Origin of the sequence: Pseudoalteromonas sp. SG43-7 (assembly GCF_014164295.1) — a bacterium.
Taxonomy (GTDB): domain Bacteria; phylum Pseudomonadota; class Gammaproteobacteria; order Enterobacterales; family Alteromonadaceae; genus Pseudoalteromonas; species Pseudoalteromonas rhizosphaerae.
Genome location: NZ_JACJEY010000037.1, coordinates 1 through 46,157, shown reverse-complemented (window position 1 = coordinate 46,157; position 46,157 = coordinate 1). Strand labels below are relative to the sequence as shown.

The following is a 46,157-nucleotide window of genomic DNA, read 5'->3' as shown; positions in this document are numbered from 1 at the left end:
CCTAGCACCTAGCACCTAGCACCTAGCACCTAGCACCTAGTTACCCCAAGGATTACTGGCATTTGAGCGTTGTTTGCGCGTCCGTGCACGATCTTTGGCTTCTTTTTTCGCTTGAATACGTTTTGCGTCACTAAAACTTAACTCACATGGTTCACCCGGTTTATGATCTTCAGGAATAACGCGGTCACGTGGTGGTAGTTCATATTGAACATCATCGGGTTTAGGAAGATTTTTTAATCTATAAAGATAAAAGTTTTCAACTTTATCTTGTGCCCACTGGGTTTTACGCAAAAATTTAACTGCAGATTTGATGTCAGGGTTGTTTTTAAAACAATTTAGCAGTAGATAAGCATGTAAAAGCTCCCACCCATATTGATCAACTAACTCTGATACAACTTGCTCAAGTTTAACGCCTTGTAGCGGGTTATTGCCGAATAAATCTTCATTACTCATGTTTTACACTCTTTTTCTAAAATCTAATCCCAGAATTATAATTTTTATCACGATAATTTGATACAAGAATATCAAGTCAGTTTGCTTGTGTAATTTACATTTGTTTAGTTTATCGGTAATATTAGTGCGCTTTAATAAGTATTGGCATGACGCCACAACATTGGATGATAGATTTAAGGAATAATATACATGGGTCTTTTTAATAAAATTAAAACACAAGCTACCACTATTGGTTCAAATATCAGCGAATCAACGTCTAAACTAAGCTCTGATATGAGCACCTCAATGAAAGAGAACTCAAAGTTATCGGCGATCCGCTCTGAGATCACTTCAATAGAAGGGCAGCTAAATATTGGTTATCAAGATATTGGTAAAAAATACGTAGAAAATTTACTAGAAAACCAAGGACAAAATATCGAAAGTGCTTTGCAAGAAGCATTAAACCGTGTTGAACCGTTACTTGAGAAAAAAATTGAGCTTGAAGATGAAGCTATTGAAATTGAGAAAAAGCTAAAAGATCAAATCATCATTCAAGAAAAAGCAATTTTTCAAAAAGAATACGATCAAGAAAAAGAGAAGCTTGAAAAAGCCGTTAAACTTGATGTGATCTCTGTAGCAGAAAAAGAACAGAAATTAGCTAAAGCACGATTAAAACTTGATAATTTCGACACTATTCGTAAAGTTAAAAAACAGTATGAAATGAGTTTAATTTCAAAAGACGAATTAAACGAAAAGCTTGCTGCTTTAGGCATGTAATGACGAAAAAATTAAAGCTTCTTTTACAAGAAGCTTTAATATACCAATTGAGTTAAATATTTAACCATTCTAGCGGGCTAAATGAAGCGCTAAATACGTCAGTAATTTTTCAAGTAGAACAACGGCATGTCAAAATTCCTGTCTTGTTATCACTGTATTTCTCCGTCGCTATAAATACTTAGTAACTTAACACGATTGGTATAACTTATTTTTACTGTTGGCAATTTACTACTACACGGCCTCGGATATTTCCGGCCATCAGCTCATCAGCCGCGTTAATAACCTGCTCTAAATTAATTTCAGTCGATATTTTATCTAAGTAGCTCTGCTCAACAAGCTCACCTAGACGTTGCCATGCTTGGATGCGGTCGACCTTTGGACGCATTACACTGTCTATGCCGATTAATGAAATACCACGCAAAATAAACGGCGCAACGGATGCAGGAAAATCCATGCCTTGTGCTAAACCGCAAGCAGTAACTACACCGCCATACTTTAAAGAAGCACAAATATTAGCAAGGGTATGACTGCCAACCGAATCAATGGCTGCAGCAAAACGTTCTTTTGCTAATGGCTTACCTGGATTTGATAGCTCATTTCGATCGATCACTTCAGAGGCGCCAAGTTGTTTTAAATGTTTGCTTTGATCTACACGACCTGTTGCTGCAACTACGGTAAAACCTAGTAGATTAAGTAAATAGACGGCAAAACTACCTACACCACCGTTTGCACCCGTAACTAAAATATCACCAGATTCGGGAGTGATGCCTTGCTTTTCAAGCGCAATAATACTGAGCATCGCGGTGTAACCGGCAGTACCAATTTGCATGGCCTGTTTAGGTGTTAACGACGTTGGGAGTGGGAGCAACCAATTGCCATTAACAGCGGCTTGTTGAGCCAGACCCCCCCAGTATTTTTCGCCAACACCAAAGCCATTTAGTAATACCAACTGATCAATAGCGAACTCGCTAGAATCACTGGCTGTTACTTTACCCACTAAATCAATACCCGGCACCATAGGAAATGAGCGCACCACGGGGCCTTTTCCTGTAATAGCTAGACCATCTTTATAATTTAGGGTGCTGTAAAGCACATCTAGTTTGACAGGGAGATTGGGTAATTCGCTATTATTTAGTGTTTGTACTGACGCGGTATACTTATCGTCAGTATTATTTATAACAATGGCTTTAAATTGATTGTTCATCTGGACTCCATTTAGACCGATCGTCTTTTAATTGTTATGAATAAAGAGCAATTACTTAAGCCGTTACCTAAGCAATGCACGTAAAAACATTTCAGTATATAAAATAAGTGGCTGAGTATTTTTAGTTAGCTTGGCACGCATTACAGCACCTTCCCAGCCAATCCAAAAAAATTCACTCATTTGTGTGGTATTCACGTTGGCTGCAATAACACGCTCCTGCTGAGCTTGTGCCAAGCAAACTTGCACATGTTGTTGCCAAATCTCGTAGCTGGTTAATAGTTTATTTTTAAAGTCATCGCTGAGGTGGTTTAGTTCCTGATTTAAATTACCGACTAGACAACCGCGACTAAAATCGTACTTTTGCATACCCCGTGCTGCACTTTGGGTGAAATTGATTAGTCGCTCTAAAGGAGGGATATCGCTTGCCCCTAGATAGCGAATAAGTTTAGCAACAAAGTAATCGTTATAAGCGTCTATAACAGCTAAGCCGTAGGCATCTTTATTATTAAAGTAGTGGTAAAAAGAACCTTTTGGAACACCTACTTTTTTTAAAATAGTATCAAGTCCTGTGGCACTGAAGCCAAACTCGGTTAGTGTTTCTACCCCCGTAGCAATAAGTAACGCTTTGGTGTCGGCATTACTGCGGGCAACTTTTGGTGGGCGACCACGTCGTGGTGGATTTTGACTGTTTTTTAGCATAAACACATATTAGACCGATCGTATTAATATACCCAAACCACCTCAAGATGCGAGTTTCAGTTGGAATTAAAAGCGATTTAGGCAAGGCATTGATTGCAAGTAATAGTGGTTCTATTGTTAAAATCAATAACGCAGTATAAATCGCTTTTAAACCAACCCGTTGGGCGTTTCACAGGCACTTACTCTCAGCGTTGTTACTTCTTAAAAGGGGCTGCCATTGTTGCAAAGTAACGCCTTGATACTAAGCCCCTGTGAAACGCTGAATTCTGTATATTGAGGTGGTTTGGGTATAGTTGCAAGGATTAATTATTAAACAATTTAAAAATGTACGTGAAATGTGGGCTAATTAAGTGTGAATAAGCCGCAGTAAAGTGGTCTGAAATAAGTTCAAAAATTAAACTTCTTTACTATTAATGAGTTGAAATAAATTTGTCATAATTACATTTTTTATAGGAACTTCACCCATAAACCGCAGTCACAATTAGAGCAGGAAACTGCGTGTTAGTGATTAGATAGTCGTAATTTTTTGTACATATATGGGTCGCACAGAAGATGGTACGACCACTTTACTTTTTTATATGTTAATTCATTTTTGCATCAGCAGCTTAGTTAAAGTCAATTTATTTAATTGCTTTTGTGATTTGAATTTAACAGTTTTATTAACTATTCATTAAATGTAGATGTCACGAACACTACAAATATATAAATATAAAAGGTGAGGATTTACCTATGAAGAGACAGAAAAGAGATCGGTTAGAAAGAGCTCATTCTCAAGGCTTTAAAGCAGGCCTCGCGGGCCGTTCAAAAGACCTATGCCCTTATCAACAAATAGACCCAAAATCAGAGTGGTTAGGCGGTTGGCGCGAAGCGATAGAAAATCGCAATATGTATAAAACCTAATTTTTAAGTATTGAATTAAAGCAAAAACGCCGCTGTTTATGAAACAGCGGCGTTTTTGTAGCTGGGTTTTAATTACAAAATTAAAACGCGCTAGTATCTTGGAATAAACCAACTTTTAAATCTTTTGCTTCGTAGATAACGCGGCCATCTACTTCAACAGTACCATCAGCCATCCCCATGAATAATTTACGTTTAATAACGCGCTTCATGGTCAAACGGTAGGTCACTTTTTTTGCTGTTGGTAAAATTTGCCCAGTAAATTTAACTTCACCTACACCTAGCGCACGGCCAAGACCAGGACCACCAGACCAACCAAGGAAAAAGCCAACCAGTTGCCACATTGCATCTAAACCAAGACAACCTGGCATGACTGGATCACCTTTAAAGTGACAAGCAAAAAACCAAAGATCAGGGTTAATATCAAGCTCAGCAACGATTTCACCCTTACCATGCTCTCCACCGTCATCAGTGATTGAGACGATACGGTCCATCATTAACATGTTGTCACTTGGTAGACGACAATTGCCTTCTCCAAACATTTCACCTTGACCACATAGGATCAAATCTTCTTTTGTATAACTATTTTTAGGTTCCATAACACTTTTCATCGCTTAGAAATTGCCACGTACTTTAGCGTACACTTGTACGCTAAACAACTCGGAGCAGTTAAAAAAATAATTTATTTGCACGAAATACCACCGCTTAGGTGAAGAACATGCTAATTACACGATTAAATCGCGCAATTACTAGCAAAAATCATTATAATTACCGTGATTTTTTAACCAGTATAAAGGAAGTTTATGATCCTTTTTGTTAACGCACTTACCGTAATTGATTTTTCTTACTTGTGTAATAAACGAGGCGCAGTTGGCGAGAGCTGGATTGTTGATTTAACCTTGCATGGCAAGTTAAATGAAGAGTCTATGGTGCTTGATTTTGGCTTAGTTAAAAAGCAAATCAAAGGCATTATCGACCAATGTATTGATCACAAGCTGGCCATTGGCAACCAAATTAACGGCCAAGTTGAAAACCATGGTGACTACACAACACTTGATTGTACTTTTGGTGATGATCACCACTTAGCAATGAGCGCGCCAAACCAAGCGTTTTGTTTAATTGATGCTGATGTTATTAATGAGCAGTCAGTTATTGAATTTTTAATTGCTACAATCATGCCGCAGTTACCAAGCAATATCGATAAAATCGAAATTGAGTTAAAGCCAGAGCATAGTAAGAGCTTTTATTATCACTATAGTCATGGCCTTAAAAAGCACGACGGTAATTGCCAGCGTATTATTCATGGTCACCGTTCGCAAATTGGTATTGCCCTTGATGGAATGGCAATGCCACGATTACAAAAGCAATGGGCTGATAAATGGCAAGATATTTATTTAGCTACAGCAGAAGATCAAATTCAAGCGCCGCAGCTACAGCACATCAGCGCCAAAGAAAATGACCTCTGTTTTGCCTATACCGCCGCACAAGGCTATTTTGAAATGGCAATAAGTAAAGAACGGTGTGATATTTTACCCATTGATACTACGGTTGAATGTATTGCAGGTTACCTTGCTGAGCAAGTTAAAGCGCAGCATCCTGACAATGACGTAAAAGTCACAGCATACGAAGGTGTGGCCAAAGGGTCCATTTGTTATGCGTAAATTATTAGCCGTTTCGTTATTTGCTACTGTGAGCTTTTTTGCTGATGCAGTGGAGCTAAAAGGTCACTTAACCCAAGGCGGGTTAGTGACTGGTCAAATTGATGGGGTTAAGTCAGTTATTTTTAATGGCCAAGCATTAAAAACCACCGCACAAGGTGAGTTTGTATTTGGCTTTGGCCGTGATGCTGAATTAACCCATCAATTAGCCTGGGTTGATGCAGACGGTGTCAAACATCAGCAAGCGATTGAGATCACTAAACGTGATTATAAAATTGATAAAATTACTGGAGTGGCAAGTAAATATGTGTCACCGCCAAAAGCGGTAAGTGACCGTATCAGCCGCGAAGCTGTGGCAGTAAGAAATGCCCGAAAAGTTGACTCTGAGCTTAGGTACTTTTTAGATCCAGTTTACAAACCTGCACAAGGGCGTATTTCGGGTGTGTATGGTAGCCAACGCTATTTTAATGGTGAGCCTCGTCGGCCACATTTTGGTTTAGATATAGCCAACAAGACAGGCAGTCCTGTTTATGCGCCTGTCAGTGGTACCGTTGTTTTTGCTGATAACGACCTTTATTACTCTGGTGGAACTTTAATTTTAGATCATGGCCACAGTGTCACTTCTACCTACATACACTTAAGTAAGCTTGATGTAAAAGTAGGGGATACCATTAAACGCGGTGATAAAATAGCTGAAATTGGTGCGACTGGTCGTGTAACTGGCCCTCATCTGGATTGGCGTTTTAATTGGAAAGGCGAACGCCTTGATCCTGCACTTATGATGTTAGATAAATTAGCAAACCAAAAGTAGAGAACATGACAACTCAAGTAAACCGTGAAGAAATAATTGCTCAGCGTATTAAAGACTCAACGACTTCGGTCACAAAAACAGTATTTCCTGGGCGCACTAATCACCACAATACCTTGTTTGGTGGTGATGCATTGGCATGGATGGACGAAGTTGCATTTATTGCTGCAACGCGCTTTTGCCGTAAACCATTGGTAACCATTTCATCAGATAGAGTTGATTTTAAAGAAGCTATTCCAGCTGGAACCTTCGCTGAATTGATCTCAAAAGTTGTGCATGTAGGCAATACAAGTTTAAGAGTAGACGTTGAAATATTCTTAGAAACAATGCACAGGGATGATAAACACTCGGCAATTACTGGGAGTTTTACATTCGTTGCGGTCGATGACAATCACAGACCTACGCCGGTTGTATGCGATAAGATGATTTATGGTTTTTAAACCGAGTTGTTAAGTTAAGAAAGCACTTTTATGGTGCTTTCTTTGCTTTATAAAAAGAACACATCATACTATATTGCACTATTTTATATCTTTAGCATCTGCGTTAAAACAATAATTGAGTAACCAAGTAGGGGGCTTAATCTATTCTCTGCTTGGTTACTCACATTCAAGGTATTAAAGCACCATAGCGGCTATCCAGCCAAATATTAGTAATGGAATATTAAAGTGGATAAAAGTAGGCACAACTGAATCCCATATATGATCATGCTGACCGTCAGCGTTTAAGCCGGAAGTTGGTCCTAAGGTTGAATCGGAAGCAGGGGAGCCAGCATCGCCTAAAGCACCTGCGGTTCCCACTAAAGCTGCGGTTGCCATCATTGAAAAGTTAAGCTCTAAGCACAGTGGCACAAACAAGGTTGCTATTATTGGCACTGTGGAAAATGAGCTGCCAATCCCCATGGTGATCATTAAACCAACTAATAAAATTAGTGCAGCTGCCAAAGGTTTGTTGCCATCAATAATCAATGCGGCGCTTTGTACTAAGCTAGTCACATCGCCTGTCGCTTTCATTACAGAGGCAAACCCTTGAGCTGAGATCATTATAAATCCAATCATTGCCATCATTGCTACGCCTTTACTAAATACGTCGCTATTTTGCTCCCACTTAACTACGCCAAACAAACTAAAAATCATCACCCCAACTAAGCCACCTAAAATCATTGAACCACTGACATTTTGTGCTGCTAAAGAGGCTAATACCGCTGTAATACCGACTAACAATACTTTTTTAGGTTGTTCTACAACCACATTAGTTGCGTGCTCTTGATGTTCATCATGCTGATAATCCCGACGTTTTCTATAACTGATAAACACAGCTACAATTAACCCAACTAACATGCCACAGGCAGGAATGATCATCGCCATAGGTACTTGGGTATTAATGATATCTAAGCCATTTTCCACTAAGTTTTTATGTAAAATCGAGTATAAATAAATTCCACCAAAGCCATAGGGTAAAACCATATATGAGGTTGCTAGACCAAACGTTAAAATACAGGCAATAGCACGTCGATCTAACCTTAGTTTATTAAATATAACCAGTAGCGGGGGTATCAAAATTGGTATAAAAGCTATATGAACTGGGACTAGGTTCTGCGATGAAATTGCACACACTAAAATTATCAGTAAAATAAAATAGCTTAAATTCGTTTCGCTATTACTACTATTGTTATTTACTTTAGCGAGTAGTTTTGCAGCTAAAATGCGCGTTAAGCCTGATTTTGAAATCGCAACAGCGAATGCGCCTAGCATTGCATAGCTTAGAGCGATCTCAGCTCCGCCAGAGAGGCCTGCGTTAAATGCGTTTAGGGTATCGTTTAAGCTAAGTCCGGCGGTTAAACCGGCGACTAAAGCACTTAAAGTCATAGCAACAATTACATTAACGCGGGCTAAAGTAAGGCCAAGCATTAAAATAACGCCAATCACGACTGCATTCATAGAGTTCTCTTAGTTGTTGTTTTAATTAATTTTACCAGATTTTTACTGTGTTTTTTACGATAAGCGCTAAATATTAGCTGGCGATAACGCACATCGGAGTATAATTGCGCAAATTGCATGATATATGTCCGCTTGTTAGGCAGCTGTTGAGCTGCATATGCTAAAAATTGCAGCGGCGTTTGATTTGACGGTGCAGAAATACCTTGCTTATTACACCAACGCACAACAGTAAGGTAGTCTTTTGCGAGTGAATGCGCTGGCGATTCTGGCTTTTTAGGCCAAGACAAATACACAAAGTAACAAATAAAGGCTAAACATACGGTTGCTATCACGATCAGTGAAATTTGCCAAAGCTGTTTATTACCGAATAATTCTTTTAGCAGGGAAGATTGCTTTTGCTGGTCAAAACCTAACACCCAATTTGTCCATTGGTAATCAAGATTTTCAAGCTTAAGCCTTAACCAGTTAATACCAGCAATATTACTCAATCGTAATAAGCCAAAACTCAAGTTGCTAGTAAATTCGCTATTAAGCTGCAAGTGCTGTGATAAAGATCCGTTTAATCGTTCAGGTGAAACAACCGCAGTTGCATCAAAAATTTGCCAACCTTTATTTTTTATAAATACTTCAACCCATGCATGGGCATCATATTGATAGATGCTCATATAACTATTTTGTTGATTATACTCACCACCTAAGTACCCCGAAACAACGCGGGCAGGAATACCAACACTTCTAAACATAAATGCAGCCGTGCTGGCATAATGGCCACAAAAACCACGTTTATTAGCAAATAAAAACTGGTCAAGGGTGTTGTTACCGGTAATTGGATCCGGCGTTAAGGTATAGCTAAAGTTATTATTGGCAAAGTAGTCATACAGTGCTAAATAAAAAGCCTGATCATCGTTATTATGTAGTTCATACAGACGTTTAGCTAAAGACTGCGACTGTAAATTAGTCTCTTTAGCTAATAAACTAAGCTGCACGTTTTGATAGTGTGCAGAGCGAGAGAGTTCAGCCAAGCTAAAAGCATAACTCTGGGCTGTATAGCTGATACTATTAGCTAAAAAACGTTTCCGCAGTAGTAATCCATTGCTGGTTGTTTTTACATCTTGATGGGCCGAGTCGGCAAACTGTAAACCATAAAGCCAAGGCTTAGCGCCAGGCTCTGCAAAAATTTGATAACTATATAATGGTTCACCACGTTCAGCTGAGGTGATTTGGTCAATTACTTGCTGGCTTTTTAAAATGTCCGATATTAACCAGCGTTTCCCATCAAACTCATCATGTATAATCGCTCGCCAGTAATAGGGGGCAGATGGCTTTTGTTGATCAAATTTAGCTCGAAATACTAACTCATCTGAATTAGACAGTTTGGCTATATCAAATGGATCAACACTTTCTGACAAACCGGTTTTAGCGAGTTTTGGCCCCGGTAATTGCCAAAATGCGGGAAGTTTCGGTAACAATAATAATAAAAATATCGCTAAAGGTAGTGCTAACAACAAAAGTTTGCAGCTGTCTTTAGCTGCAATTTTTAAACTATGTTTAGATTCAATCAGCGCTAAAAGCGCAAAATTTAAAATATACATCATGCTAATTACTAGCGTAGCAAATAAGCTCTGAGAAAATAGATATACTGTTGAGAGACTAAAAAAACTTAACAAAATGATAGTTTGATAATGCTTTTTTGTATTGGCTTGCAGTAATTTAAATAAGCTAGAGAGGATCAGCATCGCAACAAATAAAGTCACCGTATCGCTAAAACCTACGTCATAAAACAAGATCAATAGACTCAAACCGGCCAAAGTATTTGCTAATATGGCATTGGGTTTATTTCTTTTCAATAAGGTAACGGCTAGATTCCAAATACACAAACTAGCTAATAATGTATTAAATAGAGGAGGTAACTCAGTAAAAATAAAACTCAGCACTAAAATATAAACAATAGATAACGACAAATTGATCGCGGTTAAATTATCAGTGACTTTCATTTTCATCCTTTGCAAAACGGCTTAGTGCTTCTAAACACTGTTTACAATGTTCTTTGGTATCACTGATCGCGTATAGTCCTGCTTCTAATTGCAGGCCATAACTAACGCCTTGTGAGTAAGCCTGAGTGACTAAATAGCTTAATTGTTGTAGGCGGGATTCGGTATTTCCTTGTAACTGATTAAAATCAAAAACAACACTTTGGGCTGAATAATTTACAAACTCTTTTACCATTAATTGCTGAGTTTTTGCGTAATGTTTCCATGATATTCGTTTCATATTCATACCAGTTTGATGAATATTTAAACCATCAAATTCATCACTACCATGGCTGTTTTTATGCAGGCCATCATCAGTGTTGTGGTTATTTTGCAAACTAGCTTCATGCAATGGTTTGAGTTGTTGCGGGTAGACAAATACCGTATGTGCTAATTGCATGTAGCTCCATACTGATACTAATCCAAACGGGTACTTGCTGATTATTTTTAATCGGCGCAAGGGGTATTCACCACGTTCTTTTAATCCTAAATCTAAATTAACTATTTGCTTTTGACTGGTTATTTCATCAACGGTTGTGAGGGTTTTATTTTCATAAATAAACTGCAATGATTGACATTTTTTTTCGGTTTTTAGTTGCAGCTCTAATAATGCAGAGCAGGGAGCATAGCTAGCTATATGATTTTTATAATCAATTTTTAATCCTTTAAGATTGCTATAACCCATAAGTAGCGAAAATATCATTACTACAAGCATTAAATAAGCCATCGCTAAAATCAGATTATTCTGATAATTAATGCCTAATATAAAATTAAGCATAGTAACCACTAAAAAGCTCACGCCCAATTTTGATGGCAAAACATATATTGTGTTATGCGTTAAGGTAAGATGTTCGGTATTATGTTTATTTCTTAGTAATAGCTTGAAAACCTTAGCTTTAAACTGAAACCAAAAAGTAGGGCGCTTTCCTGTTTTATTGTTCATACCTTAAAGTGGCACATCAACAGTATTTATTAATTGTTTGATCTGTTGTGAGCTAACATCATGCTGCAGACCTAAACGATGTTCGCTAACACTAGCAAAAATAGTTTGTACATCATCCGGGGTAACAAAGTCACGACCATCAATAAACGCCCATGCTTTCGCGGCTTTGCCAACTGCAATACTGGCCCGTGGAGATAATGCATTAGCAAATTGGCTGTTATTTCGGGTAGCAGATACAAGCGCCAAAATATAATCAACAACCGGTTCACTTAACATAACAGCACTTACTTTATTTTGTATTTCAATTAATTGTTGTGTATCGATACGTACAGGTAAGTGTGCATAATCACGATTATGTTGGCCTAAAATGAGTTTACTTTCAGCTTCTTTAGGTGGAAAACCCAAACTAATACGCATAAAAAAACGGTCTAATTGAGATTCAGGTAAAGGATAAGTGCCTGATTGATATAAAGGATTTTGGGTTGCTATAACAAAAAATGGTGTTGGTAGGGCATGTTTATCACCATCCATAGTAACTTGGTTTTCTTCCATTGCCTCTAATAAAGCGCTTTGTGTTTTTGGACCTGCGCGATTTATTTCGTCCGCTAAAACAACTTGACTGAAGATAGGCCCTTTATGAAAAGTAAATTTATGCTCATTGGCATTAAAAATACTTGAGCCCAGTATGTCTGAGGGTAATAAATCACTGGTAAATTGCACTCGTTGATATGATAAACCTAATACCGCAGCAAGTGCATGTGATAAAGTGGTTTTACCCATACCAGGCAAATCTTCAATTAATAAATGACCTTGGCTCAACAAGCAGGTTAACGCTAGTTTTATTTGTTGCGGTTTGCCAAAAATAACCTGAGATAAATCATCAATGATCGCTTGTACGGTCTGTTGCATAGTAACCTTGTAGGTTGATAAATTACATTAAATAAGTTCGAGGCGTTTCATGACCGTATCAACTTTTTTAGCATTAAATGGTTTTGCAATAAAACCTTTAGCACCTAGTTCCCAAGTATTTTGAACATTTTCGAGGCTGTTATGGCCAGAGCACATGACAACATGTGTATGTGGGTAATTGTCATTTAAGTATTCAAGAATTTCTGTACCATCGGTATCGGGCAGTTCAATATCGAGAAAGATAACATTCGGGGATTTTTCATCAATCAACGTTTTAGCCGATTCAAAATCTCTGCTTTCAAGAATATCTTCAAAACCTAACTCAGTTAAGATCTGATTTAAGTAGTCACGTATATCTTGAACATCATCAATTATTAGGATTGGTTCTAACGGGCGCACAAATTCCATATTGTTTACTTCTTGTGATACAGCTTAAATTGTATTTTTAATACTATGCTAAGCGATAATGAAGCTCAAGAAAGATACTCGAATTAAACTGTATTATTGAAATAAACCACCACTAAGTCCGATACCGTCTAGTATTGGACTTAACACCTATATAAACACACCCCAGCTTAGATAATTAATTAATAACCTATAATTTGTACGAGGCGTTATGTTGAGTGTTTGCGGCCTGTAAAATAGCGCAGCACAGGCCGACCCGATAGGGCACGTAACATAATGGCAATTATAGGCTCATCAATGACCATACAAAAAGTAAGGTTACGTAATAATTAAAATCAATTATTACGTACCACTGGAGAGTTGAAGCAAAGAACCTACGTTAAATTTAACTTGGCGACAGCCGGTAGCGAAGCGGAAACCCAAACCAGCTAACCGACATTGAAAATCTATTGGCTGCACATTGCCAGTTAATAAAACCTAATTTAATTCGCCCCTCTGATAAACCAAAAAAATCTTTAACTAGTCCCCAGCAGCAAAAGGCAGAGAGAAGGGCGAGTTCCGAGACCCTCACTGCCTTTGCTGGGAACAATCCAAAAAAACCCCGTAATTGTATTACGGGGTATAACTCCCATCTAAACCTATGCTTTCGGACTTAACCAGTTAAAAATACAGACTAGTCTTATTTCTAAAGGGCTACTTGTTTAGTTATCACTTAGAATATTTACTTGCGCTATGTTTTAGTATTAATGCCCTTAAAACTTCTTTAGTCACTTCTTTTTCGTCATCTGTAAATTTATCTATTGCTAACATCAATATGTCTAAATCTTGGTCTTTGTTCCTAGTTCCTAAGCCCAATATTTCATTCGGTGTTACGTCTAATGCGGTACACAACTTTAATAAAAGATCTAATGATGGCTTAGAGCTTCCTGCCTCATATCTCTTTATCTGGCCTTCATTTATTCCTGATTCATCAGAAAGATTACCAGTTGACCAGTTTTTTAATTTTCTAAACTTTTTTATGTTCTCTTTCATGATTATTTCTAATTTGTTGATTTCAATCATTATACACCCTGATTTTTTTGTCTTTCCAATATGGTAACTAACTAGTAACTAAAAAAGTTATTGACAGTTATTTGAATGTTAATTATAAAGTAACCAATTAAGTTACTATTCAGTTTCTTGACATGTTTTTAAGGATAGCTGTTTTGAAAATATATTACGAAAATAATAAACAGGCGGGGGTTCAAGTCACTTACGATTTGGATGGTGTTCGCATGTATGATTATTTCGATAATATGTATCGTTTTCGTGCATGGGTTGCTCATGAATACGATTGCCCCACAGTTGAAATTACTGATGCTAACTACCGTCAATTAGTAGAGCAGGGTGTAATATGAACTATCAATACACTGACCGTGCTACGCAACTAATCAATAACCGCCTTGAACGCTTTAAAAAACATGAAGCTAATCAGACCATTATTGACCATTTATCTTTTAGCTTTCCGCTTGCTGACTTACGCCATTTAAGACGTTCACCGTCTATTGGTTCGACCGTAGATAGCCAAACGCTTTTTCCTGAGTTCCCAAACATTAAGCAAGAATTAAAAACAGAAGGCTTAACTCACGCAGAAGTTTTACATGCGATTGATGTTCAAAAACAACGTGTTAATGATGCAAAGTCAGATTTTTATTACCGCTCACTACGTGCGTTTGCCAGTGTTGTTTTAGGTTTTGAGCTTTCAGCTCCGCGTGATAAAGGCTTTCACGGGTATCAAAATTCACTCAACTTATTGACTCAGGAAGGCACACACATTGGTTTTGTTGGCATTGGTGGTCAACGTGATACCGCTTATTTTCAGATTTCTGGTGAAGGCTGCAAACACTTATGGTCACACACCACACCTTTCGTTCTTCATCACTGGTTATCTAAAGTTTTAAGTATTAGTTACTTAGCCCGTATTGATATTGCTCGCGACTGTTACGACGATGTTTTTAATTGCAAAAATGCTGAAACCAACTTTTTTCAAAAAGCATTTGCACGTAAAAAGGGCGGCCCTAATCCAACTATGGCACCGCGTCACTCTTTCACTGTCGAAGGTGTTTATGATGTTGAAATGACCACCATCGGTAAACGTACAAGTCCGGTTTATTGGCGCATCTATAACAAAAAATTAGAGCAGGGCATTAACGAACCTGACCTTATCTGGTATCGCAATGAGGTTGAATTGAAAAAATGGTCTGTCGATTCACTTTTAGACCCTGATTCTACCTTTGCGGGTATCTGTGATTTTTCACAACAAATGATTAATACCGATGGGGTTCACACGTCAAGTTCTCCAAGAGCAACAACGGCCGCTACCGATTTAGCCAGTAGAGTGAAATGGGTTAGGCGTATGTGTGGTAAAGCGCTATCAGATATTTTCGAAATTACAGAAGGGGATATTCAAACGCTTTTAGGTTTGCTCGTTCCTGATAAATACATAACGGGTAAATCGTTGGATATACCTAACACTTACAAACAACTATTAACTGAACAATTAAGGGCTGCTTAATGAATATCTATTGTGATATGCAACCAATTAAATGTTTGAACAAAAAATGTAATTTTATTGGGGTTCATGGTCAATTAATTCCTGATTATAAACTTCGAAAATTAACTTGCCCTGATTGCTCAGGTGCAAAATTTAAAATCTTAAATTAAGGAGTCATTAACATGGCTATTGTTATCGCTGGTATCGGTATTACTAAATTTCCTGAGTCAAAAAATCCAGATGTTGAAAAAGCAACGTTAGAGGTTTTATATCCTTTTGACTCGGTTAATTCACCTAAATTTCATCGTAAAGCAACGGGTAAAACTACGGCTACTCCATTCGGCAAAGAGCCAATTGTGATTAATACAAAATATGCTCACGCATTAATTGATTCACTAGCCTTTGTTGCTGATAAAGCTTATGAGCTTAAGTTCTCATTCAATGACCAAACTTTTGATAATGAAGTCGTTGAACTTATCCCAGTTGACCAAGATTTAAAGGCTCACTTTAAAACAAGCCTAGGCGGGTAGTCATATGGCCAGTTACGAATATATCGTAATTTGCCCCGTTGAACCTGTCGAAAAACAGTGTCCGGTGGAATTGGAAGTAGTTCATAACCCGCTTCCAGTTCCGCTAGATTACGAGACATTTCAAAATGAAGTGCTCCCGTCAATCATCGTTGTTCTTCTTACCTGTTATGGGTGGAAGAAATTAAGAAAAATGGTTTTTTAAATTAAGGAATATAACCATGAAAAATTTACTTGTATCTAAAAAATTAAAAGCAGGTTTGTTAGTTGCTGCAACTGTTGTTTCTGGTTCTGCACTTGCTGAAGCGTCTGCTGAAGTTACTGCTGCAACTACTAGCTTCCAAGGTTTCTTTACTGATAATGCAAACTTAATTGGTGGCGTAATGCTTACCGCTGCGTTTGTTGCTATCGGCTGGAAATGGCTTAAAGGTACTGCTTTTAGCTAATGTTCATCACATTAGACACAGTGCTAATTGTCTCCGGACTCTTAGCACTTTATATACTTTTCGATGATTAAAATAAGGCGCTCCTATGCGATTACTAATATTTTTATTGGCGCTTATGAGCGCTTTTTTTGTTTCTGCTGCTCCCAGCTTGGATGATAGAGAAACTGTTCCAGCTAAGGAAATTTCTAGAGGGCTTTGTTACTTTTCTTCTAATTCTCCATTTGAGACTTCAAAAGGGGATTGTAAAGATAAAGTGGCAAAACCTCCTTCAAAATATGATGACCCACATTTTCAACATTATGAAGATGAGGTTAATTTTACAGCTCCTTCAGGCGATTCTGCGATAAAGTGGGAAATTGGCTGTAGCAATTGTGGTTTTAATGGTTCTGATTTTGTGTTTTCAACCTATGGATATTATGTTCCTCAATCATTAAGTTATGAATGCCCACCAGAAGGAAACCCTACTTTTACACAAAAAATAGATGAGAACCTTTGTTATGACCCAAATAATTTACCTGACTGTCCTGCTGGCTATCACAGTAAAGCAGTTTCTAAAGCGCTTGGTTCTACTGAATGTGTTCCAAAAGAATGTCCTTCTGCTGGTACTGGTGAAAACCTAGCATCAACACCTATGACGGGCGGCGTTCCGTTTTCTGGTGGTGGCATGTATTGCAATGATGGGTGTGCATATTCTGTTAATGCTGAGCAAATCAGTTCTGAAAAGTATGCTGTTGGTACTAGTCAAGGCGTGGCCTGTGGTGATAAACCCTATGATAATAAAAAACTGGCCGATGAAGGTGACACTGATGGTTGTTCTGTAGCTACCAATGGTGAAATTGATATTATGAGCTGCCCTAATTCTAACCCTACAACGCCAGAAAAAGACCCACACAATAATGATGATTCAAAAGTGGGGGAAGATGATACGCCAGAAAAACCTAAAGAAACCTGCGCCGATGGTGATGCTGCCTGTAATTTAAAAAATGTTGAAACTCAAATCGAAAACAGCTCTAACAAAATAATCGATAACGACAACGAACTTCACAATAAAAAAATAGATGCTGATACCAAAAACACTCAAGCAATATTAAACATTATGGAAAGTGTTGATACGTCTATCCTTTTGCAAACTAGTCAAGATGAACGCTTACACGCTGTTACTGTTTCAAAATACAATCAATTAATTGATGCCGTAAATGGCCTTGATGTTGGTGGTGGCGGTGGCGGTGGTAATGGTAACGGTAATGGAACAGGTGAGGGTGATTGTGAAGGTTCTGCATCTGACTGTGTTCCAATTGAGGGTGCTGAAATATCACAGGAAACAATCAATTTAGAACAATATGCCGATAAATATGATGACTGGTTGCCCAATGCCGAGCTTCCATCTGAAAAATGTATTGTTCTAACAAATGGCAAATCTATCTGCTTAAGTTTTCAAGCGTTTATCCTTTTATTTCAGGGTATATCAGGTTTATTGGTTATAGGTGCTTTGATGCACAGTGCAAAAATAATTTCAGGAGCAATTTAACATGCCAGTATTAATACAAGCATTTTTTGCAAGCTTAGCCGCTTTGCTACCCACGTTAATATCCAAGGTTCTCGTTGGTCTAGGTTTTGGTTATGTAACGTATGAATTAGGTTCTTTCGGTGTTGATTATGTTTACCAATATATCGCAACAACTGCATCATCATTACCGATAGAAATTATTGCTGTTTTGAAATATGCAAAAACTGATATTGCTTTCGGCATTATGCTAGGTTCTTACGCTGCTGCCTTAACCATTCGCGGTTTAACAAGCGCTGGCTCAGTCACTAAATTAGGTGTGAGGTCTGCGCCATGATTTATTTAAGAACTGGAGTGCCAGGCGCAGGGAAAACTTTAAATTCTCTTAAAGAAATTTGTAATGACCCAGCCGTTACTCAGAAACAAAAATTTTATAACAACATAAAAGCGTTTCTTTTGGATTTAGATTTCTGTAACAGTTTTCAAGGTTTCTTTTACGGCCAGTACTACCCATCAATACAATCAACCAATAAAGTAGGGCGCTATTCTAAAATCATTAAAGATGTTCACGCTCAAAACCGATTAATTGAAATTGGTGATGTTCCTTGGTTAGCCCCTAATTACAAGCTTTACGATGAACGGTCAGTTATTGATTTGTTTGTTGGCTGGTGTCGTAAGTGTTATCCAAAAGCGAACCTTAAGGGCTTAGATGTATTTTTGGAAGAATCAGAAAATCCAACAATCGAATCAATTAAGCTTTTAAATTATCACTGGACGCATACAAATGACCCAACCGACTGGCCTAATTTACCTAATGGCTCAATTGCGTTATTTGACGAGTGCCAAGATTATTTTCCGCCAATGGCAAATAGTGCTAAACGGCCATACCATTACACCCAATTTCAAAAGCACAGGCATAGCGGTGTAGATATACATTTAGTTACCCAGCATTACACGTTTTTAGATAACGTAATTCAAAAATGTACGGGTATGCACGTTCATTATTTTAGACCAATGGGCGGGGCGGCCATCACCAGGTACCAGCGAGATAAACAGTTCAGCACTGATTATTCTGGTGACTTAGAAAAATGCGCAACAACAATGGTAAAACGTGACGCTAATTTTTATGGTGTTTATTGGTCTGCTGATGAACATACCGCAAAATTTAAGTTACCACCTAAAGCTATTATTTTCTTGCTGGCCATCCCGTTATTTATATTTGTGTTTTATTCCTTGTTAACCAGTCTTGGCATCATTGGTACTGACGAACCTGAGCTTAAACCAGAATCTAAGCCAGAAATTAAGGAAGTTACAAAATCCAATAACCAACCAGCAAAAAAGGATCTATTAGATCTAACCTATAAGCCACAAAAGTTTGAGCATCCATTAAATGAAATTTGCCAAGATTACGAATATGGTGGTTATGAGCTTAAAAAGAAAAACGGCGTTGTTACTGTTGAACACTATATAAATTGCGTTACCGGCAAAGAAGTCGAGAAACAAAAAACCATAATTAGTGGTGATGAAGAAAACCAACAATCACGTACTGAGGAATTTACAGAACCAGAAACGATTATGTTAAGCTCAAACTACTTAGAGAAATTGGGCTATTACATTTATCTTAATGAGAATTTGCCAATCCTTAAATTTGCTGGTAAAAATATATATCTAGCTCAATTCTAAAACACCAGTAAAATCAACTACTTAAGTCCGATACTATTCAGTATTGGACTTAACACCCATATAAACACACCCCAGCTTAGATAATTAATTGATAGCCTATAATTTATATTATGTTAAATAGAGTGAGTTTTATAAGTAACAACCTAATTACCGTGATAAATAAACGCTATTTTCCCTACTTGCATGCAAATTTAGATTAAATCAGTTACATCAATTTCAAATACCTAACTCACACATAACTAATTGTTAAGGCTGGTCGTTTAACTTTGATTCTAAGCGCACTTTAAATCTGTTTTATATTAGCTGACTTTGAGCATTGCTCATTTACACACAACTATATGGTTGAACTATGGTCCTAGCTCTACGATCATTCGTTCGTGTATTTGCTCAATTGTACGTGACAGCTCGTTTAGTATATTCACAGGCAAGTGCCCTAGCGTAAGATGCGTTTTTTATTGCTGACTATCTGGTAGCGACTTTTTAAGCGAGAACTACGGCTTGATTATTTATGACCAGTAAACACTTCGCTTATTTATAAATTGTTTTAGCTTACATAGCTACAATGTTAGCGTATGAAGAATTAGTAAAATCACAGGAGTAATTTGTTTTGATGGGAATTAGCACGAATAAAATACGGTATGCGTCCCCTAATAAAGTTATTGATATTCCGGCTGATAAACGTGTGTTTGTGATTGGTGATTTAGATGCTGATTATAATAAATTTCTACAAGCCATCCATTCAGTAAGTTTTGATCCGCACGCTGATGTACTAATTTCATTAGGTGATGTTATCGACCGTGGCAATGATAGTTTAAAGTTGTTAGATACCTTTTCACAGTTGGGTGTCTATATGGTCTTGGGTAACCATGAGCATATGATGCTCGAGGCACTTGCTAAAGATCAACAAGCGTATGACTTATGGATAAAAAATGGCGGTCTATGGCACAAACATAGTGATAAAAATAGCCTACTAAATGCCTGTAATAAATTAATATCATGCCCACTATCAATTTTATTGAACTACCAAGGCGAAAAAATTGGTTTGTCGCATACTTTAGCTACATGTTGGGATTGGCAGCAACCTATGAAAGTAAATGCTCAACTGATCAGTGACTTATTATGGGATAGACAAATAACGCAGAGTAAAAAACTGGTTCAAAACCTTGGCGTGCTGTTCTCTATTCATGGACATAACGCAACCGCTAAGCCATATTGGATCGACAATACGTACCATATTGATACCAATTATTTAGGCGGGAGCCCTACAATTGTTGAGTTAAGTGAATTAATCAAAAATTTTAAAACGTTGATAAGTTAGTAACTTACAGTTAGGCACTAGATAAATAAAATTACCAGCTAGTGCCCATATGTTTAATGCAGCGCTGCAGTAAATGGAATGTTTTTACATATTTCAGCTTCAGCGATAAGAATTTCTTCTAATCGTGCATCGACCTCATTTTTATCAAAATATTCATAAGCCAGCTCGACAAATAAGTTCTTATGTTTTTCTTCCGATTTAGCTATTGCCACATAAAAATCTTTTTCTTTGCCGATTGGTAATGCTTGTGCAACTAAAGAGAAACGCTCGTGTCCCCTCGCCTCAATTACGGCACCGACTAATAATCTATCCATTAAGAACTCGTCGCGGCCATTTCTAAAAATCGCGCGAATTTGTTTCACGTAGGGATCTTTTTGGTCGTTGCCTAAGTTAACATCACGATCAAGCAGTAGCTTTAATACTTGTTTAAAGTGGATCATTTCTTCCAGTGCTAAATCTGTCATTGCTTTTACAAGCTTGCGGCGATCTGGATAATGCGACAACATCGACATAGCCATACCGGATGCTTTTTTTTCTGCAGCGGCATGATCTTGTAAAAAGGTGTCAAAGTCTGCCATCACAGCTTCGGTCCATGCAAATGGAGTGTGGTATTTTAATTCGAACATAAATATTTTACCTAAAAACTAATGGCGAGATTTTAACGCAATTGAACTACAAAATCTTGTTACAGCAATAATTTTTAATCACCTTGAGTAGTTACTTCCTATCAAGACGATGGGTATAGATATTTATCGATTTTACCATTTGCTGTTGAAGCAACTTTTAGTGGATGTTTTACTGCATTCCAAGCTGTTACTTTGCCACCAATATTCATTTTTTCAAACTCTGTCAGTTCAGTTTGTAATTGCAAAAAATCACAAAGCTGATTAAAACTGTTTGGATGGGCGATATCTATTGATAAAAAGTCAGCTGTTCGCTTAGCAAAATAGTTATGCGCAGCACTTTTGTGTTGCTCATAGCATTGTTGCAAATAGGCATCACTGTGTAACTCATCAACAGAAAAACGGCCAAAGGTATGCAGATAACAACGCTTAATATGAGGGTTGAACCCCCCATCCGCTCGCATCAAGTTGGTGTGCATTCTCAGTAATAATTGGCGAATTGAAGGCAGCCATTTATCTGCTTCTCGCTCTAAATAGATAAATTTAGCACCTGGATAAAGTGAATCTAAATATTCGTAATCATTAAAAATTGGGGTGTCAGCGATCACTTGCGCTTGGTTAAAACATTGCTTGGTATAGGCTGTATGGGCACAACTAAAACCAAGTTGTAAAAATGCATGGCATACACTGGTTGTGCCCGTACGAGGTAGGCCAATTATAAAGATTCTCTCTGACATTTAATAAAGGCGTGTAAGTAATAAGATAAACGCATTTAACACTATTATTAAGAAGGTTGTTAGCGCGCCAATTTGGCGATAGCGGAGATTTTTATCGACAATACCCAAATTATGAAATACGCGCCCTATCAGTAATGCTGCCCCAAATGCGTGGCAATAATGACTGGCTAAACCTTGATACTCGACTAAAAACAATAAAATAATTGCAAGAGGAACATACTCAATAAAATTACCATGCGCGCGCATGGCGCATTGCAGTTGTTGATTACCACCATCACCAAGTGAAATTCGTTCAGCTCGACGAACTTTAACTACGTTCATCGTTAAATAAATATAAAAAAGTGCTAATAAAGCAGCATATAAAGATACAATCACAATAAACCTAATTTTTATCTAAGTGTTTATAAAAACTTGTGTATTACCAAGTCTCCCTAATTATTGGTAGTACTATACAACTATTGTTATTTAAATAACAAATGATAATCAACCAGTACAGTATCAATGGCGTTTACTATTTATCCGATTAATCATGATGAAATATAAATAAAGTAACAACATCTTACCGCCCGCGATTAGAAGCCCATATATTATAGATTTTAAACCTGCAGCGGACAAAAAATACGTTCCTATTGGCACTGTTACTATTAATAATTAGACCTGCAACAAAGTTTGTTGTTAAGCTTACTGCATAAACTAGCTGTTGTTGGTGCAACAACTAAGTCATCTTAGGGTTCATATATGTTTACTCCGCGAAAATTTGCCGATAATTACCGAGAATTAGTCAGTAGTATTGGTTTCTATCCATCGTTATTATCGGTGATATTTTTATTGTTTGCAGTACTTGTTACCACAACAGAGTACACCTCTTTTGTTATGGAGCTTAAGTCGCTGCTTGAGGTACTATTGGTTGATAGCGAAGAAAATGCACGAACGATTCTAAGTACATTAACGGGTAGTATTATTTCGCTAACTGTTTTTAGTTTTTCTATGGTTATGGTGGTACTAAATAGTGCCAGCGCAAGTCTATCACCAAGAGTATTACCGGGGCTTATAACGCGTAAATCACATCAACTTGTTTTGGGTTTTTATCTCGGCAGTATTATTTTTTCAATCGTTATGCTGATCAACATCCGTACTATGGATAATGGTGAAATAGGAATTCCTTCATTGGGCATACTTTTTTCACTTGTTTTTGGCCTGATATCGTTAGGCTTTTTTGTATTTTTCATCCATTCAATTTCAAGGGCTATTCAAGTCGATAACGTATTAAACGACTTATATAAGAATACTAAAAATGAATTGAAATCGATTATTAGCATGCAAAAAGATAACCCTATCGATGTATTTCCTAACTTTGACGATTGGTCGAGTATTTCAAGTAAAACAGAAGGTTACTTTAAAGGCGTGAATAGCGATAAACTATGTGCCCTTTGCCAACAACATGATATAAAAATTTATGTTGTAGTTAAGCAGGGTTTTTTTACTGTTGAAGGCTATCCGTTTTTAAAATGTAATCATGATTTATCTGATAACGTGCAACTCCTTGAAGATCTACTTAATTGCTTTATTTTTTATATCGAAGAATATGTAAGTGACAATTATAGGTTTGGAATGACACAGATTTCAGAGATTGCAGTGAAAGCGATGAGCCCGGGTATTAACGATCCTGGTACTGCGGTAAAGGCGATCGATATGCTCAGTATTTTACTCATTGATCGATTAAGCATATATAACGTTAATTACTCTTTAAAACATAGTGATGATAAACAGCCACTGTTATATTTCCATGAAACATCATTTGATGAATTATTGCATGATAACTTCACGCCAATCCGCAACTATGCAAAAAGTGATGGTTATGTGATGAATAATGTACTCGAAGCGTTCAAAAACATTTTGTTCAGAACCCACCAGAACAGTAAAGCAGCGCAGAGTCTATTTACTTATTTAGATGCTATTATCGATGATGTAAATGAGAATATTAGTAATCAGTATGATCGCGACCAAATAATTAATATGCTTAATGCTATCGCGAGGATCTCCCCTGAAATGGGAGATAAATTGGTGGCGAAATTTCGCCACCAATGAGTTGAGTGTTAATTTTTAATTAAATAAATTGCATAACTGTCTGCTGAAATTGTGATTTCGCCAGCATGATAGGCATCAGGTACGAAATTGCCTGAATTACTGTCTGACAGCATGGTTTTTTCAGCACGCATGTAAGGTTGAGCTGATACGTTCATAGGGGCATTTGAAGCACTATACAAACCTTTGAGTTCTACGTCGTATTCAGCTGCAAATTCTTTTGCCGCTGATTTTGCATCTGCAATTGCCATTTTTTGCACTTTCTTTTGCAATGACTCGTAACGACTCGATGTGAACTCAGTTTGATTTATTTCATTAATGCCTGCGTTCACTAAACTTTGCAGCAGTAATGGATATTTTGTTACATCCGTCAGTGTGAGTGAAAGTGTGCGACTAACTCGGTAACCAATAAAGTCTTGTTTACCTGTTTCACGGTTGTATTGATTTTCTCGGTTAATTGAGATTTGTGAACCATAAATACTTTTTTCATCAATCCCCTGCTGCTTTGCTAATTTAATCGCTTTAGCCATAGTTTGATCAGCTTTTTGTTTAGCGCTCATCAAGTCCTTATCAACTTCAACAATTGCAACGCCTAACTTTACATTATCGGCAATAGTGGAGATTTGCGCTTGGCCTTGAATATAAATGTGTGGGGCATCTGGTGTACTGGCTGCAAATACATTGAAACTTAGAGTCGCGGCTAACAATGGTAAATAACGCATACATATCCTTAATAGTTTTAATAACGTTATTAGATACCGTACGCGGTTAATTTAAAATGAACAAGCATAAAAAAACAGGCCGAAGCCTGTTTCTAGATAATTTACTAGTTAATCAGCAGTGATCACTTAGATACTACAACGTTTGTAATTACGGTATTTTGGTAACCAGTAATTTCTGTCAATTGCCGCCCATAACATATCATCGCTGATCTCAAGTGCAGCCCCCTCTTCGATGGCTTTTTTAGCCACCCCAAAAGCAATGCGTTTACTCAGTGTTTCAATTTCTGTTAGTGCAGGTAATAAACTCCCTTTACCGGTATTAGCTCGAGGTGATGATTCTGCCAATATTTCACTCGACACCATGAGCATTGCATCAGTAATACGGGTGGCCTTCGCCGCAATGACACCTAAACCAATACCAGGGAAAATATAGCTGTTATTACATTGTGGGATTACAAATGTTTCACCGTCATAAACAACCGGTGCAAATGGGCTGCCAGTTGCAACAATCGCTTTGCCTTGTGTCCAATTGATCACATCTTCCGGCAGTGCTTCAACTTGCTTAGATGGATTACTTAACGGGAAAATAACGGGCTGTTCGCATCCATTATGCATGGCGCGAATAACTTGCTCAGTAAATAAACCAGGTTGCCCTGATACACCAATGAGAATATCAGGAGCTGTGCAGTGCATCACATCTAGCAATGATGCGTATTCACCGCTGTATGTCCAATCAGCTAATTTATCTGTAGGTTGAGCAAGTGCTTGCTGGAAGTCGCGCAGTCCTTCCATACCTTGAGTTAACAAACCAAAACGATCAACCATGAAAACTTGGCTGCGAGCTTGTTCGTCAGAAATACCTTCCGACACCATTTGCGTAATGATTTGCTCGGCAATACCACAACCTGCGGAGCCTGCGCCTACAAACACTACTTTTTGTTCTGATAATTGTTCATTCTTCACACGACATGCAGCAAGCAACGAACCAACTGTAACCGCTGCTGTGCCTTGAATATCATCATTAAAACTGCAAATTTCATCACGGTAGCGTTTTAATAAAGGCATCGCATTAGGCTGTGCAAAGTCTTCAAATTGTAATAACACATTTGGCCAACGACGCTTAACGGCTTTAATAAATAGATCTAAAAATTCATCGTATTCATCTTGTGCAATACGTTTATGGCGAGCACCCATATACATAGGATCGTTTAATAACTTTTCGTTATTCGTTCCTACATCAAGCATAACCGGTAGCGTATAGGCTGGGCTTATACCACCACAGGCGGTATAAAGTGATAGTTTACCAATTGGAATACCCATGCCACCAATACCTTGGTCGCCTAAACCAAGAATACGTTCACCATCGGTAACAACGATAACTTTTACTTTGCCTTTGGTCGCATTACGTAAAATATCATCGATTTGATAACGATCTTCATAAGAGATAAATAAACCGCGCGCGCTACGATAAATATCTGAGAATTTTTCACAGGCATCACCCACGGTTGGGGTGTAAATAATAGGCAACATTTCTTCAAGATGGTCACGCACTAAACGGTAGTAAAGTGTTTCGTTGTTATCTTGGATGGCGCGTAAATAAATGTGTTTATTTAGGTTGTCTTTAAAACTTGAATATTGTTGATAACAACGTTCAACCTGCTCTTCAATCGTTTCATAGCGTGGAGGCAGTAATCCCGCAAGGTTGAAACTTTCACGCTCTTTTTGAGTAAATGCACTGCCTTTATTTAAGAGTGGCGTTTCGATCAGACCAGGGCCTGAGTGATGAATATAAAGATAATTTGGGTCAGTATTTGTAGTCATAAGTCCAAGCTTAACGAAGTCTTTAAGTTACGATCTGTCATTATTACTGTTGAATATTAAAAAGCAATGATATTCAATCTTGTCAGACCATTAGGAGAAAATAAGACGTGTGTGCTTAACACACACGTAAAAGTAGATTGTACATTAAATCACGATGTCAATTAAGGCTTATTCACTGGCATTTCGTGCTCTTTAAGAACAATACTTTGCTCACTTAAAGCGATCCCTTCGCGGCGAGGATCTGCGGCACCAAATAAAGTGCCATTGACGACTTCAACCGCATGCAAGCCAGAGTTTAAATCGACCACTTTTACTGTATGACCCCGCTTTTGTAAATCAGGAATAATCGCCTCGATAGCGGTGCCTTTTTCAATACTAGTGTAATTATTATTACGATTAGTAATTCTTGGCAAGTCAATGGCTTGTTGAGCAGTTAGTTGCCAATCTAGTACGCCAATAACCACTTGCGCGACATAGTCGATAATTCGGCTACCGCCAGGTGAGCCGACCACTAAGCGTAAACTGCCATCGTTATTAAACACCATCACCGGTGACATTGAGCTGCGCGGACGTTTACCTGCTTCAACACGGTTGGCTAATAATTTGCCGTTTTTGCGCGGCGACAAGGCAAAGTCGGTTAATTGGTTGTTTAATATATAACCGTTCACCATAACCGTTGAACCAAACGCCATTTCTATTGAGCTGGTCATTGATACCGCGTTCCCTTCACTGTCGACAATAGATACATGGGTAGTAGATGGCAATTCATACGCATCATCTTGTGCGTAACTTAGTAATGGACGAGGCTGCCCTGCATAGGCTTTTTCGTCTCGCTCACTTATTAATTTTGTCCGTTGCTCGATATAGCGTTTATCGAGTAGCTCATTAGTAGGAATATCTGCAAAATCGGGGTCGCCCATATACACATTACGATCCGCAAAAGCGAGTCGCGATGCTTGGCTAAAATAATGCAGGGCTTGTGCCGAATTAGCTTTAAATTGACCCATGTTCTTATCTTCAAGCAAAGCGAGAATTTGTAACACCGCGACTCCGCCACTGCTCGGTGGTGCCATAGAACATACTTTATAGCTATGGTACGGGGTGCAAACTGCGTCACGTTGTTTACTTTGATAATTAGCTAGATCGGTTAATGCTAAAGTGCCTGGCGCAACAATAGAATGAGTGACCGCAGCAACCATTTTCTTAGCGTTATCGCCTTTATAAAAAGCATCAATGCCTTTACTGGCGATTTTTTTGTAAACTTCAGCAAGTGGTTGGTTCGTTTTAACAGTACCAACAGCAAGCGGTTTACCATCTGGAAAAAAATAATCACGGATCACTGGAAGTGTTGTCACCCCAGGATTTATTTGTTTGGCTAATAAAGCATGTAAACGCGGCGATACTACAAATCCTTGTTCAGCAAGTTCTATGGCCGGTTTAAACAGTTCCGCCCATGCAAGTTTGCCATATTGTTGATGCGCTTTAGAGAAGGCATGCAATAAACCAGGTACACCCACTGAACGGCCGCCAACCACTGCTTCAATCCAAGGTGCCGCGTTACCTTTTTCATCTAAAAACAATGTTTCGTCAGCATTACTTGGCGCTGTTTCGCGGCCATCAAAGCTGGTTAGCTTATTATGACCTTTGTCAAAATACAGCATAAAAGTCCCACCACCAATTCCTGATGATTGCGGCTCGACCAAGGTCAAGACTAATTGCGTTGCAATGGCAGCATCGACTGCACTGCCGCCCTTAGCGAGTATGGTTTGTCCTGCTTTAGCAGCATAGGGGTTTGCCGCAGCAACCATATACTGCTGACCGGTGACATGTTGCTTAAGTTGATGGCCAGTGGCGGCTTCTGGCTCGCGTACTTCTCGTGGTGTTTGAGTGGCTAAAACAGGTAAAGTGAGAAGAGTTAAACTAAAGACGACGCTGGTTTTAAAAGGTAAAAACATAAAAAGACCTTAATTGCATTGAGATGTTTGGCATCTTAAAGTTAAACGGGCACAATATGCAAAATTTTGCTGTAAAAAATAAGAATAAAATGGTCAATTTACCACTTCAACCCCGATATATTTTACCCCCGCTGTGTTTAATGGCATTAAGCGCCCTATTTGCAGCGTTTAATTTAAATGATGTTTTAGAGTTTAATCGCCAGCTCATTGACCAAGGCCAAGTATGGCGTTTGATCACGAGCCAATATGTGCATGCTAACTGGGCGCACTTAGCATTAAATTGTGCCGGTATCGTACTGATATGGGCGTTACATGCTGAGCATACAAAACCGACGCAATATGCATTACACACCTTATTTTTGGCTGCTTGGTGCGGTATTGGGGTTTACTTTTTTTGTCCTGACATTCACATTTACACCGGATTGAGTGCACTACTGCATGGTGTCATTGTATGGGGGGCAATCAAAGATATTGAAGTTGGCATGAAAAGCGGCGGTTTATTGTTTATCGGTATTTGGCTTAAAATTACTTATGAACAATTTCATGGCCCCAGTGCTGAAGTGAGTAAATTAATTGCCTCTCGGGTTGCTGTTGATGCTCACTTAATAGGTGCAATTGGCGGAATAGTACTCGCAACGCCACTGCTGATAAATTATATAAAAAAACGCCAAGCATAAGCTTGGCGTTGTCTAAAAATTTAGTGCTTATAAACTTTCTTTAAATAGTTTATGAATACGACGGTATTCATCTAACCAACTAGAAGGCTGTACAAAACCATGTGGTTCGACTGGAAATATAGCCGTTTCAAAGTTTTCTTTTTCAAGCTCAATTAAACGCTGTACTAAGCGTACTGAGTCTTGGAAAAACACATTATTATCAACCATAGGAGCGTTGATCAATAAGCGGTTTTTAAGTCCCTGCGCATAATATATAGGTGAACTTTTTTCATACGCAATTGGATCTACATCTGGGTGATTTAAAATGTTTGATGTGTATGGACCATTATAGTGTGCCCAATCGGTAACTGGACGAAGCGCAGCCCCTGCTTGAAATAAATCAGGCTGAGTAAATAACGCCATAAAGGTCATAAAGCCACCATAAGAGCCGCCATATGTACCCACAGCACCGGTATCAACATTGGCATTTTCAGCCATCCATTTAACACCATCGGCTAAATCTTCAATTTCTGGGGTACCCATTTGACGGTAAATCGCCGTACGCCAATCACGTCCATAACCTTTTGATGCGCGATAATCCATGTCCATCACTACATAACCTTCAGAGGCTAGTAATGAATGAAACATAAATTCGCGGAAGTAACCTGACCAACCCATGTGTGAGTTTTGTAGATAACCTGCGCCATGGTTAAAAATGATCGCTTTGCGGTTTTTGCCGCTCTCACCTTCTACATAGTCTGCTGGGTAATACACTTTTGCGTATACCGGTTGTTTGGTATGACTTGACGGTACCGCAACAATTTTAGGCGCAATTAATTGTTTTGCTAAAAATTCACTCGATACTGTATGAGTTAGCTGCGTTGCAGTTGTATTCGCTTTTGCATCAGCAACATATAACTCTGGTGGAGCCATGATTTTGGAATGTGTTAACAATAATTTGCTTTGATCAGGGCTTAATTTATAGTCGGTCATACCGTCTAAGTTGGTTACTTGCTCTGATTTTGCCGTTTGTGGATCAACGCGGTAGATTTCATATAGACCAGGATGCTCAACATTGGCTTTGTAATAAATTGCACTGTCGTCATCTGTTAGTGTGAGGTTCGATACGACAAACCGGCCTTTGGTAAGTTGTGTTGCTTTACCATTGAGTGGTTTTTTATATAGGTGGCTATAGCCAGTTTCTTCAGATAAATAATACAAGGTATCTGAATTATTTAACCAGCCAAAATCGTTATAAGCATAGTTAACCCATGCATCATCGTGTAAACGATGTTGTGAAACAAGTTTGGAATTTTTAGTATCAACAGTAGCTAACCAACGGTCTTTGTTATCCCATGCTTCAAGCATAATCGCGACTTGCGTGCCGGCTTTGTTCCAGACGATAGCACTTTGATCCCATCCCCAATCCATCATTAGGTTGATAGCACGAAGTTCTTTTTTAGATTCATATGTTTTGCCGTCACGGGCATAGTTTTCTTTTTTAACTGCCGCTAATACATCTTCATCAAAACCAGGTAAAGTATCAAATGCGAGTGCTGTTTGCGTTTGCTCAGTTAAATCTATGTAGATAACTTGCGAGGTTTGTGGTTTTTCATCAGCAACACGACGACGTACTTTTTCAGCTTTTACCCGTGCATTATCAGCAATATAGTTTGGCATGATGTCGGATTCATCTCGCCAAGGTCTGGCTTCAGTGACAACAGCAATTAAGGCTTTACCATTTGGAGATAACTGCACATCGGCTAACTCATTGCCTTTACCTAAGTAAAACTGAGCATTGGCAATTGAACTATTTTGCTGGTTGAGTTGCTCTTTGCGCGCTTGTTTATCTTTTTTATTTTTATGGGTCAGCGCAATGTAATCAATCAGTTTATGCTGTTCTTTAGCGATGTAAGTTTCAGGCTCTGTAACTCCTTTTGGTGCATCGCTCAAATGAAGATTTACAAGCTCAGCTTGCAGTCCCGTTGCCAGATCTACTTTATAAAAAGAGTTTGCTTGACGATAAGCTAAATTACCATCAGTTAAAAATTGTGGTTTAGATTGTTTAGCACTGTCGTGAGTAATTTGTGTAATTGCACCTGTATTAATGTTCTTTACAAATATATTACCTTCAAATACATAGGCTTGCTGTGTACGATCTGCTGAATAAACAGCATCATCAGCCCCTAATGTATGCAATTTATTTAACGCTACTTGGCTTGCAGCTTGGCTATCAACAGCTTGTGCAAATAAGTCTCGAAGCTCATTACCTTGTTGTTTTTGCGCATAGACAACTGTTTTTGAATCAGCAGCCCAAAACGCACGCTCTGCTTGGCGGCCTAACCAATCAGGATGAGCCATTGCTTGCTCAAGTGTGATTGCGCTGCTACCTGTATCTGCAGGTGTTACAACAACGCTGGCAACAGTTGATTGTGGTTGCTCTGTAGGGGTAGATGCGGTTGATTGACAACCGGACAACATAACGCTGGACGCGACGGCAAGTGCAATTAAGGTTTTTTGAGTAGAAGATTTAAAAATCATAGGGCTTCTGTAAGGTTATTGTAATTCCCCCAATTTAAGCAGAAGCACCTATGTAATAGCAATTATTTCAGACAAACAGCCAAACTTTGCTGTTTAATAACCAAGTTACTTTATAGAAATATCTAACCACACCATGCGATGATCTGACGATGCATTACGATCTTTAATTAACCGGTACAACTCGCTACTTTTAGTTGGCCAAAATACCCCACCATCATGGACTTCAATGCCATAAGTTGAAGGCAAAACATAATCTGCACGAGCTTGCCAGTTTGCAGTGTAAGCCGCAGCATACTTTTCACTGTAGCTGGTTTTAGCGCCCTTACTGGTTGGTGTAAATTTGCTGTTTATTAATGGATTTTTTAAAAGTTGATCCGTTGTTTCTGGGCGTTTTTTATCTCCTTCAGGAGCCGCATTTAAATCTCCGACTATAACAAATCGTGATTTTTCAGCTAACCCGCCTTTGACACCATGATCGTCATAGAGGTAATCTGCGCTGGCGATATAATCTTTAATCAAACGTACTTCATCATGATTACGTAAGCCGTTTCTATCTTCAGCACCATCAAATACAGGAGGCGTTGGGTGCGATGCAATAACGTGCAGCGTTTTACCTTTTACAGTAACCGGAATATCCCAAAACGATTTTGAACTGAGTCTCAAAGCTTGCCATTCTTCGTTGTTATACCAATTTTCACCTGTAGTTGGATCAATAGGCATTTTAGCATCTGGCATATCTTTGTATTTAAAGGTTTGTAAGGTACGAATTTTATCAAAATCAATTGGGTAGCGAGATAAAACGGCCATACCATAATGGCCTTCAAAAAAGCCAAAACCAAATGCATCCCCTTTAATACCAGTTGCTTGGCCGTCATTATCTAGATCAAATGGCGTTTTCAAACCTGTGTTTACTGGGCCAACATAGCTGTACGGATAATCTATAGCGGGCTGTTTATTTTGGCTTTTAGCAAGGTAGTGCGTTTTAAAATAATCAATGCCTTGCGCTTTGCTGACATAATCAAATTCATTTAATAATAAAATGTCAGGGCGAATACGTTGAATGATCTCGGCAATATTTTTGATTTGTGGATGATCACTTTGTAATGCATTTACCAAACCTTTGGCATCAAGGGGTTTATCATTTTCAGCATAATTTGTTGCATCCATGCTCACATTAAACGTGGCTACACGTAAAGATGACGCGGCCAATGCTGAGTTAGAAAAACCACTGATTAATAGGCACGCTAATGTGGCGATAGAAAACTGCTTCTTCATACGATATATCCATCTAAAATTAATAACAAAATGACACTACTTACGACTATCCATAAAATAATTGCCATTATAAAGGGCTTTAGTCCTGCTTGTTTTAATACAGCCAGTGATAAGCCACTGCCAATTAAGAATAAAGTCATTACCAATAGTTGTTTTGCTACGGTGTTGATCAGCTGCCAGAGATCCGTAAATTGAGGCAAATACGTATTGATCAATGCAGCAGCTAAAAAACCAACAATAAATAAAGGAATGCTGGCCTTTTCTTCTGAGCGCCAAAAGACACCTGCAATCGTAGTGTAGGGAATGATCCACATCGCACGTGTGAGCTTAACTGTTGTAGCAATACTTAGTGCCACAGCTCCATAAGCTGCTGACGCCCCTACTACACTGCTGGTATCATGAATAGCTAACGCTGCCCATAAACCAAATTGGTGTTGGCTTAAACTAAAGTAATGACCAATGGTTGGAAATAGTAGCAAACCGACACCGTTTAATAAAAACACTACACCAAGTGCAACCGCTACTTCGTGATCTTTAGCTTTAATTACCGGCGCCATCGCTGCAATCGCACTGCCTCCACAAATGGCCGTACCGAATGATATTAATACACCTGTGTTACGATTTAATTTAAAGACTTGCGTTAAAATTTCACCAAGACCAATGATCGCTGTAATACTGACTATGGTCAGTACCAGCGAACTGCGACCAACTTCAATCACCTGATTAAAATCAACAGCAAAACCTAAGCCAACCACCGCGGCTTTGAGCATCCATTTACTTGCCTTTTGGGATAGCTCTGCAAATGGATTACCGAGCAAAATTGCAAACATCGCGCCACAAATTAGGGCACTACCACCACCAATCAAAGGGGTGATACACAGGACAAAACAAAGCAGGTATAGAGGCTTTTTAATCCGATCAGACACAGACAAAATAATCCCTTCGTTACGAGCGCACAATCTTTGTAGTGAGCTTATGCACAACTGGCGCTACAAGAATTACGGTAGGAAATGCGACACAAAATGCAAAAGCCCACGCCGCTAACCAAATAGAAACTATGTTATCAATTAAACCAACATTAAAAATTGAAATTACCAATGACATAAAACCAGACATAAATAATGCCATGAAAAAAGCGAATACCACGGTTCTGTATTTAGCGCTAATCATAAAACCATTCCTCAAGTAAAAAGCCGAGATAAACTCGGCTTTTTTAGTTAATTTAAAATCAACGCGGTGCTGGCCGCTAATACGCCGGGATAATCTTCCTCCGGAAGATACTCCGACAATTGTGCTAAGCGTTCACCTAACTCATGAAGGTTCGCAGCAGATACATTAATATGGCCCATTTTACGACCAGGCTTTGCTGTTTTACCATACCAATGACTCGTAACCTCAGCAATGCTTAGTACTTGCTGAGGAATCGCGGCTTGTCCGAGCACATTCACCATTGCCGTAACACGCTGTAATTGTGTGCTACCTAATGGCAGCCCAGAGACTGCACGCATATGATTTTCAAATTGACTGCAATGCGCGCCTTGTTGGGTCCAATGACCAGAATTATGAACCCGAGGAGCAATTTCATTGACCAATAACTGCCCTGCCACATCGAAAAACTCAATCGCCAATACACCAACGTAATCAAGCTCATTAGCCAATTTATTAAATGCATCTTCAGCTTGTTGTTGAATCACTGATTTTTCTTTACCGGCGATAGATAAGGTTAAAACACCATTGGTATGCTGGTTTTCAGTAAGTGGGTAAATAGCGGTATTACCACTTTTATCGCGAACACCTATGATTGATACTTCACGATCAAATGGGATCATTTGTTCGGCAATAATAGTGTGTGGCGCGGATTCAGTACCGGAGGCAATAAAATCAGCCATTTGTGACCATATCTGCTCAATTTGATCATCTGATTTTAAACGCCACTGGCCTTTTCCATCGTAACCGGCTTGACAGGTTTTGATCACTAATGGCTTACCCAAGCTAGCAACGGCTTGTTCTAAATGGGCTTTTTCAGTGATTAACTGATATGGTGCGCACTTAACCGCGGTTTTACTTAGTAATGCTTTTTCTAGGGCGCGATCGCCACCCGTTTTAATCGCGGCTTTACCCGGATAAAACTTTTTGCTTGCACAGCATAGCGTTAGCACATCATCAGGAATATGCTCAAACTCAGCAGTGATCGCATGAGCATCTACAATGGCTTGCTCTAACGTTGTAGTATAGATTTGCCCAGTTAATGGGTGAACAATTTTTTTACTACCAACATCATACGCAACCACATTTAAATTCAATGGCGCACCAGCTAAACACATCATACGTGCTAATTGGCCGGCTCCTAAAATTAAAATAGTCATATTACTCTGCTGGATTTGGGTTAGCTAAAATAGTTTCGGTTTGTTCTTTACGGAACGCTTCAACTTTGGCGAATATCTCCGGTTGCTGACAACCTAAAATCTGTGCAGCTAATAATCCCGCATTTGCAGCACCAGCTTCACCAATTGCTAATGTACCTACCGCAACACCTTTTGGCATTTGGCAAATCGACAGCAATGAATCAATGCCATTTAACGTTTTAGACTTAACCGGCACACCTAATACTGGTAACGATGTGAAAGCAGCGGCCATACCTGGTAAATGCGCTGCACCACCGGCACCGGCAATAATTACTTTAATACCACGTTCTGCTGCTGAACTTGCGTAATCAGCGAGTAGTTGAGGAGTACGATGAGCCGATACAACTTTAGTTTCGTAAGCGATGCCAAATTTATCTAGCATGATCGCCGCATGTTCCATAGTTGGCCAATCTGACTTGGAACCCATAATAATGCCAACAGTCATAAATACTCCTCAGTAATGGTTTTAATACCTATAGCGGACTTATGTCCGCATTAAAGGCGGTCATTATACACGTATTAATTGTTAAATTGCGAATATCGAGTAACAAAAAAGCCATGGCTAGCATGGCTTTTTGATCAGTATGTAAATTGAGCTTTAGCCTTCTTTACTGGCTAAATATTCAGAGTAAGTACCTCTGAAATCAATTATTTTGCCGTCTTTGATTTCCCAAATACGGGTTGCAACTGAGGATACAAATTGACGGTCGTGAGATACAAACATTAACGTACCTTCATAAGCTTCTAGCGCAAGGTTTAATGCTTCTATTGACTCCATATCCATGTGGTTCGTTGGCTCATCCATTAATAGGATATTTGGTTTATGCATCATAATCTTACCAAATAGCATGCGGCCTTGCTCACCACCAGATATTACTTTTACAGACTTTTTAATATCATTTTGTGAGAACAACATACGGCCTAAGAAACTGCGAACAACTTGTTCATCATCGCCTTCTTGCTGGCATTGCTCCATCCACTGAAATAAGTTCATATCGGTGGCAAATTCATCAGCATGATCTTGCGCATAATAACCGATATTATGGTTTTCAGACCATTTAAACTCGCCTTGCTTCGGTGCCAAACGACCTGCTAAAGTATTTAATAGTGTTGTTTTACCAACCCCATTTTCACCGATGATAGCGATACGCTCGCCTACTTCAACTAAGCCTTCAAGGCCAGTGAACAGCATATCGTCAAAACCTTGGCCTAAGTTTGTTAATTCAAGGGCATTACGGAATAACTGTTTTTCTTGCTCAAAACGAATGAACGGTGTTTGACGTGACGATGCTTTAACTTCATCTAATTGAATCTTGTCAATTCGCTTGGCACGAGATGTTGCTTGCTTTGCTTTAGATGCATTAGCTGAAAAACGCGAAACAAACTGTTGTAGCTCGGCAATTTGATTTTTCTTCTTGGCATTTTCACTTAATAAGCGTTCACGAGCTTGCGTTGCTGCAAACATATATTCGTCATAGTTACCTGGGTATATACGCAATTCACCATAGTCAATATCAGCCATATGCGTACATACAGAGTTTAAGAAATGACGGTCATGGGAAATGATGATCATTGTGCAATCACGTTGATTCAGTACATCTTCGAGCCACTTGATAGTATAAATATCCAAGTTATTAGTCGGCTCATCGAGTAGCATGATATCTGGGTCTGAAAATAACACTTGCGCAAGAAGCACTCGCAGTTTAAAACCAGGAGCAATCTCTGACATCGGACCGTAATGCTGATCAGTTGCAATACCTACGCCCATTAGTAGCTCGCCGGCTTTAGATTCTGCAGAATAGCCATCCATTTCAGCAAACTCAGTTTCAAGATCGGCAACCTTCATGCCATCCTCTTCACTCATTTCAGGCAAGCTATAGATACGATCACGCTCTTGTTTAATCGCCCACAGCTCTTTGTGGCCCATTATCACAGTGTCAATAACTGAATATTCTTCGTAAGCGAACTGGTCTTGGTTTAGTTTAGCAACACGTTCATTTGGATCAGTACTTACATTACCAGCTGACGGTTCCAATTCCCCACTTAAGATTTTCATAAATGTTGATTTACCACAGCCATTTGCGCCAATTAAACCATAACGGTTACCTTCGCCAAATTTAGCTGAAATATTCTCAAATAACGGTTTAGCACCAAATTGCATGGTGATGTTAGCTGTACTGATGATAGCGCTACCCTCCAACGGGGAAAATCAAAGAAATAAAATTGGCTGGAGTGTAAACCAAATAGGCCTATTTTTCCATGAATTATTAGCTTTGTGGGCTATAGCTGCAGTCCATCGAAATAAGCTAATTTAGGACAATTTATTATGCTAGTATTGTGTAGCTGCGCACAAAAAGAACATAAATTAACAATTCAAATTTCCTCTATCATTTTTTGATGATATTTTTTCACTTTAGCCATTAATTTAGCTTTGTTAGTCTGCGCGACCAAAGGACAATGATAAATAGCACACAAGGCAATATTAAATGAATAGAAAATTAATTGGGGTCATCATCGCAAGCGCGTTGATAGCACCGAGCGTAAACGCTGTTGAGGTTTATGATGACGGAAAAAACAATTTAACCATCGGTGGTTTTATTGACGCCAGAATAATCCACACACAAGGGCAAACTGAAATAGTTAATGGTGCATCACGGATTAGCTTTGATTTTAGTCGCAAACTAAAAGATCAGTGGTCAGCTTTAGCCTTATTAGAATGGGGTGTAAACCCTGTTGGTAGTAGCGATATTATCTATAACAACCGCTTTGAATCTATTCAAGATAAATTTTTATATAACCGACTTGGTTATGTAGGTATAGCACATGAAAAATACGGACAAGTGACAATTGGTAAACAATGGGGTGCTTGGTACGACGTAGTTTATAGTACTAACTATAGCCTAGTTTGGGATGGTAATGCAGCCGGTGTTTACACCTACAACAAAGACGATGGTGCAATTAATGGTACCGGGCGCGGTGACAAGTTATTGCAGTATCGTAATACGTTCGGTGATTTTAGTATTGCAACACAAGTGCAATTTAAAAATAATGATTTTTATACTTGCGATATCGAAGCCATTTCTGAAGCTGCTTGTCAGACTTTGTGGGAAAATGGCAGTGATCTTGCTCAACAAGTAGAATTTAATTCAACCTATGGGGCAGCCGTTACCTATTCAGTAAGCGACGACTTAAAACTTTCTGCTGGGTTTAACCGCGGAGAACTGACCGTAAATTACGCCGCAGGACGAATTCAGTCTGTTAATGATTTTATTTATGGCGCAGGCGTTACTTGGGGTAACTTCAACAATGATGGCCTTTATTTTGCCGCAAATATCAACAAAAATGAAAATCATGATACCGATAACTTAGGCCGTCTGATCAAAGACGCGATTGGGGTAGAGTCTTTATTATCTTATAAGTTTGATAATGACATTCGTACCTTCATTGCATATAACGTCTATGATGCTGGAACAGATTACGTGATCCAGCCAAATTTTAATGCCGACCCAAATGACAACTTTAAACGTCAATTTACAGTACTTGGCTTTCACTATCTATTCGACGAAGATACGATTTTTTACATTGAAGCACGTAAAGACTTTAGTGATTTTTCAAGTGCCGATAAAGAACAAGAATATCAAATGGGTCTATCAGAAGATGATGGCATTGCATTTGGTTTTCATTACACATTATAACTAGAACACTTACAGGCTGATTATTTAATCAGCCTGCTTTGCTAATATTTAGCACCCGCTGCGATCACATTTTTTTTGCTTTACCTTTAGTTGCAAACGCTTTTGTCAAAGCCAAATAACCTTCCTTAGGTCCTAAAATTATCCATAACATTAAAATTCCCCCCGGTAATAAAATTGCTTTAAGTAATGGTCCTAGCATGTAAGAATAAAAAATAATAAATGGGATAAATAGTCCGTAACCAATAACTTGTTTGATAAAGTTCATATAAGTTCCTTGTTTAAATGAGCGCGCTCACAAATATAATTGAGCGCAGTCACTTTTTCAAGTAACTTCATCTTTACTATCACAAGTTAAATATAATTAATTGATATACAATGAATAAAAAAACGCAAACCTATAATAAAATTCTTACCTCGGCTTGGCTGTTATTCTTAGAGCAAGGTTATGCTCATACATCTACACGAGAAATTGCAAAAGCGGCTAATGTGGCCGTTGGTACTGTGTTTAGTCATTTCGAAAATAAAATCGACTTACTAAAAGCAGGAATGCAGCAACAAATAGATACGATCATTCATCAGGCTAGTTTAACTGATCGCCAACATGCACCAAGGCTTAAGTTACGTCACTATGCCCTACCGTTGTTTGAATTTTATTGTAATAACATTGAATTTAGTAAAATATTGATAAGCGATATGATTTGGCAAGCAGCTTTTTTTGAACAGCAAATGAGTGAGTTTAAAAAACGGCTGTTCAATGAACAGCAAGAGTTTGACGATATAAAAGCAAGTGTGATGTTAGATTGTTATTTTATGACCATTATTTCAGGGTTAAATGAACCTGCGCCAGAACCTGAAAAAATGCTACGCCAACTAACCAGCAAAATATCTATTCTTTAGCGACAACTTATTTCACTCTGTGTTTCACTTTGGGCATTAAATTTAAGCTTTTAACTTACCCTTTGTTTAAGTTAAAAGCTTAACTTAAAGTAATAGCGCTTTTCTATGTGGTTAAGTGCATTTTTATTTGACCTGAACCTGATTACTTTAAGAACTCTGTAACTGCCCTATTAGTAAATCGTTGTATCAATGAAGATCCCTCCATAGCCAAATAAGCATAACTCTTGTGATACGTTTAATCGAATTACTAACTTTGATTTATCAAGCTCATAATTCCTTTTGACAGCTTTTAGTTAAAAATAACGCTTATGCAAAGTTATCTTAATTAATAACTTTTAGTATGATGTGTTCTTTTGCTGTTTGTTACGCAGATTTGTTACTATCTTATTCTTTAGTTAAGCATATTAGTTTATTGATGAATTATAGAAATCGAGTGCCTGCTTAACACTATGCACCGGGTTTTCCCTGTGCTCTAAACCTTCATTAATTCTGCTATTCCAAATAATATCATTAGCATATATGTTAAGGCTATTATTAAGACCAGCAAAGGCACTTAACATTAAAGGATGCTCGGCGCCTCCTACTGTTATATAGAGCGACAGCGGTATGTTATCGTCTGTATTGAGGCATCGTTGCGATAAGAATCGATCAAACTCTTTTACAACGGTCATATCGTCGTACCAAGCAGCCGGACTAAATGCAAAATAACCGTTAAACAGCCAAGGCTTTGTACTCATAGTGTATAAAACAAAACTCCCTCCTGCTGAATAGCCCGACAAAACACGATTATTATCTAGCTTATAATGTGATTCTAAATACGGTAATAACTCACCTTCAATAAAAGCCAAAAATTGATCTGCTTGACCAAATAATTCTGGTGAATTTTCACTTGCTGGTCTTGCTTGGGTATTCACATCTTGGCGTGCATACGGCGGCACTAAATCACGATTTCTGGTAAAGGTCCAAAATTGATTAGGAATAGACACTAAAATTGTATCTTGCTGCGCTGGTAACTCAGCCATCACTGAATCCCACTGCGTAAGATTAAAGTTACCATCGGTTCTAATGATCAAGGAGTAGCGCTTATTTGGCTCAAAATTGTTAGGTAAACGAATAAACACTTTCCTACTTTCATCCAATACCTGAGAATAAATAGTGATGTCTTTAAAATTTGACGTGTAATGCGCGTTATATTTATAAATGACAATAGCGCATGCAATGAAGCCGGCTGTACTCAATAGAATTATGATTGCAGTGCGATTTAGTTTTTTTAATAGCAGCATAGCTTTCAGGTAAAGATTGTTTTAAAAACAATACCCTTTCTGTATTTTTAATTAAACTACCGTTATGTAACAAAGTGTGATTTACAGTTGATACAACCATTGTTCACTCGCTACATGAGTGAATTTAAAACGGCGAAGTAGTTGCTGGCTTTGGCTATTTTCTGTCGCCACTTTCGCCTGTAAATTAGTAATGCTCAACTCATTGCCTAACTGCGCAACAACGGCTGTTATATTTGTTAGCATAAATGCTAATGCTTCAGACATAAACCCATTCCCCCAATGATTTGGTGACAACTCAAAACCTAACCAAGCAGTATCTTCTTCAATATCATATAAACCAATGCAGCCAATCAAGGTCGACGTATTTAGTAAGTACATTCCAAAGCGCAGCGTATTTCCTTCATACATGCCAGTAATATCATCTTGGATCAGTTGTTTTACGTCATCACGTGCAAGTGGCACTGCATAGTCATTAAACTGAGCAACTAACGGCTCAGACAAAATAGCCCACAACGCACTACAGTCCCTATGCTTAATTGGCTTTAATGTGATTCGACTTAGTGCAAACTCATTGTTCATAAATAAAATTAAATTACGGCTTTAAAGCCCGCTATTATTCCCTTAAGATACCCGCCATACAAGTTAATAACTGAGCTAATTATGAATGACGAATTTAAAGTAATACAACCAACAACCACAGTTTATTGCCCAAAGCGCGGTGAAGGTTGGACCCTTACAGGTATTACTAGCATTAATGAATTTACATCGGTTATGTTTGATGGTGTGCGTTATACGTTACCCGCACGTGAAATCATTGAACAGTTATTACCTAACCAGCTTGCTCGTGAACAAAAATAGCCACAACTTAAAATTCCCCGTTAAAGATACAAAACAAAGCCTTTAGTATTATAAAACACCTCAATTTAGCCAGCATTTCGTGTATAAATGCCAACCGTTTGTTAAGATATGTTGCTTTTGTAATCAACCATTAGGATAATTGTATAATACTTTGAGGTTAATAACGGATGCGCTCTGCTTATAGGAATTAAGCAATACAATTTTGGGAACAAGGATAGGCAGCTATAAACCAAATTGTAATTACCTCAGACTAACTATAGCTGTAACAATGGATCCTCGTTAAAAGGCCTACTCTAAATGAAAACAACACTAAAAATTACAACCCTGTCTGTTGCTATCCTTTCATCTTTGCAAGTTGCGCATGCAAACCAATGTAACGGTCAACTTTATGGTATTAATGCTGGACGCGGTGACACCGGTATTATATTTAAACTAGACGAATATACACAACAAACTCAAGCACATTCTAGAGCTAAATACAGCTCTTCAGCGCTTGCTCATATTCCGGAAACAAATCGCTTGTATTACATCTCAGCACCTCGCCCTATTGAATATCAAGTAGATGTTGAGCACTTAGGTTTTAATTCAACAGAGCTCAAATCTCTACCTATTAGTGGCAGTAAGTTTAAGTACATCAAATTGGCCTATGTTGATTTAGATACAAACGAACATGTTGAAGTTGGCAGAACAAGTAACATGTATCGTTTAGTGTATGACCAACAGAATAATCGCTTACTTGGATCATATAAAGATAAGCTATACGCGATTGATCCTGAAACTAGCGAAACAACTTTACTTGGAAATATTACAGGCCTTGAAAATGACCAAGGTATCTGGCGTGGTGACATGGTATTTAAAAATGGTGAATTAATCTTAGTCACCAGTACAAGTTTATATACTGTGAATGTGCAGGAACTTACGGCAACAAAATTATCTGATCACAACTTAACGACTGTCACAGGCGCTGCACTTAACCAGCAAGGTGATATTGTATTAAGCCGAACTATTTTAACTGATCTAGGCCATTCTAATAAATCTGAGTTGTACAAAGTAAATAAAAACACTGGTAATACCTGCCATGTTGCAGATTTTCCAGTACGTTTAAATGATTTAGCAACTAATTTTAACGAATCAGTTGCATGCTACGATGCACCAGTTTGCACCGTGTCAGATATTCCAAGCTTTACTATTGTACCGATTGTTGATTCAGTAGACGAAGGTAGCGCATTATCTTATAAACTAGAGCTAAGCAATAGTTATGAACAAGATAGTGATATTTATGTATCGACTTCAGCAGGAACAGCAACAAGTAGCGACTACAGTTTCTCTGATCAAGTCATTACTATTGCGGCAGGTGAAACAACTGCTTCATTTACAATCCCAACAATTGATAACGATGACTATAGTAAAACTAAAACCTTTACCGTCAATGCCGTTGCTCAGCTTAATGTAACTGGTTCAAGTTCTCTACCAGCGTCTATCTTAAATGATGATGCTCAGTGTATTGCCGAGAATTACACACGGATCAGTTACTCTTTTATCTCTGAAAATTCTGGTTATAATAATGATTGGGGTATTAAGGTTAATAACCAATATATTAAATTGTTAGATGAGCATGGAGCATCAGGTTATTACGACGTTAAAGCCAGTGATTCAATCGTTTACGTACTTTCCGTGAACGGTAATGCAAACAATCTTAAAACAGCCTATAAAGCCAGTGTTACTAAGCAATATTGGGAAGATCAAAACGACAGAGACTACAATGACTTCGTCGTAAATGTCACAACACAACCAATTCAAAAAGGCTGTAATTAATCTGAACTTAGGATAATAAATCCCTTACCCAAGGTTCAGGTAATTCATAACTTTCCTGTTTATCATTATCAAATTTACCCCACAAAAAAGCCAGCATCGCTGGCTTTTTAACGTCTAAATTGAAAATTAACGTAACGCGTTAATTCGACCATAAAGTGGTGGGGGTGAAGAGAATAACTCAGCCATACCTTATACCAATCGACTTAAATATTTAACCATTCTAGCGGGCTAAATAAAGCGCTGACTGCGTTAGTGATTTTTTATGTACGACTGCATGGATGCAGGAGGTAGAGCAATGCAGGAGCAATTGCCGAGAACAACTACATGTCAAAATTCCTGCCTTGTTATCACTGTATTTATCTGTCGCTATAAATGGTCAGTAACTTAACACGACTAGTATTAACCACTAGCAATACCCACCATAACAATAAAATAGACACCCACTTTTAATAATCTCAGACTAAACATGATTTTTATCTGGTAATTTTACTGTGTCCCCTAACATGCTCTCAATTTATCATGCAAATAAACAACTCATGATAAAAAACCTAAATAACAAACACACTAAAAAGTGCATTATTGCAATGCGCAGCTTTTTGTTTGGTTGACGTTTTAAGCAAGTAGCTTTTCTATATTATGAGCAAGACAATAAAGTTGCCGCATAATGCAATGAAAGCATTACTTTCGTTTTTCCGAGTAAGGTCAATTTATTCATGCATTTTTAACTGTAATATTGCACAGTTTACTTACAAGCAAACAGGCTCAATACAGCCTAACCTTTTACCATTCCTTAAATAAAAAGCTTTCATCGCCCTATTGAGCTGTCTTTTTGAGCTTCATTTTGTCGATGTAACTTACTTGCAGTCTTCCAACGCTTATCGACTAACCGTGGGTTTAGAACACAAGATCCCCCGTTTAGTAATAATGTGTTACAGGCAACAGTGGTGCTTTTTATAAAAATAGTACGCACTAATTAGATACGCAGTTTAATCAAGTTGAAGGTTAGTGATCGACTCGCCATATCCATACAGTGTGGTATCACCAATACCAAAAAGGCGCTTGGAAGCGAAAGCTCTTGTCAAAGCTCAAAAAAAAGGCATTAACATTGCGCTAGGCAATGACTATTTAGCGTCACAAGGTTTAGTGTCATTGAGAGATATTTGGATCAATATTCATGAGGGGAGATGAGCCGCCCATTGCACTTGCTGTTAATAAAAAGCGCATGATGAGCGGTCTGGGGCTTGATGTTAGAGACCCCCGGCTACCCGATTATGCGCCAAATTCCACATAGTTTAAATTTCCCAATTTATTAAAAGTAGTTGTTGGCTCTTGTTTAACAACCTCTTTGAACTGTATGTCACTATATAGGTTTTTACCATCAGCCTTTCGGAAAGCTCCGTTTTTAAACCCCTTAATCCATTGCTTATTCTCATAAGACACCTCAATACTTGTTCCACCGAAAATTGTTCTATTAATTTTATCTTCTGTGACTGTTTGTTTTAGAGGGTTTATCTCTATGTCAAAACCGCTACTTGTGTAAAAGCAGGTTTGGAACTCTACGGCGACGTCTTTTAAGGAGGCTGAAAAAAGATCAGGATTAAACCATATTATTAGCTCACTATAAGACTCATTACCGATTTTGGCTTCAAAGAGAACTTCAAAACCCAATTTTGATTCTGTTTCTCCATGGAGTGCATAGTATTTGTCGTGGCCTTTTGACTTAAGTTTATTCTTAAACGCTCTAATGCCGATATCCTGTCCTTTGGGAATACCATAAGGCCCGTGTATCACAAAGCTACTAGGCAGCTCTCCGAATTTAGAACTAAAAAAGTCTAGTAGCAGATCTACTAAATTCGGGCGGTGAATTCCACTTTGATCGGCTCCAATAGAATAGAGTTTGAGAGCAGTTAACTTTTCCTTTTTTCTAAAAATCATCCCAGACACTCTTTTGGCGCATAGACATAATGACTCCCACACGGTGTTAGCCTCCGCTTTTCGTGGGTTAGCTTAATTCAAAGCCAGAGCCATAATTAGTTTGTCTATCAACTAAACAGCAGAGGCTAACATGAATAAACATAG

Annotated in this window: 46 protein-coding genes; 19 read left to right on the top strand and 27 right to left on the bottom strand. The window is 38.3% G+C overall.

Features of this window, described 5'->3' with window-relative positions; all coding sequences use genetic code 11:
- Positions 1-36 precede the first annotated feature (36 nt).
- The gene (locus tag H5200_RS15940) at positions 37-453 is read right to left on the bottom strand and encodes a VF530 family DNA-binding protein (protein WP_145233938.1); all 417 of its coding nucleotides are present in this window, start codon (positions 451-453) and stop codon (positions 37-39) included.
- Positions 454-642: 189 nt separating this feature from the next.
- On the opposite strand from H5200_RS15940, the gene H5200_RS15935 reads away from it, so the two are divergent.
- Positions 643-1,209, top strand: a complete 567-nt coding sequence (locus tag H5200_RS15935) for a hypothetical protein (RefSeq protein ID WP_182718835.1) — start codon at positions 643-645, stop codon at positions 1,207-1,209.
- A 211-nt stretch (positions 1,210-1,420) separates the two neighbouring features.
- Here the strand turns inward: H5200_RS15935 and H5200_RS15930 are convergent, their stop codons facing one another.
- Positions 1,421-2,413 carry an MDR family oxidoreductase gene (locus tag H5200_RS15930; protein WP_182761831.1) on the bottom strand — a complete coding sequence of 331 codons (993 nt, stop codon included), beginning with the start codon at positions 2,411-2,413 and terminating at the stop codon, positions 1,421-1,423.
- A gap of 63 nt (positions 2,414-2,476) precedes the next feature.
- Positions 2,477-3,112 carry a TetR/AcrR family transcriptional regulator gene (locus H5200_RS15925; RefSeq protein ID WP_182718837.1) on the bottom strand — a complete coding sequence of 212 codons (636 nt, stop codon included), beginning with the start codon at positions 3,110-3,112 and terminating at the stop codon, positions 2,477-2,479.
- 729 nt (positions 3,113-3,841) lie between these two features.
- On the opposite strand from H5200_RS15925, the gene rmf reads away from it, so the two are divergent.
- A complete protein-coding gene (rmf, locus tag H5200_RS15920) occupies positions 3,842-4,012 on the top strand; it encodes a ribosome modulation factor (protein WP_182718838.1) in 171 nt (56 codons plus the stop codon).
- A gap of 80 nt (positions 4,013-4,092) precedes the next feature.
- On the opposite strand, the gene fabA is transcribed toward rmf, so the two are convergent.
- Positions 4,093-4,608 carry a bifunctional 3-hydroxydecanoyl-ACP dehydratase/trans-2-decenoyl-ACP isomerase gene (gene fabA, locus H5200_RS15915; RefSeq protein ID WP_182718839.1) on the bottom strand — a complete coding sequence of 172 codons (516 nt, stop codon included), beginning with the start codon at positions 4,606-4,608 and terminating at the stop codon, positions 4,093-4,095.
- 204 nt (positions 4,609-4,812) lie between these two features.
- Between fabA and H5200_RS15910 the strand changes: the two genes are divergently transcribed.
- Genes H5200_RS15910 through H5200_RS15900 form a run of 3 tightly spaced genes read left to right on the top strand, consistent with a single transcriptional unit; the run spans position 4,813 to position 6,915 of the window.
- Positions 4,813-5,670: a 6-carboxytetrahydropterin synthase gene (locus H5200_RS15910; protein WP_149981106.1), complete on the top strand. Its 858-nt coding sequence runs from the start codon at positions 4,813-4,815 to the stop codon at positions 5,668-5,670.
- Positions 5,663-6,478 carry a M23 family metallopeptidase gene (locus H5200_RS15905; RefSeq protein ID WP_182718841.1) on the top strand — a complete coding sequence of 272 codons (816 nt, stop codon included), beginning with the start codon at positions 5,663-5,665 and terminating at the stop codon, positions 6,476-6,478. Before H5200_RS15910 ends, H5200_RS15905 begins: the two co-directional genes overlap by 8 nt.
- A 5-nt stretch (positions 6,479-6,483) precedes the next feature.
- Entirely contained in the window at positions 6,484-6,915 is a 432-nt protein-coding gene (locus H5200_RS15900) for an acyl-CoA thioesterase (protein WP_064666260.1), read from the top strand.
- Positions 6,916-7,089: 174 nt separating this feature from the next.
- Here H5200_RS15900 and H5200_RS15895 read toward each other — a convergent pair whose 3' ends face one another.
- From H5200_RS15895 to H5200_RS15870, 6 genes are all read right to left on the bottom strand, one after another.
- Entirely contained in the window at positions 7,090-8,412 is a 1,323-nt protein-coding gene (locus H5200_RS15895; protein ID WP_182740520.1) for a Na+/H+ antiporter family protein, read from the bottom strand.
- The gene (locus tag H5200_RS15890) at positions 8,409-10,406 is read right to left on the bottom strand and encodes a DUF3488 and transglutaminase-like domain-containing protein (protein WP_182761830.1); all 1,998 of its coding nucleotides are present in this window, start codon (positions 10,404-10,406) and stop codon (positions 8,409-8,411) included. Before H5200_RS15890 ends, H5200_RS15895 begins: the two co-directional genes overlap by 4 nt.
- Positions 10,393-11,220, bottom strand: a complete 828-nt coding sequence (locus H5200_RS15885; protein WP_182718843.1) for a DUF58 domain-containing protein — start codon at positions 11,218-11,220, stop codon at positions 10,393-10,395. The genes H5200_RS15890 and H5200_RS15885 overlap by 14 nt, the downstream gene beginning before the upstream one ends.
- Before the next feature lie 168 nt (positions 11,221-11,388).
- The gene (locus tag H5200_RS15880) at positions 11,389-12,294 is read right to left on the bottom strand and encodes a MoxR family ATPase (RefSeq protein ID WP_182761829.1); all 906 of its coding nucleotides are present in this window, start codon (positions 12,292-12,294) and stop codon (positions 11,389-11,391) included.
- A 27-nt stretch (positions 12,295-12,321) separates the two neighbouring features.
- Positions 12,322-12,702 carry a response regulator gene (locus H5200_RS15875; RefSeq protein WP_145233960.1) on the bottom strand — a complete coding sequence of 127 codons (381 nt, stop codon included), beginning with the start codon at positions 12,700-12,702 and terminating at the stop codon, positions 12,322-12,324.
- Positions 12,703-13,407: 705 nt separating this feature from the next.
- Entirely contained in the window at positions 13,408-13,761 is a 354-nt protein-coding gene (locus H5200_RS15870; RefSeq protein WP_182761828.1) for a helix-turn-helix transcriptional regulator, read from the bottom strand.
- 143 nt (positions 13,762-13,904) lie between these two features.
- Here H5200_RS15870 and H5200_RS15865 point away from each other — a divergent pair, with 143 nt between their 5' ends.
- From H5200_RS15865 to H5200_RS15830, 8 genes are all read left to right on the top strand, one after another.
- On the top strand, positions 13,905-14,096 hold the full coding sequence (locus H5200_RS15865; RefSeq protein ID WP_182761827.1) for a hypothetical protein: 192 nt from the start codon (positions 13,905-13,907) through the stop codon (positions 14,094-14,096).
- The gene (locus H5200_RS15860; RefSeq protein ID WP_182761826.1) at positions 14,093-15,253 is read left to right on the top strand and encodes a replication initiation factor domain-containing protein; all 1,161 of its coding nucleotides are present in this window, start codon (positions 14,093-14,095) and stop codon (positions 15,251-15,253) included. The genes H5200_RS15865 and H5200_RS15860 overlap by 4 nt, the downstream gene beginning before the upstream one ends.
- Positions 15,254-15,414: 161 nt before the next feature.
- Positions 15,415-15,762, top strand: a complete 348-nt coding sequence (locus H5200_RS15855; protein ID WP_182761825.1) for a DUF1293 family protein — start codon at positions 15,415-15,417, stop codon at positions 15,760-15,762.
- A 218-nt stretch (positions 15,763-15,980) separates the two neighbouring features.
- Complete coding sequence (locus tag H5200_RS15850; RefSeq protein ID WP_182761824.1) at positions 15,981-16,205, top strand: hypothetical protein; 225 nt, start codon at positions 15,981-15,983, stop codon at positions 16,203-16,205.
- Between the two features lie 85 nt (positions 16,206-16,290).
- Positions 16,291-17,733, top strand: a complete 1,443-nt coding sequence (locus tag H5200_RS15845) for a hypothetical protein (protein WP_182761823.1) — start codon at positions 16,291-16,293, stop codon at positions 17,731-17,733.
- 1 nt (position 17,734) lies between these two features.
- Positions 17,735-18,046 (top strand): DUF2523 family protein, encoded by a 312-nt coding sequence (locus H5200_RS15840; RefSeq protein ID WP_182761822.1) that lies wholly within the window; start codon positions 17,735-17,737, stop codon positions 18,044-18,046.
- Positions 18,043-19,392, top strand: a complete 1,350-nt coding sequence (locus H5200_RS15835; protein ID WP_182761821.1) for a zonular occludens toxin domain-containing protein — start codon at positions 18,043-18,045, stop codon at positions 19,390-19,392. Before H5200_RS15840 ends, H5200_RS15835 begins: the two co-directional genes overlap by 4 nt.
- A gap of 610 nt (positions 19,393-20,002) precedes the next feature.
- On the top strand, positions 20,003-20,710 hold the full coding sequence (locus tag H5200_RS15830; protein ID WP_182761820.1) for a metallophosphoesterase: 708 nt from the start codon (positions 20,003-20,005) through the stop codon (positions 20,708-20,710).
- 53 nt (positions 20,711-20,763) lie between these two features.
- Here the strand turns inward: H5200_RS15830 and H5200_RS15825 are convergent, their stop codons facing one another.
- From H5200_RS15825 to H5200_RS15815, 3 genes are all read right to left on the bottom strand, one after another.
- Positions 20,764-21,336 carry a tRNA-(ms[2]io[6]A)-hydroxylase gene (locus H5200_RS15825; RefSeq protein ID WP_149981156.1) on the bottom strand — a complete coding sequence of 191 codons (573 nt, stop codon included), beginning with the start codon at positions 21,334-21,336 and terminating at the stop codon, positions 20,764-20,766.
- Positions 21,337-21,437: 101 nt separating this feature from the next.
- Positions 21,438-22,070 carry a sulfotransferase family protein gene (locus H5200_RS15820; RefSeq protein WP_182718846.1) on the bottom strand — a complete coding sequence of 211 codons (633 nt, stop codon included), beginning with the start codon at positions 22,068-22,070 and terminating at the stop codon, positions 21,438-21,440.
- Positions 22,071-22,445 (bottom strand): MAPEG family protein, encoded by a 375-nt coding sequence (locus H5200_RS15815; RefSeq protein ID WP_182718847.1) that lies wholly within the window; start codon positions 22,443-22,445, stop codon positions 22,071-22,073.
- A gap of 363 nt (positions 22,446-22,808) precedes the next feature.
- Here H5200_RS15815 and H5200_RS15810 point away from each other — a divergent pair, with 363 nt between their 5' ends.
- Positions 22,809-24,158 carry a DUF2254 domain-containing protein gene (locus H5200_RS15810; RefSeq protein WP_182740523.1) on the top strand — a complete coding sequence of 450 codons (1,350 nt, stop codon included), beginning with the start codon at positions 22,809-22,811 and terminating at the stop codon, positions 24,156-24,158.
- Positions 24,159-24,166: 8 nt separating this feature from the next.
- On the opposite strand, the gene H5200_RS15805 is transcribed toward H5200_RS15810, so the two are convergent.
- From H5200_RS15805 to ggt, 3 genes are all read right to left on the bottom strand, one after another.
- Positions 24,167-24,877, bottom strand: coding sequence for an SIMPL domain-containing protein (locus tag H5200_RS15805; RefSeq protein ID WP_182740524.1), 711 nt, complete (start codon positions 24,875-24,877; stop codon positions 24,167-24,169).
- Between the two features lie 126 nt (positions 24,878-25,003).
- Positions 25,004-26,698 (bottom strand): NAD-dependent malic enzyme, encoded by a 1,695-nt coding sequence (locus H5200_RS15800; RefSeq protein WP_182718850.1) that lies wholly within the window; start codon positions 26,696-26,698, stop codon positions 25,004-25,006.
- Positions 26,699-26,859: 161 nt separating this feature from the next.
- The gene (gene ggt, locus H5200_RS15795; protein WP_182761819.1) at positions 26,860-28,653 is read right to left on the bottom strand and encodes a gamma-glutamyltransferase; all 1,794 of its coding nucleotides are present in this window, start codon (positions 28,651-28,653) and stop codon (positions 26,860-26,862) included.
- Positions 28,654-28,709: 56 nt separating this feature from the next.
- On the opposite strand from ggt, the gene rrtA reads away from it, so the two are divergent.
- The gene (gene rrtA, locus H5200_RS15790) at positions 28,710-29,330 is read left to right on the top strand and encodes a rhombosortase (protein WP_404936140.1); all 621 of its coding nucleotides are present in this window, start codon (positions 28,710-28,712) and stop codon (positions 29,328-29,330) included.
- Between the two features lie 27 nt (positions 29,331-29,357).
- Here the strand turns inward: rrtA and H5200_RS15785 are convergent, their stop codons facing one another.
- The 7 genes from H5200_RS15785 to H5200_RS15755 form a co-directional block, all read right to left on the bottom strand.
- A complete protein-coding gene (locus H5200_RS15785) occupies positions 29,358-31,850 on the bottom strand; it encodes a prolyl oligopeptidase family serine peptidase (protein ID WP_182761818.1) in 2,493 nt (830 codons plus the stop codon).
- A gap of 105 nt (positions 31,851-31,955) precedes the next feature.
- Positions 31,956-33,125 (bottom strand): endonuclease/exonuclease/phosphatase family protein, encoded by a 1,170-nt coding sequence (locus H5200_RS15780; protein WP_182761817.1) that lies wholly within the window; start codon positions 33,123-33,125, stop codon positions 31,956-31,958.
- Positions 33,122-34,057: a putative sulfate exporter family transporter gene (locus tag H5200_RS15775; RefSeq protein WP_220494631.1), complete on the bottom strand. Its 936-nt coding sequence runs from the start codon at positions 34,055-34,057 to the stop codon at positions 33,122-33,124. The genes H5200_RS15780 and H5200_RS15775 overlap by 4 nt, the downstream gene beginning before the upstream one ends.
- A gap of 13 nt (positions 34,058-34,070) precedes the next feature.
- The gene (locus tag H5200_RS15770) at positions 34,071-34,295 is read right to left on the bottom strand and encodes a DUF2798 domain-containing protein (RefSeq protein WP_145233348.1); all 225 of its coding nucleotides are present in this window, start codon (positions 34,293-34,295) and stop codon (positions 34,071-34,073) included.
- A gap of 47 nt (positions 34,296-34,342) precedes the next feature.
- Positions 34,343-35,491: a 5-(carboxyamino)imidazole ribonucleotide synthase gene (locus H5200_RS15765; RefSeq protein WP_182735528.1), complete on the bottom strand. Its 1,149-nt coding sequence runs from the start codon at positions 35,489-35,491 to the stop codon at positions 34,343-34,345.
- Position 35,492: 1 nt separating this feature from the next.
- Positions 35,493-35,975 (bottom strand): 5-(carboxyamino)imidazole ribonucleotide mutase, encoded by a 483-nt coding sequence (gene purE / locus H5200_RS15760; RefSeq protein WP_145233343.1) that lies wholly within the window; start codon positions 35,973-35,975, stop codon positions 35,493-35,495.
- Positions 35,976-36,128: 153 nt separating this feature from the next.
- Positions 36,129-37,715, bottom strand: coding sequence for an ABC-F family ATPase (locus H5200_RS15755; protein WP_182761832.1), 1,587 nt, complete (start codon positions 37,713-37,715; stop codon positions 36,129-36,131).
- 301 nt (positions 37,716-38,016) lie between these two features.
- Here H5200_RS15755 and H5200_RS15750 point away from each other — a divergent pair, with 301 nt between their 5' ends.
- Positions 38,017-39,225 carry a porin gene (locus H5200_RS15750; protein WP_149981168.1) on the top strand — a complete coding sequence of 403 codons (1,209 nt, stop codon included), beginning with the start codon at positions 38,017-38,019 and terminating at the stop codon, positions 39,223-39,225.
- 64 nt (positions 39,226-39,289) lie between these two features.
- Here the strand turns inward: H5200_RS15750 and H5200_RS15745 are convergent, their stop codons facing one another.
- Positions 39,290-39,490: a hypothetical protein gene (locus H5200_RS15745; protein ID WP_182740530.1), complete on the bottom strand. Its 201-nt coding sequence runs from the start codon at positions 39,488-39,490 to the stop codon at positions 39,290-39,292.
- 110 nt (positions 39,491-39,600) lie between these two features.
- On the opposite strand from H5200_RS15745, the gene H5200_RS15740 reads away from it, so the two are divergent.
- Positions 39,601-40,122, top strand: coding sequence for a TetR/AcrR family transcriptional regulator (locus tag H5200_RS15740; RefSeq protein ID WP_149981170.1), 522 nt, complete (start codon positions 39,601-39,603; stop codon positions 40,120-40,122).
- Positions 40,123-40,526: 404 nt separating this feature from the next.
- On the opposite strand, the gene H5200_RS15735 is transcribed toward H5200_RS15740, so the two are convergent.
- Positions 40,527-41,405: an alpha/beta hydrolase gene (locus H5200_RS15735; protein WP_182761815.1), complete on the bottom strand. Its 879-nt coding sequence runs from the start codon at positions 41,403-41,405 to the stop codon at positions 40,527-40,529.
- Between the two features lie 81 nt (positions 41,406-41,486).
- Positions 41,487-41,984, bottom strand: coding sequence for a GNAT family N-acetyltransferase (locus tag H5200_RS15730; RefSeq protein ID WP_182718859.1), 498 nt, complete (start codon positions 41,982-41,984; stop codon positions 41,487-41,489).
- A gap of 81 nt (positions 41,985-42,065) precedes the next feature.
- Between H5200_RS15730 and H5200_RS15725 the strand changes: the two genes are divergently transcribed.
- Both H5200_RS15725 and H5200_RS15720 read left to right on the top strand, forming a co-directional pair.
- A complete protein-coding gene (locus H5200_RS15725) occupies positions 42,066-42,263 on the top strand; it encodes a hypothetical protein (RefSeq protein WP_145233335.1) in 198 nt (65 codons plus the stop codon).
- 297 nt (positions 42,264-42,560) lie between these two features.
- Positions 42,561-44,078 carry a Calx-beta domain-containing protein gene (locus H5200_RS15720; RefSeq protein ID WP_182761814.1) on the top strand — a complete coding sequence of 506 codons (1,518 nt, stop codon included), beginning with the start codon at positions 42,561-42,563 and terminating at the stop codon, positions 44,076-44,078.
- Positions 44,079-45,347: 1,269 nt separating this feature from the next.
- Here H5200_RS15720 and H5200_RS15715 read toward each other — a convergent pair.
- Positions 45,348-46,013: a hypothetical protein gene (locus H5200_RS15715; RefSeq protein WP_149981179.1), complete on the bottom strand. Its 666-nt coding sequence runs from the start codon at positions 46,011-46,013 to the stop codon at positions 45,348-45,350.
- Between the last annotated feature and the right edge of the window lie 144 nt (positions 46,014-46,157).

Excerpts from the sequence above, each read along its gene's own strand:
- H5200_RS15745 (WP_182740530.1), bottom strand. The coding sequence starts at position 39,490 with ATGAACTTTATCAAACAAGTTATTGGTTACGGACTATTTATCCCATTT.
- purE (WP_145233343.1), bottom strand. The coding sequence starts at position 35,975 with ATGACTGTTGGCATTATTATGGGTTCCAAGTCAGATTGGCCAACTATG.
- H5200_RS15930 (WP_182761831.1), bottom strand. The coding sequence starts at position 2,413 with ATGAACAATCAATTTAAAGCCATTGTTATAAATAATACTGACGATAAG.
- rmf (WP_182718838.1), top strand. The coding sequence starts at position 3,842 with ATGAAGAGACAGAAAAGAGATCGGTTAGAAAGAGCTCATTCTCAAGGC.
- H5200_RS15785 (WP_182761818.1), bottom strand. The coding sequence starts at position 31,850 with ATGATTTTTAAATCTTCTACTCAAAAAACCTTAATTGCACTTGCCGTC.
- H5200_RS15820 (WP_182718846.1), bottom strand. The coding sequence starts at position 22,070 with ATGTCAGAGAGAATCTTTATAATTGGCCTACCTCGTACGGGCACAACC.
- H5200_RS15740 (WP_149981170.1), top strand. The coding sequence starts at position 39,601 with ATGAATAAAAAAACGCAAACCTATAATAAAATTCTTACCTCGGCTTGG.
- rrtA (WP_404936140.1), top strand. The coding sequence starts at position 28,710 with ATGCAAAATTTTGCTGTAAAAAATAAGAATAAAATGGTCAATTTACCA.
- H5200_RS15810 (WP_182740523.1), top strand. The coding sequence starts at position 22,809 with ATGTTTACTCCGCGAAAATTTGCCGATAATTACCGAGAATTAGTCAGT.
- H5200_RS15780 (WP_182761817.1), bottom strand. The coding sequence starts at position 33,125 with ATGAAGAAGCAGTTTTCTATCGCCACATTAGCGTGCCTATTAATCAGT.
- H5200_RS15875 (WP_145233960.1), bottom strand. The coding sequence starts at position 12,702 with ATGGAATTTGTGCGCCCGTTAGAACCAATCCTAATAATTGATGATGTT.
- H5200_RS15895 (WP_182740520.1), bottom strand. The coding sequence starts at position 8,412 with ATGAATGCAGTCGTGATTGGCGTTATTTTAATGCTTGGCCTTACTTTA.
- H5200_RS15835 (WP_182761821.1), top strand. The coding sequence starts at position 18,043 with ATGATTTATTTAAGAACTGGAGTGCCAGGCGCAGGGAAAACTTTAAAT.
- H5200_RS15845 (WP_182761823.1), top strand. The coding sequence starts at position 16,291 with ATGCGATTACTAATATTTTTATTGGCGCTTATGAGCGCTTTTTTTGTT.
- H5200_RS15750 (WP_149981168.1), top strand. The coding sequence starts at position 38,017 with ATGAATAGAAAATTAATTGGGGTCATCATCGCAAGCGCGTTGATAGCA.
- H5200_RS15860 (WP_182761826.1), top strand. The coding sequence starts at position 14,093 with ATGAACTATCAATACACTGACCGTGCTACGCAACTAATCAATAACCGC.
- H5200_RS15715 (WP_149981179.1), bottom strand. The coding sequence starts at position 46,013 with ATGATTTTTAGAAAAAAGGAAAAGTTAACTGCTCTCAAACTCTATTCT.
- H5200_RS15910 (WP_149981106.1), top strand. The coding sequence starts at position 4,813 with ATGATCCTTTTTGTTAACGCACTTACCGTAATTGATTTTTCTTACTTG.
- H5200_RS15890 (WP_182761830.1), bottom strand. The coding sequence starts at position 10,406 with ATGAAAGTCACTGATAATTTAACCGCGATCAATTTGTCGTTATCTATT.
- H5200_RS15855 (WP_182761825.1), top strand. The coding sequence starts at position 15,415 with ATGGCTATTGTTATCGCTGGTATCGGTATTACTAAATTTCCTGAGTCA.
- H5200_RS15925 (WP_182718837.1), bottom strand. The coding sequence starts at position 3,112 with ATGCTAAAAAACAGTCAAAATCCACCACGACGTGGTCGCCCACCAAAA.
- H5200_RS15805 (WP_182740524.1), bottom strand. The coding sequence starts at position 24,877 with ATGCGTTATTTACCATTGTTAGCCGCGACTCTAAGTTTCAATGTATTT.
- fabA (WP_182718839.1), bottom strand. The coding sequence starts at position 4,608 with ATGGAACCTAAAAATAGTTATACAAAAGAAGATTTGATCCTATGTGGT.
- H5200_RS15730 (WP_182718859.1), bottom strand. The coding sequence starts at position 41,984 with ATGAACAATGAGTTTGCACTAAGTCGAATCACATTAAAGCCAATTAAG.
- H5200_RS15870 (WP_182761828.1), bottom strand. The coding sequence starts at position 13,761 with ATGATTGAAATCAACAAATTAGAAATAATCATGAAAGAGAACATAAAA.
- H5200_RS15850 (WP_182761824.1), top strand. The coding sequence starts at position 15,981 with ATGAAAAATTTACTTGTATCTAAAAAATTAAAAGCAGGTTTGTTAGTT.
- H5200_RS15840 (WP_182761822.1), top strand. The coding sequence starts at position 17,735 with ATGCCAGTATTAATACAAGCATTTTTTGCAAGCTTAGCCGCTTTGCTA.
- H5200_RS15770 (WP_145233348.1), bottom strand. The coding sequence starts at position 34,295 with ATGATTAGCGCTAAATACAGAACCGTGGTATTCGCTTTTTTCATGGCA.
- H5200_RS15940 (WP_145233938.1), bottom strand. The coding sequence starts at position 453 with ATGAGTAATGAAGATTTATTCGGCAATAACCCGCTACAAGGCGTTAAA.
- H5200_RS15720 (WP_182761814.1), top strand. The coding sequence starts at position 42,561 with ATGAAAACAACACTAAAAATTACAACCCTGTCTGTTGCTATCCTTTCA.
- H5200_RS15825 (WP_149981156.1), bottom strand. The coding sequence starts at position 21,336 with ATGTTCGAATTAAAATACCACACTCCATTTGCATGGACCGAAGCTGTG.
- H5200_RS15905 (WP_182718841.1), top strand. The coding sequence starts at position 5,663 with ATGCGTAAATTATTAGCCGTTTCGTTATTTGCTACTGTGAGCTTTTTT.
- H5200_RS15885 (WP_182718843.1), bottom strand. The coding sequence starts at position 11,220 with ATGCTTAATTTTATATTAGGCATTAATTATCAGAATAATCTGATTTTA.
- H5200_RS15935 (WP_182718835.1), top strand. The coding sequence starts at position 643 with ATGGGTCTTTTTAATAAAATTAAAACACAAGCTACCACTATTGGTTCA.
- ggt (WP_182761819.1), bottom strand. The coding sequence starts at position 28,653 with ATGTTTTTACCTTTTAAAACCAGCGTCGTCTTTAGTTTAACTCTTCTC.
- H5200_RS15830 (WP_182761820.1), top strand. The coding sequence starts at position 20,003 with ATGGGAATTAGCACGAATAAAATACGGTATGCGTCCCCTAATAAAGTT.
- H5200_RS15880 (WP_182761829.1), bottom strand. The coding sequence starts at position 12,294 with ATGCAACAGACCGTACAAGCGATCATTGATGATTTATCTCAGGTTATT.
- H5200_RS15735 (WP_182761815.1), bottom strand. The coding sequence starts at position 41,405 with ATGCTGCTATTAAAAAAACTAAATCGCACTGCAATCATAATTCTATTG.
- H5200_RS15800 (WP_182718850.1), bottom strand. The coding sequence starts at position 26,698 with ATGACTACAAATACTGACCCAAATTATCTTTATATTCATCACTCAGGC.
- H5200_RS15725 (WP_145233335.1), top strand. The coding sequence starts at position 42,066 with ATGAATGACGAATTTAAAGTAATACAACCAACAACCACAGTTTATTGC.
- H5200_RS15900 (WP_064666260.1), top strand. The coding sequence starts at position 6,484 with ATGACAACTCAAGTAAACCGTGAAGAAATAATTGCTCAGCGTATTAAA.
- H5200_RS15765 (WP_182735528.1), bottom strand. The coding sequence starts at position 35,491 with ATGACTATTTTAATTTTAGGAGCCGGCCAATTAGCACGTATGATGTGT.